At 58.0% G+C, this 56,045-nt stretch carries 57 protein-coding genes and 4 pseudogenes (1 of these 61 running past the window's edge); 33 read left to right on the forward strand and 28 right to left on the reverse strand.

Translation table 11 applies throughout. The annotated features are described in order from the left end of the window. Positions 1–584 precede the first annotated feature (584 nt). Positions 585–1,160, reverse strand: a complete 576-nt coding sequence (locus XH84_RS10460) for a BRCT domain-containing protein (protein WP_245471674.1) — start codon at positions 1,158–1,160, stop codon at positions 585–587. A gap of 527 nt (positions 1,161–1,687) precedes the next feature. On the opposite strand from XH84_RS10460, the gene XH84_RS10465 reads away from it, so the two are divergent. The 8 genes and pseudogenes from XH84_RS10465 to XH84_RS10500 all read left to right on the forward strand — a co-directional run bounded on the left by XH84_RS10465 (position 1,688) and on the right by XH84_RS10500 (position 7,084). After that, positions 1,688–2,032, forward strand: a complete 345-nt coding sequence (locus XH84_RS10465; protein ID WP_128948191.1) for a hypothetical protein — start codon at positions 1,688–1,690, stop codon at positions 2,030–2,032. A gap of 154 nt (positions 2,033–2,186) precedes the next feature. After that, on the forward strand, positions 2,187–2,453 hold the full coding sequence (locus XH84_RS10470; RefSeq protein WP_128948192.1) for a hypothetical protein: 267 nt from the start codon (positions 2,187–2,189) through the stop codon (positions 2,451–2,453). Beyond that, a complete protein-coding gene (locus tag XH84_RS10475; protein ID WP_128948193.1) occupies positions 2,437–2,628 on the forward strand; it encodes a hypothetical protein in 192 nt (63 codons plus the stop codon). The genes XH84_RS10470 and XH84_RS10475 overlap by 17 nt, the downstream gene beginning before the upstream one ends. 180 nt (positions 2,629–2,808) lie before the next feature. Continuing rightward, entirely contained in the window at positions 2,809–3,777 is a 969-nt protein-coding gene (locus XH84_RS10480) for a head maturation protease, ClpP-related (protein WP_128948194.1), read from the forward strand. A gap of 20 nt (positions 3,778–3,797) precedes the next feature. Further along, positions 3,798–5,171: a phage tail tape measure protein gene (locus XH84_RS41835; protein WP_430641887.1), complete on the forward strand. Its 1,374-nt coding sequence runs from the start codon at positions 3,798–3,800 to the stop codon at positions 5,169–5,171. A 3-nt stretch (positions 5,172–5,174) separates the two neighbouring features. Beyond that, on the forward strand, positions 5,175–5,477 hold the full coding sequence (locus tag XH84_RS10490; RefSeq protein ID WP_128948195.1) for a hypothetical protein: 303 nt from the start codon (positions 5,175–5,177) through the stop codon (positions 5,475–5,477). Further along, positions 5,474–6,283 carry a hypothetical protein gene (locus XH84_RS10495; RefSeq protein WP_128948196.1) on the forward strand — a complete coding sequence of 270 codons (810 nt, stop codon included), beginning with the start codon at positions 5,474–5,476 and terminating at the stop codon, positions 6,281–6,283. Before XH84_RS10490 ends, XH84_RS10495 begins: the two co-directional genes overlap by 4 nt. A gap of 32 nt (positions 6,284–6,315) precedes the next feature. Then, a pseudogene (locus XH84_RS10500) lies at positions 6,316–7,084 on the forward strand (integrase core domain-containing protein). 437 nt (positions 7,085–7,521) lie between these two features. Here the strand turns inward: XH84_RS10500 and XH84_RS10505 are convergent. The 5 genes from XH84_RS10505 to XH84_RS10520 all read right to left on the reverse strand — a co-directional run bounded on the left by XH84_RS10505 (position 7,522) and on the right by XH84_RS10520 (position 10,230). Then, the gene (locus XH84_RS10505) at positions 7,522–8,121 is read right to left on the reverse strand and encodes a hypothetical protein (RefSeq protein ID WP_128948197.1); all 600 of its coding nucleotides are present in this window, start codon (positions 8,119–8,121) and stop codon (positions 7,522–7,524) included. Between the two features lie 355 nt (positions 8,122–8,476). Further along, a complete protein-coding gene (locus XH84_RS39615; protein WP_164937348.1) occupies positions 8,477–8,653 on the reverse strand; it encodes a hypothetical protein in 177 nt (58 codons plus the stop codon). A gap of 47 nt (positions 8,654–8,700) precedes the next feature. Continuing rightward, positions 8,701–9,261, reverse strand: a complete 561-nt coding sequence (locus XH84_RS10510) for a hypothetical protein (protein WP_128948198.1) — start codon at positions 9,259–9,261, stop codon at positions 8,701–8,703. Between the two features lie 40 nt (positions 9,262–9,301). Next, positions 9,302–10,021, reverse strand: coding sequence for a hypothetical protein (locus XH84_RS10515; protein ID WP_128948199.1), 720 nt, complete (start codon positions 10,019–10,021; stop codon positions 9,302–9,304). Positions 10,022–10,035: 14 nt separating this feature from the next. Then, the gene (locus XH84_RS10520) at positions 10,036–10,230 is read right to left on the reverse strand and encodes a hypothetical protein (protein ID WP_128948200.1); all 195 of its coding nucleotides are present in this window, start codon (positions 10,228–10,230) and stop codon (positions 10,036–10,038) included. 156 nt (positions 10,231–10,386) lie between these two features. Between XH84_RS10520 and XH84_RS40655 the strand changes: the two genes are divergently transcribed. Then, a complete protein-coding gene (locus XH84_RS40655) occupies positions 10,387–10,929 on the forward strand; it encodes a hypothetical protein (RefSeq protein WP_245471675.1) in 543 nt (180 codons plus the stop codon). A 108-nt stretch (positions 10,930–11,037) separates the two neighbouring features. Here XH84_RS40655 and XH84_RS41840 read toward each other — a convergent pair. The 4 genes and pseudogenes from XH84_RS41840 to XH84_RS10540 all read right to left on the reverse strand — a co-directional run. Next, positions 11,038–11,340 (reverse strand): annotated as a pseudogene (locus XH84_RS41840) (DUF2513 domain-containing protein); the annotation flags it as partial. 16 nt (positions 11,341–11,356) lie between these two features. Beyond that, positions 11,357–11,815, reverse strand: coding sequence for a hypothetical protein (locus XH84_RS10530; protein ID WP_128948202.1), 459 nt, complete (start codon positions 11,813–11,815; stop codon positions 11,357–11,359). Positions 11,816–11,882: 67 nt separating this feature from the next. Then, entirely contained in the window at positions 11,883–12,119 is a 237-nt protein-coding gene (locus XH84_RS10535) for a DUF2188 domain-containing protein (protein WP_128948203.1), read from the reverse strand. Between the two features lie 77 nt (positions 12,120–12,196). After that, positions 12,197–12,544 (reverse strand): hypothetical protein, encoded by a 348-nt coding sequence (locus XH84_RS10540; protein WP_128948204.1) that lies wholly within the window; start codon positions 12,542–12,544, stop codon positions 12,197–12,199. A 502-nt stretch (positions 12,545–13,046) separates the two neighbouring features. Between XH84_RS10540 and XH84_RS39620 the strand changes: the two genes are divergently transcribed. Then, positions 13,047–13,208 carry a hypothetical protein gene (locus XH84_RS39620; RefSeq protein WP_164937349.1) on the forward strand — a complete coding sequence of 54 codons (162 nt, stop codon included), beginning with the start codon at positions 13,047–13,049 and terminating at the stop codon, positions 13,206–13,208. Between the two features lie 526 nt (positions 13,209–13,734). Here the strand turns inward: XH84_RS39620 and XH84_RS10550 are convergent. After that, positions 13,735–14,799, reverse strand: coding sequence for an IS110 family RNA-guided transposase (locus tag XH84_RS10550; RefSeq protein ID WP_128948289.1), 1,065 nt, complete (start codon positions 14,797–14,799; stop codon positions 13,735–13,737). A gap of 93 nt (positions 14,800–14,892) precedes the next feature. Here XH84_RS10550 and XH84_RS10555 point away from each other — a divergent pair, with 93 nt between their 5' ends. The 4 genes from XH84_RS10555 to XH84_RS10570 all read left to right on the forward strand — a co-directional run bounded on the left by XH84_RS10555 (position 14,893) and on the right by XH84_RS10570 (position 25,391). Beyond that, entirely contained in the window at positions 14,893–15,234 is a 342-nt protein-coding gene (locus tag XH84_RS10555; protein ID WP_128948206.1) for a hypothetical protein, read from the forward strand. Between the two features lie 231 nt (positions 15,235–15,465). Beyond that, positions 15,466–21,921, forward strand: a complete 6,456-nt coding sequence (locus tag XH84_RS10560; protein ID WP_245471676.1) for a non-ribosomal peptide synthetase — start codon at positions 15,466–15,468, stop codon at positions 21,919–21,921. A gap of 3 nt (positions 21,922–21,924) precedes the next feature. Next, positions 21,925–23,349 (forward strand): MATE family efflux transporter, encoded by a 1,425-nt coding sequence (locus XH84_RS10565; RefSeq protein WP_128948207.1) that lies wholly within the window; start codon positions 21,925–21,927, stop codon positions 23,347–23,349. A 1,166-nt stretch (positions 23,350–24,515) separates the two neighbouring features. After that, positions 24,516–25,391: a TauD/TfdA dioxygenase family protein gene (locus tag XH84_RS10570; RefSeq protein ID WP_245471677.1), complete on the forward strand. Its 876-nt coding sequence runs from the start codon at positions 24,516–24,518 to the stop codon at positions 25,389–25,391. Between the two features lie 914 nt (positions 25,392–26,305). Here XH84_RS10570 and XH84_RS10575 read toward each other — a convergent pair. Continuing rightward, on the reverse strand, positions 26,306–26,539 hold the full coding sequence (locus XH84_RS10575) for a helix-turn-helix domain-containing protein (RefSeq protein WP_245471678.1): 234 nt from the start codon (positions 26,537–26,539) through the stop codon (positions 26,306–26,308). 618 nt (positions 26,540–27,157) lie between these two features. Between XH84_RS10575 and XH84_RS10580 the strand changes: the two genes are divergently transcribed. From XH84_RS10580 to XH84_RS10590, 3 genes are all read left to right on the forward strand, one after another. Beyond that, positions 27,158–27,430, forward strand: a complete 273-nt coding sequence (locus tag XH84_RS10580; protein WP_128948209.1) for a DNA -binding domain-containing protein — start codon at positions 27,158–27,160, stop codon at positions 27,428–27,430. Between the two features lie 163 nt (positions 27,431–27,593). Continuing rightward, on the forward strand, positions 27,594–27,788 hold the full coding sequence (locus XH84_RS40660; RefSeq protein ID WP_128948210.1) for a transcriptional regulator domain-containing protein: 195 nt from the start codon (positions 27,594–27,596) through the stop codon (positions 27,786–27,788). 67 nt (positions 27,789–27,855) lie between these two features. Then, positions 27,856–28,371 (forward strand): DUF2285 domain-containing protein, encoded by a 516-nt coding sequence (locus XH84_RS10590; protein WP_430641890.1) that lies wholly within the window; start codon positions 27,856–27,858, stop codon positions 28,369–28,371. Positions 28,372–29,273: 902 nt separating this feature from the next. Here XH84_RS10590 and XH84_RS10595 read toward each other — a convergent pair. From XH84_RS10595 to XH84_RS10610, 4 genes are all read right to left on the reverse strand, one after another. Next, positions 29,274–29,618 (reverse strand): hypothetical protein, encoded by a 345-nt coding sequence (locus tag XH84_RS10595; RefSeq protein ID WP_128948212.1) that lies wholly within the window; start codon positions 29,616–29,618, stop codon positions 29,274–29,276. Further along, entirely contained in the window at positions 29,618–30,709 is a 1,092-nt protein-coding gene (locus tag XH84_RS10600) for an IS5 family transposase (protein WP_128948213.1), read from the reverse strand. Before XH84_RS10600 ends, XH84_RS10595 begins: the two co-directional genes overlap by 1 nt. A 524-nt stretch (positions 30,710–31,233) precedes the next feature. After that, a complete protein-coding gene (locus tag XH84_RS10605) occupies positions 31,234–31,530 on the reverse strand; it encodes a hypothetical protein (protein WP_128948214.1) in 297 nt (98 codons plus the stop codon). A gap of 11 nt (positions 31,531–31,541) precedes the next feature. Beyond that, complete coding sequence (locus tag XH84_RS10610) at positions 31,542–31,727, reverse strand: hypothetical protein (protein WP_128948215.1); 186 nt, start codon at positions 31,725–31,727, stop codon at positions 31,542–31,544. Positions 31,728–31,858: 131 nt separating this feature from the next. On the opposite strand from XH84_RS10610, the gene XH84_RS41615 reads away from it, so the two are divergent. Further along, on the forward strand, positions 31,859–32,011 hold the full coding sequence (locus XH84_RS41615; protein WP_333920994.1) for a zincin-like metallopeptidase domain-containing protein: 153 nt from the start codon (positions 31,859–31,861) through the stop codon (positions 32,009–32,011). A gap of 245 nt (positions 32,012–32,256) precedes the next feature. On the opposite strand, the gene XH84_RS40665 is transcribed toward XH84_RS41615, so the two are convergent. Beyond that, positions 32,257–32,655, reverse strand: a complete 399-nt coding sequence (locus XH84_RS40665) for a hypothetical protein (protein ID WP_245471679.1) — start codon at positions 32,653–32,655, stop codon at positions 32,257–32,259. A gap of 514 nt (positions 32,656–33,169) precedes the next feature. Between XH84_RS40665 and XH84_RS10625 the strand changes: the two genes are divergently transcribed. After that, positions 33,170–35,482: a S9 family peptidase gene (locus tag XH84_RS10625; protein WP_245471680.1), complete on the forward strand. Its 2,313-nt coding sequence runs from the start codon at positions 33,170–33,172 to the stop codon at positions 35,480–35,482. Positions 35,483–35,766: 284 nt separating this feature from the next. Here XH84_RS10625 and XH84_RS10630 read toward each other — a convergent pair whose 3' ends face one another. Further along, on the reverse strand, positions 35,767–36,078 hold the full coding sequence (locus XH84_RS10630) for a hypothetical protein (protein ID WP_208757062.1): 312 nt from the start codon (positions 36,076–36,078) through the stop codon (positions 35,767–35,769). Between the two features lie 200 nt (positions 36,079–36,278). Here XH84_RS10630 and XH84_RS40670 point away from each other — a divergent pair, with 200 nt between their 5' ends. The 6 genes and pseudogenes from XH84_RS40670 to XH84_RS10655 form a co-directional block, all read left to right on the forward strand. Further along, on the forward strand, positions 36,279–36,428 hold the full coding sequence (locus XH84_RS40670; RefSeq protein ID WP_245471681.1) for a Tm-1-like ATP-binding domain-containing protein: 150 nt from the start codon (positions 36,279–36,281) through the stop codon (positions 36,426–36,428). Next, positions 36,425–36,814: a phosphoenolpyruvate hydrolase family protein gene (locus XH84_RS10640; protein ID WP_245471682.1), complete on the forward strand. Its 390-nt coding sequence runs from the start codon at positions 36,425–36,427 to the stop codon at positions 36,812–36,814. Before XH84_RS40670 ends, XH84_RS10640 begins: the two co-directional genes overlap by 4 nt. A 28-nt stretch (positions 36,815–36,842) precedes the next feature. Next, positions 36,843–38,027: pseudogene (locus tag XH84_RS10645) on the forward strand (FAD-dependent oxidoreductase); the annotation flags it as partial. 179 nt (positions 38,028–38,206) lie between these two features. Continuing rightward, positions 38,207–38,524, forward strand: coding sequence for an FAD-binding protein (locus XH84_RS41355; RefSeq protein ID WP_283811942.1), 318 nt, complete (start codon positions 38,207–38,209; stop codon positions 38,522–38,524). 418 nt (positions 38,525–38,942) lie between these two features. Then, on the forward strand, positions 38,943–39,419 hold the full coding sequence (locus XH84_RS10650; protein ID WP_128948291.1) for an Lrp/AsnC family transcriptional regulator: 477 nt from the start codon (positions 38,943–38,945) through the stop codon (positions 39,417–39,419). A gap of 57 nt (positions 39,420–39,476) precedes the next feature. Then, positions 39,477–39,617: pseudogene (locus XH84_RS10655) on the forward strand (pyruvate kinase); the annotation flags it as partial. A 139-nt stretch (positions 39,618–39,756) separates the two neighbouring features. Here the strand turns inward: XH84_RS10655 and XH84_RS10660 are convergent. After that, the gene (locus XH84_RS10660) at positions 39,757–40,878 is read right to left on the reverse strand and encodes a Fic family protein (protein ID WP_128948217.1); all 1,122 of its coding nucleotides are present in this window, start codon (positions 40,876–40,878) and stop codon (positions 39,757–39,759) included. Positions 40,879–41,039: 161 nt separating this feature from the next. Between XH84_RS10660 and XH84_RS10665 the strand changes: the two genes are divergently transcribed. The 3 genes from XH84_RS10665 to XH84_RS10680 all read left to right on the forward strand — a co-directional run bounded on the left by XH84_RS10665 (position 41,040) and on the right by XH84_RS10680 (position 44,020). Continuing rightward, positions 41,040–41,759, forward strand: a complete 720-nt coding sequence (locus XH84_RS10665; RefSeq protein WP_128948218.1) for a helix-turn-helix domain-containing protein — start codon at positions 41,040–41,042, stop codon at positions 41,757–41,759. 502 nt (positions 41,760–42,261) lie between these two features. Then, the gene (locus XH84_RS10675) at positions 42,262–43,116 is read left to right on the forward strand and encodes a type IV toxin-antitoxin system AbiEi family antitoxin domain-containing protein (RefSeq protein ID WP_128948219.1); all 855 of its coding nucleotides are present in this window, start codon (positions 42,262–42,264) and stop codon (positions 43,114–43,116) included. Beyond that, positions 43,103–44,020: a nucleotidyl transferase AbiEii/AbiGii toxin family protein gene (locus tag XH84_RS10680; protein WP_128948220.1), complete on the forward strand. Its 918-nt coding sequence runs from the start codon at positions 43,103–43,105 to the stop codon at positions 44,018–44,020. Before XH84_RS10675 ends, XH84_RS10680 begins: the two co-directional genes overlap by 14 nt. A 1-nt stretch (position 44,021) precedes the next feature. On the opposite strand, the gene XH84_RS40350 is transcribed toward XH84_RS10680, so the two are convergent. After that, the gene (locus XH84_RS40350) at positions 44,022–44,381 is read right to left on the reverse strand and encodes a hypothetical protein (protein ID WP_208757070.1); all 360 of its coding nucleotides are present in this window, start codon (positions 44,379–44,381) and stop codon (positions 44,022–44,024) included. Positions 44,382–44,690: 309 nt separating this feature from the next. Then, a complete protein-coding gene (locus XH84_RS10690; RefSeq protein ID WP_245471683.1) occupies positions 44,691–46,637 on the reverse strand; it encodes a DUF7380 domain-containing protein in 1,947 nt (648 codons plus the stop codon). A gap of 237 nt (positions 46,638–46,874) precedes the next feature. Here XH84_RS10690 and XH84_RS10695 point away from each other — a divergent pair, with 237 nt between their 5' ends. The 3 genes from XH84_RS10695 to XH84_RS10705 all read left to right on the forward strand — a co-directional run bounded on the left by XH84_RS10695 (position 46,875) and on the right by XH84_RS10705 (position 48,682). Further along, on the forward strand, positions 46,875–47,204 hold the full coding sequence (locus XH84_RS10695) for a hypothetical protein (protein ID WP_128948221.1): 330 nt from the start codon (positions 46,875–46,877) through the stop codon (positions 47,202–47,204). A gap of 234 nt (positions 47,205–47,438) precedes the next feature. After that, a complete protein-coding gene (locus tag XH84_RS10700) occupies positions 47,439–48,338 on the forward strand; it encodes a hypothetical protein (protein ID WP_128948222.1) in 900 nt (299 codons plus the stop codon). Between the two features lie 8 nt (positions 48,339–48,346). After that, positions 48,347–48,682, forward strand: a complete 336-nt coding sequence (locus XH84_RS10705) for a DUF2958 domain-containing protein (protein WP_430641889.1) — start codon at positions 48,347–48,349, stop codon at positions 48,680–48,682. A 58-nt stretch (positions 48,683–48,740) separates the two neighbouring features. Here XH84_RS10705 and XH84_RS10710 read toward each other — a convergent pair whose 3' ends face one another. From XH84_RS10710 to XH84_RS10740, 7 genes are all read right to left on the reverse strand, one after another. Continuing rightward, the gene (locus tag XH84_RS10710) at positions 48,741–49,769 is read right to left on the reverse strand and encodes a hypothetical protein (protein WP_128948223.1); all 1,029 of its coding nucleotides are present in this window, start codon (positions 49,767–49,769) and stop codon (positions 48,741–48,743) included. A 400-nt stretch (positions 49,770–50,169) separates the two neighbouring features. Continuing rightward, the gene (locus XH84_RS10715) at positions 50,170–51,660 is read right to left on the reverse strand and encodes a phosphotransferase (protein ID WP_128948224.1); all 1,491 of its coding nucleotides are present in this window, start codon (positions 51,658–51,660) and stop codon (positions 50,170–50,172) included. Further along, the gene (locus tag XH84_RS10720; protein ID WP_128948225.1) at positions 51,644–51,901 is read right to left on the reverse strand and encodes a multiubiquitin domain-containing protein; all 258 of its coding nucleotides are present in this window, start codon (positions 51,899–51,901) and stop codon (positions 51,644–51,646) included. The genes XH84_RS10715 and XH84_RS10720 overlap by 17 nt, the downstream gene beginning before the upstream one ends. Further along, positions 51,902–52,453, reverse strand: coding sequence for a ubiquitination-like system serine protease family protein (locus XH84_RS10725; protein WP_128948226.1), 552 nt, complete (start codon positions 52,451–52,453; stop codon positions 51,902–51,904). After that, on the reverse strand, positions 52,446–53,738 hold the full coding sequence (locus XH84_RS10730) for a HesA/MoeB/ThiF family protein (RefSeq protein WP_128948227.1): 1,293 nt from the start codon (positions 53,736–53,738) through the stop codon (positions 52,446–52,448). Before XH84_RS10730 ends, XH84_RS10725 begins: the two co-directional genes overlap by 8 nt. Further along, complete coding sequence (locus XH84_RS10735) at positions 53,735–54,130, reverse strand: E2/UBC family protein (protein WP_128948228.1); 396 nt, start codon at positions 54,128–54,130, stop codon at positions 53,735–53,737. Before XH84_RS10735 ends, XH84_RS10730 begins: the two co-directional genes overlap by 4 nt. After that, on the reverse strand, positions 54,130–54,651 hold the full coding sequence (locus tag XH84_RS10740) for a hypothetical protein (protein WP_128948229.1): 522 nt from the start codon (positions 54,649–54,651) through the stop codon (positions 54,130–54,132). The genes XH84_RS10735 and XH84_RS10740 overlap by 1 nt, the downstream gene beginning before the upstream one ends. Positions 54,652–54,701: 50 nt before the next feature. On the opposite strand from XH84_RS10740, the gene XH84_RS10745 reads away from it, so the two are divergent. Beyond that, positions 54,702–55,142: a hypothetical protein gene (locus XH84_RS10745; protein WP_128948230.1), complete on the forward strand. Its 441-nt coding sequence runs from the start codon at positions 54,702–54,704 to the stop codon at positions 55,140–55,142. A gap of 28 nt (positions 55,143–55,170) precedes the next feature. Continuing rightward, on the forward strand, positions 55,171–56,045 hold the 5' portion of the coding sequence (locus tag XH84_RS10750) for a HigA family addiction module antitoxin (RefSeq protein ID WP_164937352.1). The gene runs 208 nt beyond the window's last position; only the first 875 of its 1,083 coding nucleotides appear in the window; its start codon is at positions 55,171–55,173; the stop codon falls past the right edge of the window.

The raw sequence follows: 56,045 nt of genomic DNA on the forward strand, positions 1-56,045 counted from the left end.
GGCGAGATCAAATCGGAAAGGTGGGCGACATCGTCTCGGAATCCACGGGCGACTTCATATCGGTACGCCTGGGCGACTTCGTCGGAATCCGCACGCGAACTCCGGGCTGCGCGGTACGTCCGGATGTCGATGCATCGGCAGCAATATTAGATCGCGGCCGCCGCCAGCAGATCCTCGCCGGCCTTCTTCAGCGTTATGATCGTCCTTCCCTCACGACACGGAAGCGGGGTCCCGCCAGTTCGTCAGGGACGACGCGAACCGGGGTGAACTCAGTAACGATCCGCCGAGCGCGTTTGCAGTTGGGGCAAACGAAAAGGTGCGCGACTATCGCTTCTTCGTCGTCTCGCGACAACTCCGAGCGAAGCCAATTCATGCCGATGTGGCAACGGCCGCCCTCGACCAGATCGAGAAGCACGTCAATCCGGACCTGGTCGGCCGGTGCTTATTCTGTGCCTTGGCCGAGACGTAGTTTCGCACGTCATAGTTTTGATGATCCGAGCTCGAGCCAGCCGCGCTCGACGCCAAGATCTGCTCAAATAAGGAATCGCGCTGTTGCTTTTCCCGCTCCGTCATGATGCACGTCCTTAGTTTCCGCTGCGAACGCAAGAGCTCGTTGGAAGGTACCGCTTCCAGTGCGGCTCGGAAACAATGCTGATCGGAAACCCTTTGTCTCGCCAGTCGCAGGCCTTCATGATCTTGTTCCCAAACGACGAGTGTTTCCACGAATCGGTAGCGTAGATGCCGATCACAAGAACGTTTGTTTTCTGTGTCAGGCTACCGACTTCGGCGCCGAGGCGTTCGACCACGCTCTCACATTCCTTGCGGCAGCCGAAATTGAATGTGCCTGTGAAGCAGTATCGTTGGCCGGAGAATGTCAGTGGCGGCTCGGGATCGTTCAGCGGCAGCGATGTTGATTTGAGAACTTCACCCAAGCCATCAATCTCTCGGTTTGAAAACTGATTGAGCGTATCGAGTAGCTCCGTCTTCTCGTCGTCGTCGAGCACGCCGTCACTCAGCATCTCGCCGATCCGCTTGTAAAGCACTCGCACGACGGGCTGGTCGCTGATGTGAAGATTGGCGCCGAGCCACTTCTGCAAGAATTCGACTTCAGCTTGGTTGACCTGGTTGTCTGCCACCAAGCCGCGGGCGATCCCAATCAATTCATCGATCTGCCTGCTGCCGATCCTGTCGCCACCACACGATTATAGAATTCGTCTGCGCCGGCAATCATCTAAAATACTCCCAAACCGATAAATGACGGCATCAAATCGCAACCGGAGGGCGAGCGCAAGGGGTAACGATTGACCTCAATCGGTCACGTAAGCTTCACCTTCCCCAATGATCCTACCCGCCCATTGAGCGCGAGCTCGCAGAGCGCTTTCGTTCATTGACGGCATGTGAGCCTCCAGTTGGTTGAAGAGGACGCTGGCTGAAGCCCCAATCACGCGCGCTTCAGCCAGGCCTGAGGGCCACGCCTATCCGCGCCATAAAGACGGATCCTGCTGGGATTGGCTCGCCGATCGGTCTGGAGACGCTATCACGCTGAAGCGGATTCCCCAAGAGCGGGGATGGTGCGAACGCCTACTCGATCGGGTGTGTTCAATTCCCCAGACTCCTATGCGCGATCGAAGCGCTCGCTGCGGCCTTGGGCGGTCGCAAGCGCTGCGCTCGCACGGAGGACCAAGTCATGACCGAGCCCACACGTCAAGCCGCTGCTGCTCAGAACCGCTCCGGCAAGCTCACCGTCTTAGGCAAGCTCAAGACCGCCGTCGACCTCATGCTGTACGAGGGCTCACGTACGGCCGATGCTGCCATGGCCGCCGGAACGACCGACTACGGGCTCAGAGAGCCTATCTGCTTCGCCGAGGCTAGGTCTTGGATCGCAAACACTCTCGGCGATGGTCGGGGGATAGGGGGCGAAAAGTCCAAAACCGATACGGGGGCGCCTACCGCCATGGGTCTCATTCGGAGATTTTTTTTGCTCGCGCCGGAAATTTCAGCCGAAATCGTCAAAACGACCGAAAAACTCTAGGCGCCAACAACAGACAAAGCGGAGTCAGAACAGCGGCTTAGGGCGGTGACGTCGGAATTATTGCCGAAAAATCTGAATTCCAAAAATTGCATGGAGAATCGCGAAAGAGCCTGCGCCACAAGCACTTTTCGCATTCTGAAAGGAACAGAAAATCATGACGGACAGCGAACATCCGCGCCGGCGCCCGCCGCGCATAGTGATTGAGCGGCCGCCGAACCGGCCGCAGCCCCCGGAAACCTCCGAGGATAAAGCCGCTGAGCGGCAACACCGATTCGCGATCGTGTTGGCAGCGTTGCGCCAAAGCCTCTCGGAATCCGTCGGCCTGATCGATGCGGGCCAGATCGCGACCGCCCGATCAAAACTCGACGAGCTCGTCCGAGGCATCGACGCAGTTGAGGTGATGGATGACGATCCGGAGTGATGCGGCCAACGCCGCCGTTAGTCAGTTGCTCGATTTGGTCGCGACGCTGCAGGAGCGAATGACCAGGGCTATCGGACTCCTCGATGCCGGCAGGACCGCTGATGCCCGCGCTTTGCTTGATGCGCAAGTTATGGCGCTCGACGGACTCGACACCACGCCGATCGCTCAACGTTAGGAACCCTCTTGCCGACGGGTATCGCAAATCGAGTAAGAGTGATTCGTCGCTGCCGCCCTGCGCAATGCCGGCCGGTGATGACGAGATCCTTGTCGCTGGCTGCGCGATGCCGCCGGCACAAGCTGAAAACCTGCCTCTCACGAGGCCCGTGATCGCTTGCCGACAAGGACGACGCGCGAAATGCGCAACAGCATCAAACTCCCGACCGACAAACGGCCATCCGCTCAACGGCGCCTCTTTGCGCGTACCTTCGGAGCTGGATTCGATGTGCGCGCGGCTGACAGAGCCACCGAAATCACTGTTTTCGGCGAGATCGGCTGGGATGTCACCGCAGCAGCATTTCATGAGCGCCTCACGTCGTTGAAAGGCGACCTCGTTGTAAAAATCAATTCGCCCGGAGGCAACGTCTTCGACGGGATCCAAATGCACAACAGCCTGGTCGAGTATCCCGGCAAAGTGACCGTCAAAATCATGGCGCTCGCGGCGAGCGCGGCATCGATCGTCGCGATGGCAGGCCACGAGATACAAATGACCGCCAACAGCTTCTTTATGCTGCATAGAAGCTGGGGCATCACCGTCGGAAACGTCGACGCCCACACTGATACGGCGGGGTTATTGTCCAAGATCGACGGCGCGCTCGCCACAACATATGCCGCTCGCACCGGTCAAGATCTCGAGCAGGTCAACGCCTGGATGGCCAATGAGACGTGGTTCACGCCGATTGAAGCTATCGATGCGGGCCTCGCGGATGAGCAAATCGCGGATCCGGACGAACCGACGGCGGCTTTCGATCTCAGCATTTTTGCCAAAACCCCCGACATCCTGAAGCAATCGCAGCGACAGGGACTCCAAGCCACGAAGACCGAGCTCGAGCAGTCGTTGCGATCGATGGGCATGTCCAGAAGTCAGGCGAAGGGACTCCTCCACAGCGGCTTTGCTGGCTTCTCCAACGACCCTTCCTCCGAGTCGACGCACGCGCCCTCAGCGGCGGCACGGTTCGGAAGTGTTGCCGAGGAGGCTATGGTCGCGAAGGTGCCCGCGCCTTCGATGAGGCCTGGAACAAGGGTTGGAAGGACTTCAAGATCGAGTTCACGTCCGTTTTTCTTTCGCTCTACGGCTTCTTCGATGGTCTCAACGATGGAGCGATGAGTTGGGCGCGGCGTGCCGCAATGGCCGCCGGTGTCGATGTGAAGGGCAATCTGCTTCGCTCCGGACCAGCAGCCGGCAACGTTCTCACGAATGCCCAAGCCGGTTCGTTTTACGACGCCGTCGGCCTCAAATCGCCGTCTGCCGGAAATGGCGTCGACCCGGCGGTGCTGAAGCAGCAGATCGGCCTCGAGCAGCAGCGCATCGGGATTCTTGGCGGCATGGCCTCGATTTCCGATGTTATCCGTCAAAAAGAGCTCGAGATCGCTACGGCTCGGCTCAACCACATCAACATTACCGATCGGGAGGCGGATGCGCTGAAGGCTTTGGCGCGGGAGAACGCGCTCGGCATCACTGCGATGAAGCAGCAGGCCGATACGACACGGATCCAAGCCGAGACGCTCGGGATGTCCGCCGGCGCCGCGGCGGAGTACACGGCCGTTCAAACTAGGCTGGCGGGGGCGCTGCGCAATAAGCAGGGACTGACCGCGCAGGACATTGCGGCGATCAAAGCCCAAGCTGCTGCGCTTGGCCAGGTTACCCTGGCAGCTGCGATCGCGGCGGTGAACGACAACGTCGGATTTGGCCAGCAGACTGCGCTGCTGAGCCCGGATGATGTCCAGATCGCGCAGCAACTGCGGGGCATTTATCCGGATGTCGCGACGGCACTTGGTAGCGTTGAGGCAGGGGCTGCGCACCAATGCAGCCCTCAGCGGGCTCTCCTCGACGGTCTCCGGCCAGCTGGTGACCGGGATGACCGATATCGTCGATGGCACGAAGTCGATAGGGCAGGGCTTCCAGGATATGTCGAAGCTCGTCATTCGCGCGATCGAAGAGATGATCGTGAAGATCGCCATCATCCAGCCGATGATGCAGGCCCTCCATACTGGGGCAACAGCTTGGGTCTGAGCTCCGGAGTAGCGAGCATTTTCGGCGGCGGTGGCGGGCTCCCAGGAACTGCGGGCAGCGCATTTTATGGCCCGGTGGCTCCGAGCGCGTTGGGCAACATCTTCGCCGGCGGCAACATCATCCCGTTCGCGCGCGGTGGCGTTGTTTCGATCCCAACGCTATTCCCAATGGCCAATGGCGGCACCGGCTTGATGGGCGAGGCTGGACCCGAAGCGGTGATGCCGCTTCGCCGCGGCGCAGACGGTCGCCTCGGCGTCTCCGCCGGCGGGGCCGCCAACGATAACCGATCGTCCGGGGGCGTCGTCGTCAACGTCATCAATCAGACCGGCGTTCAAGCCGAAGCATCGACGTCTCGCAACGCCAATGGCGATGTCACGGTCACGCTCAAGAAGATGATGGACGATTCCGTCGGACAGTCCCTTTCTTCTGGTGCCGGTTCGCGTGTGCTGAAAAACCAATATGGCGTTCGCCAGTTTATGGGGTCTTGAGAGATGGGGGATCGCGTCGCGACAATCGCCGACTTCCGCGAGCAAGGCGCCCTCGATGCCAGGAAGTGCGCCGGTATCTTTTCTGAGCTCTGCATTGAGGCCTCGCCGGCCAGGCGTATGGATCCGGAAGATTGGCTCGACGTGCATTATAGCGAGATCGTCCCAAAGCGCCTCGACACGTTGCACCGACTCGGCGCGACCGCTGAAGAGCTAGTCGTGTACGTCAGCTTCCTCAACACCGCTCTCAAGACCGAGCTAAAGCGCTTTCACAACATTGTCGGTCCGATCGAAGGATTCCGCCCATGAGCCGGGTTGCCCGCGCAAGCCATCGCGAGCGCCGAGCCTCGGCCGGCCGCCATCCGGTGCTTCACCTCGTCATGCCCGGTCTCGAGGTCGCGCGAGAGGCACCGCGCCCGCGAGAAACCGTGACGGCGTTTCTGCGCCGGACGGGCTGGGCCCGGCGCGACCGCGTTTATGGCTGGCAGTTCCGGAAGGGCCTCCCGACCATCCTCGAGATCAATGGCGAACCGGTGTTGCGGAAGAACTGGTCGCGCCGGCGCATCGTGGCAAACGACAACGTTCATTTCGTCTCGTATCCATTGGGTGGCGCCGGCGGCAACACCACCAAACAGGTGATCGGCCTTGTCGCGCTGATTGCGGTCGCGGCCTTCGCGGCACCGTTGGGTGGGGTCATCGCGGGAGCGATGGGGCTGCCAGGGGCGGCCGGGCTCATCGGCGCAGGTCTGGCTCTCGGTGGCTCCCTATGCGTCAACAATGTTCGGCCAATCACCATCGTGTCGAGGGAGTTACGAATGTCAGCAGCAAACCTGATCGTCGCCTCGGACGGTGTCCACCTCGTCTCCGATGCGCTGGTTTGGGATACGTCGGATCAGACCATCACGGCGATCTGCCCCAAGGTGGTCCTGCTGCCGCAATTCAGATGCGCAGCGACGATCCGGGCTGAGCAGCTAATGGTGTTCCAGTCAGTGTCGCTCGCGCTATCGACGATGCCGGCGACGGGCTTCGACGACTTCAAGCACACCGTTGGAGGCATACTGCACGAGCTCGATGGCCGTCTGGTGACCTTGCCCCACGGGCTTAATCCAGTTTGAAGTTCGCTCTGGCCCACGACAAGGACCAGAGCATGAAGCGCAGCCGCTTTTCGGACGAGCAGATCATCGGGATATTGAAGGAGCATGAGGCCGGCGTGTCGGTCGCCGATCTATGCCGCAAGCACGGCGTCAGCGACGCCAGCATCTACAAATGGAAGGCCAAGTTCGGTGGGCTGGAGGTGTCGGAGGCCAAGCGGCTGAAGACGCTGGAGGACGAGAATACGCGGCTGAAGCGGCTTTTGGCTGACGCCATGCTGGACAATGCGGCCTTGAAGGACCTCCTGGGAAAGAAGTGGTGACGCCCGCGGCCAAGCGGAAGGCTGTCGCACATCTCGTGGCTGCCCACGGGATGAGCGAGCCGCGGGCCTGGATCGGCTGATCATCGAGCGCGGCAAGCCCAAAATGGTGGTCAGCGACAACGGCACCGAATTGACCAGCAACGCCATCCTGACATGGGCCGATCAGAGCCGCGTCGCCTGGCATTACATCGCGCCCGGCAAGCCGACGCAGAATGCCTTCATCGAAAGCTTCAATGGCCGTCTCCGAGACGAATTGCTGAACGAGACGCTGTTCACGTCGCTGGGCCAGGCCCGAGTCGAACTCGGACATTGGCGGGCCGACTACAACGATACGCGACCTCACTCGCAACTCGGATGGAAAACACCATCGGAGTTCGCCTTCACCTGCAACCCGCGACGTGATCTGGCGCTGCGCTATGCCGATGGCTCCGCGCCAGCTCCCGTCGCTACCACCGCCCGCCCGGGTCAATCCAACAGCCGGAGCGAACTCAGGACTGGATAAAACTTGGGGGCAAGGTCACTGGCACAGTTTGGCCAGAGTAGCCCATTCGAAGTGTCCGTTGCAGGTGTGTCCGAGACACAAGGCCCCAGCGGATTCCGTATCACCACGCTAACTCAATCCGAAAGCAACCACCTCGCGCCCTGGCAGGTCGTTGACATGCCGCGCGGCTTTAATCCATGCCCCTGCGCCAGCGACGCCGACGAGCAAGAGATCCGATCGGCATTGGCTGCGGCGCCGGCGCCCCTCGAAGGGCACGCCATCGCAGCTCTGGCAGCCCAGCGCCGGATCGCGGCTCGAGATCACGCGGCCAGCCGGACTCCTTGCTGGGTTGGCGGCTTCGCCCAACTCACGACGGTCACGCGCAACGCGATCTCGACGCGTGTCATTCACTGTTGGCCCGATGACACAATCGGTCGAAAAATGTACATCAATCGGGTCTAATCGGACAGCCCCGCGCACTTGCGAATATCCCAAATGCTGCGGTCCGCAATCTTGTATAGGCGGTTAACATCGTCCCACGCGAACGAGACCCTCCGTTTCAGATTCCCCGCAGCACCAACTGGAACATGGGCACGTCGCCACAAATCCGCGTCATCTCGGTAGCCGTCTTCGTCGCGATTTGGCGCCGGATATCGATTTGCCCACATGAGGTAAACGCGCGCGATCACGAGACGGCCCGAGTCTTCCGGCGGCAGTTGCGGAAGCCCGGCGATTACCCATAGGTGCGGGACATTGTGGTTAGCCGGCACCTTAGTGACCTGCCCAAGGTCGTGGCCGACCTCAAGCCGCTGAGCGATAACTGCTTTGATGACGAGCTCCAACGCAATCGAGGGCTCCCGGTTGAACGCCTCGGTCAGAGCTATTGACGGCGTGCCGCCGTAGCCGATCGAGGCCGCTCTAGCTGTTACGCCTTCGTCAGTCGGCATCGTCGATAGCAGGTAAGCGGAAAATCTCGCGTTGTCAGCTCGAGCTAAAAAATGAAATGGAGCTCGGCGTCGACGTTCGAATATGGAAATCGGCTTGTAATCGTCGGTCATCTGACTGGACTTCCTTTTTGCGAGGGGTACCGAACGGTTCAGCCGACCGCAATCGCGGAACGTGTGATCGCGGTGCTGCCGTAGCGGCAGCACCGTTCGGCTCCCTCTAAGGTCTACAAGCGCTAGGATCCAACCGCAGAGTCAACCGAAACGACACCGTCTCGCAACGCAGCCTCAACCACACGCGCGAAGCTGGCGCTCTTTTCGATCGCCTCTTCCTGTCGGAACTGGGTGTCCTCTCTCCACTCGACGCCGGGACGCGGGGAGGGAAGGTTTTCTAAGGCGGACACATAGAAGACCCGGTTGGACTTTCGGCCGTAGCCGAGATCTTCCCAAAATTTGCGTATGACGCCGCTCATAGGGGATGGTCTTCCTTAAGGGCGGCGACCGCAGCATCAAAGGAAGGAAATGGCACAACGCGACCGGAGATTCCTCCGCTCGAGTATTTGACGTGTGCGGTCCACTTACCTCCATCCAACTTAAAGATGATTTGATCGCCATCGCTGAGCTTAGTCTTCTGCTTCTCGGTCACAATCATTCTCCCAACTTGTCGGCTATCGTCGTGATGGCCGTACCGCCTTAGTTTCCCGGCTTAATCTCTCTGGTTACGCTTATGGTCTTTATCGTTTCATTTTCGTCGGCGAGCCGGATTCGCACGCTGAACGTGAGATCAACGCCGTTGGCAGGCCAGTCAGCCTTCCCATCAGTTACACCAGACACGGTTGCCTTCATTGTACCCTTACCCTTCGGTGGGATGACTCCCATCGAGTTGAGGCTGAGGAACACGTTGAGCATGTCCACGCTCTGCTGCGAACTCGACAAGTAGAGCTCGCCTTCCTCGAGCAGGTGGAGGGCTGTGATGTCCTGCGGCACGATGTTGGTGTCGCCACGATTGAAAATGTAGATCATTAGGTTCGCGCTCTTCGCAATACCGTTCGGCTTTAGCTGCACGTCGACCATCGGTGACTTTTCAAGCAGTTCGCGCTGGTCTTTCGCCGCAGTCAGCTCGTAGTTGCGCATTGTAAAGAACGCGCTTGCGCCAGAGGCTACCAGCGCGATGGTCGACACCACGGCGGCGTAATGCGCCGTCGAAAACTTGCTCTTCGCTGACGGATCGCTTGCTTGATCGGGTGTCTCCATCGTATTGGCCTCTCTAGAGTCTGTCGTCGCCGTGCTACCGTCAGTCCACCAACTCGTCTGCGGCTTTTACCTCTTTTATTTCACCCAAGGGTAAGAACGCGACGCGGTTGCCAGTGAACACAAGAAAGCCGCTAGATGAGGCCCGGAGGATCTTTCCCGTCATTGGTACGGTGCGATCCTTCAGCGTGAAGGCGTAAGACGTCGTCACGATGTAGAGCTCGTGTTCGGCTACGGCCCTTCCGACCCAATATATCGTCAGCGCGACTACTACGAACGAAAAGAATCCATTTCCTATGCCGATGCGCCTTGTTCTGGTCCAGCGCACGTAATGCGCAGCAACTAACATAGCGCTCATGACGACCCATGCGACTGCAGCCAGTCGATCGCCAAGAAAGTGCACGGGCTTGGTCGATGGATAAAAGTGAAAGAGCCCCCACGCGAGGGTAACCATCATGACAACGAACACGCCGACGATCCAGGCAATCTTCTTGCGGCCCGCTGGTTCGCCAATATTCTTAAGTAGGCTTTCGAAATAGTCGCCCCACCAATAAACTCCGAGAGAGCCGGCCATGATGGCGATGATAAAGCTCAGCGAATATACGAGGTTCGTAAGATCCATCACTCCCAGAAAATGCAATCCAACTTTGGAGAAATAGCCAATGTTGAAGACGGATAGCACGAGCACAGCTAACGTAGTGATGGCAGGCAGGTAGCCCATCAGTCTTGCGAGAGTTGGCTCAACTGGTTCCTTGCTATCCATTGATCGGTCAATCTTCATTCGCGACGCGCAATCACCATTGAACTGCCCAGCATGCCACCGAAGATCAAAAGAGCATTCAGCGCTGTTCTCGACATGCCATTTTCGGGCGCCAATATTGCGAGCGTCGTCACGCAGAGCAGCCAGATGCAGGCAATGGCCGAAATGCCGGAGGCTTGTAGATTTACTATGATGTTCTTGAACGGGTTCACAGAGGCGGCCTCGATCTAGACAACGTGCACGCGCGATTCGCGAGACCCGAAGCATGACACCCTCGGCGCGTGCAGGGGAGCAAAGGCTCGCTTATCCCGGCTATTCACAGGGCTGGGCATTCCGAACGAATCACGTTTGTCGGGTAACATGGCCTGATGCCGACGATTGCCCATAACCTGATTGATGGTCTTAAGGAACGAGACGCGTCCTTCTTTTCCGCGCTCCAGGGCGAGGACGACCTCGGAATTGTGATCCGTGCACACATCCACATAGAGCACGAGCTGCAGCAATTCGTCTTGTGGGCTGCTCCGAAAGCGAAGCACGTTAAGTTCTCGGAGATGGATTTCGCCGGCACTCTCCGGCTCGCGTTGACCCTGGGACTGCACGACGAATTCGCGACTGCGCTCCGGGCGATCGGCGGGTTGCGAAACCGTCTCGCCCACAGACTTGATATGCGTTTAGGCGATCAAGAGGTCAGCGACCTCTACAAGGCGCTCGGACCGCAAGCGAAGCATATAGTTCAGGCAACTTACGCAAAGGTCCGGAGTGATAGCCCGACTGTCGCTCCTCCTAAAAATCCGAAAGACCTGGAGCCTAGGGATCTTGCGACGCTGTGCTTTATCGCCGTGCGAGGAGGCGTGATTGTCGAGCGCCTCCGAGTTGAGGGAAAACTGCACGCAAAAGAGATTGACACGTGAGAGGCCCGGGTCATATCTCGACCTCTGTGTATTTCTTGATCTGCGTTTTTTGATGAAGCCCTTCGCGAGATCCTTAATCAGATCGAACGTCCAACCCCCAGCTTGCTGCGCTCCAAGCTTGGTCTTTCGCCAAATCTCGTCATCGCGAACCCAGTCCAGAAAATCATGTCCCGCCCAGGTAAGTCTCCGGAATGTAATTCGACCGCCATTCGTCCCATACGGAGGCGGGCATTCGATGAGACCATGCTCGCCCATCAACGATAGATGATAGTCGATCGCCTCGGCTGTTGCTCCGTCGATTGCGACTTCGGGGCTTGCCCCTCCGATCATGACGACTCTGGCCACATGCCCCTTCGGCAGCGCTTCAAGCTTTAGAAGCAGCGAGCGGATTAGCTCCATATCGCGTTTCATTTTTCACTTCTCCGGATCAACTCGCTGATTTCGTAAATCCGCCGATGATTCCGCCTATCAACCCGCCAAGTGTTACCAGCTGAGGCGCGGAGGCATTCTTGTCCTTCTTTTCCATGATGACTTCGGCCGCGGAAGCTCCGTTCAGGGCGTCGATCTTCTTTCCCAACAAATTCATGCCGTGGCCGGTGATCGCGACACCGAGAAACATGTCGCCACCCCGCCCATCGTCGGAGATCTTGCCGAAGCGGATGATGCCCTCATCCTTCAGCCAAATCATGATGTCGGTGAAAAACCCCTCGAAATCGGCGGGATCTGGATAGCCGGCTTCGCGGATGTCGCTCCGAAACTGATCGACGCTGAGATCCGATCGGGTGATTCCAGTCTCTAACAACTCGCGCAATATCGCAGCCGCAATCGCGGTTTGCGCCTCGAGGTTGTTGGGCCAGAAGCGCGGCCCTTCCTCTGATCGTCCCATTTGTCTTTCCCTTTAATGGTCGGCGCCGGCGTTGGCTCCGTAGAGCAACGCCGGCGATGCTCATCTTTCAACCTTTTATGTTTCGCGGATCCGCGCCGTAGGTACGCTCTTCGCGGATCTGGCCGTTGCTCTTGTGGAGCACAGCCTGACCGAGACCGCCGTTGTCTTGAGCGCGGTGGCCGGCTTTGATCGCAGCCGACTCCGAAGCCGCCTGCGTCCGGTGATTGGAAACCACCTTGCCGCTTTGCTCGACGGCCCAGCCATTGCCTTTGGGGACGGAGTGAAAGACTTGTCGTTTTGACATCGTAGGCACCTTTTGCTGCTGATGAAGAAGATCGAGCCGCCGGCGAAGAGAGCCGGCGGCTGTTGGTCCATCGTGGCTCAGGCCACCTTGGTGGTGATGTGGTCGCTATTGGTCGCCAGCGCCGTTGTCGACGCGTCGGTGAAGAGGTGCTGGCTGTGTGTCACCAGCGATTCCACCAAGCGACCGTGGAAGACGCCGTAGATCGCCTTTGTGGTGATCGTTTTGGTGCTCCCGAGGATGTTGAACCTCAAGCCGCCGAGATCGATCGACGGCCTCATCCACGCAACATTTCGCCACTGATCAGGCGTGTGCGTGAAATCGCCGTCCTTGTCGTAAGACCATGTAACCACATGGCCTTTATCGATCTTGTCCTTGAAGTCGTTCAGCAACGCCTTCGGCGAGTTGGTCTTGAAGAGTACTGCCATTGTTCTGGTCCGTTCAGCTGCATGGCAGCATGGACGCAGAGACCACTTGACAGTTGGGCACTATCTAAACAGATACTGGCCATGTAATCACATATTCCCTGCCACCAAGGTTGGGATCTAGGCCCGGGCGGTGTTGCAACCATCGCCCGGGCCGCTCTATGTCAGGACACGTGCATCCTTTGGTGATGCGCGCATCCGGACCCCGAGAATTGGGAACATTCGTTCCATCTTTCAAGGTTCTGTGAACCGAATCTTTGCCGTGGAAGCGTTCGACGCGACCGTTGACTCGTGTTGCCCGCTCTGCCAGCGGCCGCGCCGATTCGGTTGGCCGGCGTGAGTACTGCCTCGCCTAATTCCTCCGATATCCGCTTCCGCGTCGACCCCGGCGACGTCCCGCCTGAGAAAGCCGCCCGCCGACTTCACCTCACGCTCGCCCGGTTCAACGAGATCCTGCCGAGGCTCCAGGGCCCGCGGCTTTCCAAAGCCAGATCCCGACAACGGTATGTTCGACCTGGACGAGATCGACCGTTGGCGGGCGCGGCGGCATGCGCCGAATATGACCCCGTCGGCGCAGCTCGAGCCCGAGCTCAGCATGGGCGAGCGCTTCGCGACCGCGATGCGTAAAAGGCACAAGGCCGGTGAGAACCGCCGCCGCAACGACTAACCCAGCCATAGCGGCTGTTGTACGATTCGCGCGCTTGTTCGGATGACGAGCGGCCCGCCGTGGTGTTGGAAGCACCGCGGACGGGCCTGACCATGTATGGTCCGGCCGTGCGTTGCAAGTGGTTTTGCCGAGCTGGCGGTAAGCGGTCTTGCATCAATGTATCCGGCCTTTGATTGGAGCATTTGCTCCGGGCCACCATGGATATCAGCGCGCGTGCGTTCTCGTTAGCGGACAGGCCTCGATTGGGCCATTTGGGTCACCAGTGTTCGCATGCGCCGGGAAGACCGAACCTCCATCTCGTCTCATCCTCTCGCAGACCTCGGCTGGAATGTGGGGCTACGTCATCGTTTGCTCCTCATATCGCTCAGTTCCTTTGTTCGAGCCAAGGGCCGTTCCTTCGTCCCGGCCCGCAGAACGTCGATCGCGTCGTGCGCAGGGGCGGTCAAGGCCAGCCGTCGCGCTTGGCTTGCGGCTGGCTCCGGCGTTGCCAGGCTGCGCCTTGACCGCGCCGAGCCCGGCGCGAGGGTCAAGCGGGTCGGACGCCTGCATCGTCGGTCCTCGTCAGCTCGAAGGTGCGTCCTTTGGCCAGCACCGCCCAGGCGATGCGGGCAAGCTTGTTGGCGAGCGCGATCGCGAGCACGTTGTGGTGCAACCGCCTTTTGGCGGCTTCGATCCAGGACTTGAGCCCGTAACGTTCCCAGTTCTTTATCCTGACCAGCACAACCCACGCCGCCTGCACGAACAGAACGCGCAGGTAGCGATTGCCGCGCCTCGAGATTTTGCCGAGGATCGTGCGGTCTCCCGTCGAGATCTGCTTGGGCACCAGTCCGAGCCAAGCGCCGAAGTCGCGGCCTTTGGAGAATACGTCTCCAGTGCCGATCGCGGCCACCATGGCGCTCGAAATGATCGGCCCGATGCCAGGCACCGTCATCAGGCGCGAGCATGCCTGATCTTGACGGGCCAGTGCTTCGATCTCGCCGGATAGGCCATCGATGCGCTGATCCAGCCGGCGCCAGTCGCCTGCCAACTCCTCGATGACACGCAACATGCGTGGCGACACGGCATCGGTGCGGGTCGCAAGGATGGTGGGCAGTTCGGTGCGCAAGAAGCCGATACCCTGGCGCACGGCGATCCCGCGTTCCAGCATGAAGGCGCGAATCTGGTTGATGATGCCGGTGCGTTGCGACACCAGCCGCTCGCGCACCCGGTGCAGCGCCTGCAGATCCAGTTGCTCCGCGGTCTTGGTCGCGACGAACTTCATCGTCGGGCGCTGCACGGCTTCGGCAATCGCTTCGGCATCATTGAAGTCGTTCTTCTGCCCCTTGCTATAGGGGCGGACATATTTGGCCGGCATCAACCTGGCATCGTGACCAAGCGATGCGAGTTTGCGGCTCAGGTGATGTGCCCCGACGCAGGCTTCCATGCCGATCAGGCAAGGCGGTATATTTGCGAGCCGCTCTTCCACTTGGCCACGCGACCACTTTTGCCTCAGCAGGATGGCGCCGCGCGCATCGTGGCCCACGACGTGGAACGAGTTCTTGCCGATATCGATGCCGATCACGGCGATCGCGGTATTGGGTGTCTGTGACATGGCGTGCTCCTTGTCTTTGGCGCCCCTTGCCAGCTTCGCTTGCTGGCGGGGCAGGAGCACGGCCGGACCATCCCATTAGCAAGGACATGACCCATGCCTCAGGCTATTTCTGAGAATAGCACACGTTTGCCCGGCGCCGATGCCCGCCCGGAGCCCTCCCGCAACCACTACGGAAACCTCGAGGAGCAGATCTGCGACCTGGTCCGAGCGGCGGACATCGCCGCAACCCTTGTCGAGATCGCGCTAAAGCAAGCCCATCCGGAGAGCCTTCCGGCGGGCGTAGAGGAGCGGCTGATCTTCGCGGCCTACGAGGTCGAGAAGCGCGCCAAGGCGCTCAGGGACTTCGCCTACGATCCCAAGACTGGTGTCTTAGGCTACGGCGCGCGCGCCGTGGCGGAAGGCGTCAGAGAGGGCGGGGCCGATCTGGTGGCGTGAGCGAGCTCGGCTTCGACCTCGCTACAAGAGTCGGTAGGTGCGAAAGCGAACTCGGGGTCCTACCGTCCGCCCGCGTTCCTCTGCCGATCCTCGAGGAAACAGAAGTAAATGAAAGAACGAGAAGCCAAGATACGGACGAACAGTTATGACCGGCGGAATCAGGGTGGCTACGCAATGCACACCTCGATCAGGAGCGTTGGCGCTCTGATTTGAACGCCGCAGAAGCGACAAATGGCGGGGCGCGTGCCTACGGAAAATCAATCAGGCAAAAATCAGTCTGTGGAACGTGAACCGCTCAACGCGATCACGGCGATCGATCGACTTGCAGGATCGGATCCGGAGAGGGTTGCGCTGAGGTACGGCGCAGACGAACTCACATATGAGGCGCTACGATTAAGATCGGATGCCCTTGCAAGGACCTTACGAGAGCAGAGCGCTCAAGGGGCGGTTGTCGGCTATTGGGGGGAGCGGGACCTCGACTGGGCGACGGCGGTCGTCGCAATATTGAAAGCTGGATCAACGTACCTGCCGCTCGATCCATCGTTACCGGCTTCTCGTACATCATTCATGATCGAGCAGAGCCGCTGCGCTCTGGTGATTGGCCGAGACCAGCCGGCTTCGCTGAGCCTATTGCAGGCGAGCAGCAAAGGCGCCACGCAATTCATAGCGATAGCGGCGGCGCTGCGCCAGGGCCAGACTTTGTCTGTGGTGCCATCGCCGAGCGAGGGTGGACTCGCCTACATTCTGTTTACGTCTGGTTCGACGGGCCAGCCTAAGGGCGCAATGATTGAGCGCGGCGCCCTAAACAATCATTTGGCGGCAAAGATCGACGATCTAAGTCTCACTCGGACGGATTGCGTCGCTCAAACGGCGTCGCATTGCTTTGATATCTCGCTGTGGCAGCTTCTGGCTGGGCTTTGCGTCGGAGCCTCTAGCGCGATCATTGATGATGCAACATTGAGATCGCCATTGTGCCTCCTCCAAGCAATTCAAGGAAGCGGCGCTTCGGTTATCCAATTCGTTCCGTCGATGCTCGCAGTGTTTGTTGAGTATCTGCAGTCACTTGCTCCGGCGGAGCGAGCTCTGGATGGTTTGCGGATTATTTCTACGGTCGGAGAACCGCTAACACCCGGATTGGCACGTGAGTGGCTTGGCTTATATCCCCGCGTCCCCATCCTCAATCACTACGGGCCGACCGAGTGCGCGGACGGCGTTACGCATCATCTGGTTTCCGTGCCGCCTGCGCTGGCTGAGCTTTATGTACCGATCGGCAGACCGATTCATAACGTTAAGGTTTACGTCGCCGACGGACTGCGGCTGTGCAACGTGGGGGAGGTCGGCGAAATCTGTGTGAGTGGCGTTGGTGTCGCTGCCGGTTACGCCAATGACGATGTCCGCACCAAGGATGCCTTTCGGCCAAACCCGTTCTCAAACGATCCGTCGTTCCGGCGCCTATACCGGACAGGTGATCTTGGGCGCCTTCGTTCCGACGGCCTTTTGGAATGTCTCGGTCGACGGGATCGTCAGGTCAAAATTCGCGGGCACAGAATCGAGCTGGGAGAAATCGAAGCTCGTTTGTCCGCTCATCCCTCGGTGCATGGCGCTGCCGCAGTCGCCTCCGTCTGCGCAGGCGTAAAGCTCACGGCGCGAAATATAGCCCGAGGCGAGGCGGAAGCCGGAACGCGGCGAATTATTGCGTATGTGTCAGCTCCAGCTGAACTGGCGGAAAGCGAGCTCCAGAACTTCCTTGCCGAGACGCTTCCCAGCTACATGCTGCCAGAAAGAATCATCCACGTTGACGGTATTCCACTGACCAGGAACGGAAAGGTCGATTTTGGAGCATTGCCCGACCCGACCTGTGTTCGTCCTCCATTGCCAACGCCATTCGAGGAGCCGCAAACAGACCTCGAAGCCCGACTGCGTAAAATCTGGTCCGCCATTTTGCGCATTGAGAAGATTGGTGTGAATGACCAGTTCATAAGCCTCGGCGGAGACTCGCTGCGGGCAATGCTCATATTGGGACAGTTGCAGACTCTGCTCGGAGTGAAAGCGGATTTCAGGATGGTCCTGAATGGGACGATTCGGTCTCTTGCCGCTTCGATCGCGGCTCCAGCCGAGTCCAAGCCCTGCACAGCCCTGACGTACGGAAGTCTCAGCCGATCGCCTCTGACGCGAGTTCAGGAGCACCTATGGTTTCTCTCCCAGCTCGATCCATCTGCCAGGAACTACATCATTCAAGGCGGCCTGCGAATTAGGGGAAGCATCGATCTAGCTCGGTGGAATCGCGCCTGGACCGATGTCGTTCATTCCCACCAGGCACTTTCGGCCCGCTTTATCGACGAAGACGGTCCGGCTCAATGTTTTGATGCTCCGCCATGTACCAGTCTTGAATTGACTGATGCATCTCACCTCACGTCGCAGGAAGCTGAGGAGCTCATCGAACAGCTTCGGCGAACGGAGCTGAACGACAATTTTGATCTCCGGCAAGGCCACTTGTTTCGCGCGCGCATGGTCCGGCTTGGTCCCGACAACCATCTAATATTGATCACCGCTCATGAAATCATCGTCGATGCCTGGTCCATCTCTGTGCTGCTCAGAGATCTTCAGCAAAGATACCTAGATTCCGTGGCGTTTTGCCCAGAGAACCGTGCGTCACTCTCGAGCTACGCGGTGTGGGAAGCACAACACGTTCCGCCAGAGGCGCTGGAGAGCCAACGTCACTATTGGCGCCGTCAGATTGGTGATGATCCACCGGTGCTTTCGCTTGGGAGGGCTCGCCCGCAAACCAATTCATATCGCGGCGGCTCGCATCCAGTACTGCTTGGCGGCGATCTATCCAGTCGGGTAAGAGAATTCGCGCGCCAAAATAGCTGCACCACGTCGACAACACTGCTGGCGTGCTTCCAGCTGCTGCTACGAATGTATAGCGGTCAGGACGATATTGTCGTCGGCATGCCACACGCTGTACGGGATCAACCTGGCAGCGCCGACATCATCGGCTTTTTCCTGAATATGCTGCCGATCCGTGCCGTGATCGATGCCGGTCAATCCTTTGCTGCTCATGCCAGCCGCATCCAGGACCTGGTCAGCGATGCCATCGCAAATTCCGCCTATCCATTCGGATGGATGGTCAGGGATACAAGGTTATGTCGCGAACTGGGTCGATCACCGATCTTCCAGGTCATGTTCAACATGTACTCCGAGGCCGCCGAACCCGTTGGCCGGGACGAGCTGGCTCTGACATTCCGCGAGTACGACACAGGCTATATCAAATTCGACCTGACATTGTACGCGCAAGATCACGGCGATGAAATTGCGCTCCAGCTGGCGTATGCGGAAGACATATTTTCGAGTGATCTAGTTGTTCGCATGGCCAACAATCTGCGCCGTCTGATTGCCGCCTGCGTTGACAAACCGCTTGCGCCTATTGAGGAGCTGAGCTGCCTCAGCGCGTCAGACGTCACTCTACTGAACTCGCTGGAGGGGTCCAGGCAGCCATATGAGTCTGAATGTCTGCTTGTTGAAGCCTTCGAGCAGATCAGTGTCTCCAATCACAGCAAGGTAGCATATTTTGGCGAGTTCGGGGAGGTCACATTCGGCCAGCTGCGTGAGCGCGTAGCAGCTATCAGGTCCTTCCTGCGGGATTTGGACGTGGGCGCTGGCGATATGGTCGCCATGCTGGTCGACCGGTCGCCTGACGTTGCCGCTGTTATGCTGGCGGCGCGAGCTTTGCATTCTATGGTCGTGCCGATACCGCCGGATTATCCGCCTGATCGGATCCAACATATCCTGCGAGATAGTCAGGCAAAGGTGTTGGTTCACGCAAATACCACGGAGACTGGCTTTGACATACCTTCGATTTGTCTATTGACGTTAGACAAGTGCAGGGCGCTGACGGATAATTTCGAATCCAGCGACTCTCCCTCAGATCACCAAATTGCGAGCCTTATATACACGTCGTCCTCAACAGGGCGGGCGAAGGGCGTTCTTATTCCGGAATCGGCCATTCTCAATCGGCTGAACTGGATGTGGCGACGTTTTCCCTTCGATAGTACCGACGTGATGGTTGTCCAGAAGTCCGCTTCCCTTGTTGCGTCCGCTTGGGAGTATTTTGGTGGGCTTCTGAGAGGTGTGCCAACGCTGATCCTCACCCAAGGGCAGGTGCTAGATCCGGATCTCTTGTTGTGCAGTTTGGCAAAACATCGTGTGACACGCTTTTTTGCCTCTCCGCCACTCCTGTCCGGTATGATCGGGTCCCAGGAACGGCAACCGCAAAGGACCGCCTTGAGATTGGTCACAAGCAGCGCCGAACCGATGCCTTCCTCGCTGCCCGCTCGCTGGCGCGGGTCTTTTCCAGGCGTGCCCTTGTGGAACTTCTATGGTGCGACGGAATGTGCGTCCAATGCAGCCGTGCACGAAACATCGGATGCCGATGACAACTCGGCGCTTGTGCCGGTGGGGCGGCCAATCGACAACGTCAAACTCTACGTGCTCGATTCACGATTGAAGAGAGTGCCTGTTGGAGCCCCCGGCGAACTGTGCATCGCGGGCCGCTGTCTCAGCGCTGGGTATTGGCGGGATCAAGATCGGACTGACCGCTGCTTCGTGCCGAATCCGTATGATGGCGGACAATACGACGTGCTTTATCGAAGTGGGGACATCGCACGCATCTCAACCAGCGGCCTTCTCGAGATTTGCGGCCGATCGGACAACCAGATCAAGGTAAGGGGCTTTCGCATCGAGCCGGAGGAGGTCGAAGTTGCCCTTGAGTCTCATCCGGCAATCGCAAAGGCCGCGGTCTTCGCAGAAGGCATCGATGAGGATCGCCGCTTGACGGCGAGCGTGGTGCCCGCTCGGGAGAATCTAAGCACTGGAGAGATTCTCGCCCACCTGCGCAACAGATTGCCATCTCCCATGGTTCCCACAGCCTTCAGGTTGGTTGACAGTGTTCCCCTGACGACAAGCGGAAAGATAGACCGTGCTCGCCTTTCCTCCGTTCCTTACCGCGAGATAGAAACTAATCCATCCGCTGAGCCCCGCACCAGGAACGAGCGAGTTCTTGCTCGGATCTGGGAGGATCTATTAGGCGCCAAGGGGGTGGGAATCGACAGCAGCTTCTTTGATATCGGCGGCGATTCTCTTCTGAGCGTGCGTTGCGTCACGCTGGCGCGCAAAGCCGGGCTGAATCTCACCGTCAACCAGCTTTATCGAACACCGACCATCAGGGAGTTGGCGGCCGGGGAAGCGGAGGCGGCACCTCACAACGTGGCTCCCGCGGACGGCTTACTGCCTGTGCCCCCCGTAATATCGTTTTGGAATTCTCTTGTCGGCTTTGACGAGCATTTTAACATCGGCGATCTGTTCTTCTTGCGCGGCGGCATCCTGAACATCAAGATCCTGGACCGCGCTCTCGCCCATGTCATCGAGAGGCACGAAGGCCTCAGGCTCCGCGTTGCCCGAACCAAAGATGGATTACGGCTGGGGATTGGGCCTTGTCCGGCCGAGCGTATCGTGGAGGAGATCGATCTCGCCCGGATGACCGGCCCAGACCAGCGCAGGACCATCGAGAGCGTCTCGGCAAGACGTCAACACATGTTTCGGTTTGACGGCCACATGCCTCTTGTTCGCGTCACGGCCTTCCGTACTTCGGAAAGCGGCGATTACTATCTGCTGGTGCTGATGCATCATTTCGTAGTGGATGGGATGGGCTATCGGCTATTTCTGGAAGCATTGGAGGGCGCATACCAAGCTCTTGCTGCAGGTCACGATGTGAATGGTCCCGAGACCGTACAAAGGCTCTCTCCCTGGTTGAAGCGCCTCGAGCACTACGCGAACAGCGAAGCACCAGACGAACTCAAGCACTGGGAGGACATCGACTACGACCAATTTAACTTGCGTGTGAGCGACGCGTCATCGCGCGGCACGAGTGTTGCAGAAGGAAGCGCGAGAGAGCTTCACGATGCAAGTGTCGGAGGTCGTCGGGAGGCTGCGAACGGCCGTTCGCTAGATCAGGCCAAGTACCATCTTGAGATCGACGGGGAAGCAACAGCGGGTCTGCTCAGTATTGGAGCCAGATCAGCGCATTGTCAGGACTTTGATGTGTTTCTTGCTGCCCTGTCCGGTGCGTTTGGCGCCCTGTTCGGCAACTATTCGCTCTGGATCGATAGCCTGACCTCGACACGAGGTCGGTTGTTTGACGATTTCGATTCATCTCAGATCATTGGCCTGATCAGCGAGCTCGTTCCGCTTTCATTGAATATCACAGGAAGAGAGTCGCGTTCCGACCGTGCTCGTTTAATATACCGGCAGCGCAATGCGCTGCCGCGTGGGGGAATAGGCTTTCGGGCGCTGAAATTCCTAAACCGAGATCCAGCCGTGCGGTGTCGGCTCGATCGCCTGCCACTGCCCAGAATTGGGGTGAATTATCGCGCTCGTTTGCAGCGCCATTTCCCACGCCGTTTTCTAGACGCAGACCCTTATCCACTTTGGATCGGCGAACACATGCATCAAGCGGCGGCGATCCACGTCTTCTGGTTCGATGTCGGATACCAATCGGGCGATCTACAGATTGACGCCACGTATGATCCGAGCATGGTCGATTATGAGGTGACCCGCCATCTTTGCACGGTCTTGCAACAGGAGCTGTTGCAGACGATCAATGAATTCGTAGCGCTGAGGACGTTGTGAATCATGGATGACCGGAATGCGAAGCTGGTCGTCAAAGACGATCGCGATGCGATGCCGAAGAAAAGCCGGCACGTGGATCTATCGGATCAAAAGCTCCCGAGCCTTCTCCTTCGGCTTGCCATTCCATCTGTTATCGGGTTGTCGATCAGCGCGTTACAGCAGCTCCTCAATGCTATCTTTGTTGGCTCACTTGGTGCGCAGGCGATCGCAGCCGTGAGCATGACTATGCCGATCATTATCCTGCTCGCGGCGGCGGGAGAGGGGATCGGTGTGGGTACTGCATCTTTCATATCTCGTCATCTTGGTGCTGGTAATGACTTGGAGGCTAGTCGAGGTGCGAGTACGGCACTCGCGCTCGCCGCTCCGATCGGAGTGATCATGACGGTCGGACTGCTTCTGGGCCTACGAGGCATCTTCGTCGCACTCGGGGCAAGTCCAACCATCCTTCCCATCGCGCTCGACTACGCCACGATCCTTTTGCCGGGGTCCACTTTGATGCTCCTAAATATTGTCAGCGGCTTCATCGCAAGAGCTGAAGGCAACACACGATTCAGTATGTGGACGATGCTGAGCGCTTTCATATTGAACGCCTTGCTTGATCCCATTTTTATATTCTTGCTGGACTTGGGTGTGCGAGGCGCGGCCCTAGCAACGCTCCTATCTCAGATCGCTGCGATAAGCCTCTACATCGGATATTTTACCAAGGGGTGGGGCACTGTCTTCGTCAGAATCTCTCAGGTCTCGTTGCGGGTAGATCGCATCAGAGAGCTCGCGTTCATTGGGGCGCCGGCGACCGCGACAAGTATCTTATCTGCTCTTGCCGGTATGTTCTTGTACGGAGCCGCTGCTCGATTCGGTGACGAGTTCGTCGCGGCGGTGGGAATAGCTGTAAGAATCCTGACAATCGGGGCGCTGCCTATCACGGGTTTTTGTATCGGCTCTCAAGCTGTCCTGGGGTTTGGTTGGGGCGCCCGCGACCTTGCCCGTGTACTGAGGGTCGCGAAGTTCATGCTATCCATCACGGTTGCGCTTTCCTTTGCGTATTCCACAGCCGTTATGCTTTTTGTCCGGCCGTTGGTCAGGTTGTTCAGCGATAGCGATAAGGTCACCGAAATTGCCGTCTCGACCTGCATCATCTTTCATCTGTTTTTTGGACTCTTCGGTATTCAGTGTTTCGTGACGACAATGCTTCAGTCGCTCGGCAGAGCACGCCTCAGCGCGGTTGTGTCTTTCGCGAGGCATGGATATCTCTTCATACCGGCCGTACTGTTATTCCCTGTCATATCGGGCTTTAGCGGAGTGTTGGCCAGTCAAGCCATCGCTGAGCTGGGCGCCGGAATGATCGCGCTGTTTGTCATGTTCCGCCAGTTCGCTGAGCTCAGACAAGCGGACCGGCACATTCAGCCAGGAATCGAAAGTGCTCTTTGATCTGACAAGGAGATCATCGGAGCCGGCATTTAAGCCTGCATGGCCGGCGAGGGGATGGCTCCAAAACTGGTGTGATGTGCAAGAGCGAGTCGCTATGTATCCATCTTTATCGCTGCGATTGCGATGAAGGCAAAGCCGAATGTTGCACACGCGAACCTCGCGCGCGGGTGGCCCCGCGGTGAGGTCGACGTCGCGCCTAGTCTTGGCGAGCACTCGATCTCAAGCCAAGGACAAGAGAGAGCGTTCATGAAGAAGCTACATCCCTGGCTTATGATCTGAAATCCGACCGCCCTTCAGTGTCGTTTCGCTCATAGTGAGGCAAGATAGGCAGCCGGATTTTGCGGCTTGCAGTCTGAGAACGCAAAGGCGCCTTCGGAGCGATATTCCTGGCCGTGGGCGCTCTGTTTCGATGTGCGTGCTCAACGGCCGCGAAGCCAAGCGGCATGCACGCCGTAAGGAAAATCTACGTCTCCGGGTAGAACGAAAGACACGGCATCACGGGGACGACGCATTCGTGCCGAGCGCAAATTTCGAAAATCGAGGGATTAAGTCCGTTGTTAAGATGCATCGGAGGTTGCAGCCTGCTTATTTTGCGCTTCTTCCGCTAGTCCAAGGCATGACAGTAAGTGATCAGCTGATGAAACGACGCGCATTGAACAACTCCAATTCGCAAAAATATGATTGGGGGCCCGTTGAAGTAGTTTTAAAGATGTTATACAGCTTGAGGTAGATTTCATTTTCGAGGCGGTGGGTCCTATCCGCTTCGCGGGTGCATGCCGCGAACCCGTTCTAATCTTCATCCTGCGCATGAGGCCTTGCGGGATGAATGAGGTACGACGAAGTCGTTGTTCGAGGATTTTCCAAGCATGAGTTCTGGGAAGAGGCGAACGTTGCGCGAGCTCAAAAAGAAAGCTGGTTTCATTTCATGGACGGGACATGGATTGCGTCTATGATCTGCATTGTTGATCAGCCTGTAAATCGATCTGGTGGTCTCATGTGCGAGTGTCCTTCAGAATTCAGTCGTCTAATTGAGCGGCGCGGTGACCCATGCTCAGACAATTCGGGGCTGTAGCATCAAGCTTGTTCTGCCGGGTTTGTCGCCGGACGCGACCACCACTGAGCTTGTTTAGACATCCACAGAAAGAGGCGCCGTCATGAGTGGAACAATGGCTGTTGAAAATGTCATTCCGCGAGCAGACATCGTCAAGTACGCGGGCCGGCTTGGTGCCGAAATCAAGAACATTGCGCTGTCGGACGATTTGCCTGACGATGTCATCGTCGCGTTCAACCGGCTTCTGCTAGAGCATAAGGTCATCTTTTTCCGTGATCAGGGACATCTCGACGATGCACAGCAGCAGCGTTTTGTGCTCCGGCTCGGCTCGCTGATACCGAATCCCACAATGGCGGGCACAATGGGTGGTTTAACGATCCGGCAGGAGCTGTCTGATCGCGCCTGCAGTGATCGCAACCAGATGAACGATGAGCGGGTAGCCACAGGCATTTCGGTGCTGCGGCTCGCAGCGGTCCCGCCTTTTGGCGGCGACGTTGCTTGGTCGAGCAAGGCGGCCGCTTATCTTGATCTTCCCGATCCCCTGCGGATGCTCGCAGATAACCTCTGGGCTGTGAGCTTCGTCGCATCTGATCTCACTGCGACAGGAAGCGCCACCGAATCCAACAAGCGGCCTTGGTGTGGCGTATCCACTGGAGCGATCTACGAAACGACACATCCGATTGTTCGTGTTCATCCCGAGACCGGCGAACGCATGCTATCGCTCGGTCGTTTCGTGAAGGACTTTGTCGGCCTGCAGCGCTACCCCAGCCAAAGACTGTTTGAACGGCTGCAATCCTATCTCACCGCCCCGCAGAACACCCTGTGCTGGAACTGGAAATCAGGCGACGTCGTAATCTGGGACAATCGCGCGACTGAGCCGTACCCTGTCAGCAAAATCGGCAGTCCTCACTGGGCCATGGACCAGCTTGCGATTGACGCCCGCGTACGGCACGTGAAGCGGCCAAAATCAAGGGCCGCAAAGGCTGCCTGACATTCTCCGCATCTCCCGGATTCATAAGACGCCGGCAGACCTAACACTAAGTTGCGGCCCTGCGATGTCGAGCGGAGCCGGCCTTCTTATGCGCCAGACCGGCCAACGGGCGCAGCTGCCACCTGGTAGGCTTCTTCCAGGTCCAACAGCATTGATCTTCAGGCATCGTCTCTGCTCGCCGGTCAAACCGATGACGCTGCATTTTTGATGATCTAGCGCTAGCGTTGGCTCTCGCTCAGCATCCCCTTCATCGCATCGGGATAGTCAGGCCCCAGCCTAGCTCACACCCAATTCAGACCATACTCGCCACCATCTCGCGACGCGTCGGATGGCCTTGATTCACAGCGCCCGGCGCCGGCTGAAACTATCCCGCTCGCGATTGTGCCGGCGTCTTACGGGTCCCATAAACAAACGGCCAGTCGAGCCTTTCCAGGAGCGCCTAAATTGCGCCCCTGCATGGGCACCACAGCTTCCCGATCTTCGGCCAACGGAAATGTCCCGTCCTCGAGCCGCACGCTAGCTTGATCCTCCGACCGACAACTCTGGACGACGGAGTCTCATGCTCTTACGCACCAGGGTAGCAAGTCCCTCCATGCCCTTGCGGACCTCTCTTGGTTTTGGCGTTGCGATCACCCGAACCCCAGCCGACAAACCGACCACAGCTCCAAAGAGACTCTTCGGAGCGGCGCAAGCCCTCATTTTGAAGATGCTCGGCCTTACGACGGGCTGCCCTGGGGGCGCTAGGCGGAACCCTGCTGGGACGACATGGGCTGGAGCAGGAGAGCAGAATCGTCGGCTGTAGATCGAAGGGAGCACGTGCGCCGCTCCGGCTCGCTCCCTCCCCTCCTTAGCTGAAACATGGCTCCCACAATAATTGCGTCCTGTTCCGACAGGGGCGGGCCGGTTTGCGTCCTCTAGGCATCGGCTTGGGGGCATCGCACCCCTGACCGGCTCAGCGAACAATTCGGAATACCCAAGGTCACGGCGATACGGTCCAGGAGATCAATGGTTGGGTTGTCTTTCTTCTGCTCAATGCGCCCCATGTATGAGCGGTCGATCCCGGCATCATAGGCCAATTGCTCTTGCGGAATGCCGCGCTCTACGCGGATCCGGCGCACATTCCAGACCACAAGCGCACGAGCATTCATGCGCAGAGGCAGCCATTCCGATGATTATGAAACCACTGGTTATAGCCAGACTATTACGATAGGCTCGCAGGAGCAGTGGCCGTCCTCCCCAATTGCTTCGAGGAATCAGGCAACGGTGAGATGCAGACGCAGCTAGCGCGTGTCGTCTTCTCGTTGACCATCACAAGCGTTCTCGTGGGGCAATAGCTTGCCATTAGCGGCAAAGAGGGAATCGCGCTCAGAGATTGCCTGCGGCGTTTACCCGGGAGCGCGATTAGTAGGACGAATGTTCAACTGTGGCTCGAAAGGGAAACGAATATTCTCAGTTCGCTGGTTCTGGTTATTGCCTTTCACAAGTGCGAGCGGGCCTGTCACCATGAACCACCATGCCTTCCGCCAGGAACAGCAAGGACAACCTAGTTGTAGGGCACATCTGCAATCCCTTCCGGTATGGATTGCGATGAACAAGGGAAAGCGCAGGATGGAGCCACCAGGTCAATGTGAGCCAATATGCGATTGCCATCTCAGCGCGAAAAGGAGGTTGGCGTGCGACCATTGGGCAGGTACCAAAACGACCTCAAAGTAGTTATCGTTGGTCTGATTTCACTAGATTTTTCAGCTGGGTAGGAGTTTCAGGCAGTGCCAGCCGAGCCGAAGATCGCAGAATTGGCGCCCAACGTCGACGAGCTCACGTCATATGACAAGGCGCATGCTGTTGCCTATATGCGACTTCTTGATGCGGACGCGGACAAGGCAGATTGGCGCGAAATCGCGCGAATTGTGCTTGGGCTTGATCCCACCGCTGAACCGGATCGTGCGCGCCGCACATTCGAAAGTCATCTGACGCGGGCCAAGTGGCTAGCGCACCACGGCTATCGCGATCTGCTACGTAGCGGTTGGCCAAAGCAATGATCAGCGCGGAGGTCAGGGGCGCCGGAATGCGTCGCGATCGTAAAAGTTGATCATTCCATCGATTAAGTGCGTGCAAGGCGCGCGCACGACAAGCAAGCACCGGAAAGAGCCACAATCATCGGATGCATTTCGCCGCGTCTGAAGATTGTGCGGGAAAGGTGCGATGCCGAATACTGACTGGAGATCTGAGGAAGCGTACAGCGGCCTGAAGAAGGCGGATGCTGCCGACCTGGCCTGGGAGTGGCTGCGCCGGGATCGCGACTACCAAGAGGATTATCAGCGGCTATCTCGCCGCGAACGTTCAAGCGCAGCGGCGGGCCAGTTCCGACGCAAGTGGGGGCTTTCGTTTTCCTGCTGATCCGCAAAAGACTTTCGACAAGCAAGCAATCTTTTGGGCACCTGAGGTGCTGCCGACGGTACTGGCTGTGCGGGCGGCCAACCGCATTGCGCCCGAAAGTTATCAGCTCGATTTCGACAATCTGCCGGGCAGCGAGCTTCGTCGTGCGCCGGATGGATGGCATGCGATCGTGCCGCTCGGGGGCACGAAGCATCGCCTTTGGCTAAGAGAGCTTCCGGCGAGCGGATATGCTGTCGTCGTTGATCTGCCGCTCGATGCCGATTTCGAGCTTCGGCTGGGAGCCGCACGTCGATTTTGGCTTGCCCTTGAGCGTCGGGCGCTCGGCGAGCCGCCACTTGCTTTGCCTGCTTTGAAGCGGCGTCGGCTGATCCTGGCGTTGCGGGCAGTGGATGGATGGCAGGAAGGAAATAGCTATCGCCAAATCGCGCAAGGCCTGTTTGGAAGTCATCGTCTTGCCGAGCGCGCCTGGAAAACAGACGATTTGCGCAGCCGAACCATTCGACTTGTTAAGCTGGGGCGGCGCCTCATACGCCTTCGCTGGCGAGCATTGCTCGACAAACGCAGTGGCAGGGATGACAAGTAAAGGGTTGCGGCTAAAATGGCCTACCTTCCGCGTCAGCCAATTCTTCTCCTGCCATGGCACGATGGCGGCCAGGATAAAGTCTTTGCGCTCCGACGTGTAACCGTTGGCGTCTTGATTGCTGCACCAGAGCAGCGCCATCTCCGTGGGCTTTGACGACTGTGCTCGAATGGTTTTCTTAAGTTGAGGCCTCTCAATTTGAGCATTGATCTCCCGCTGTACCCGATCGAGGGATACCGCTCGACTCTAAATACAAGCAAGAGTGACTTATCGCCGATAAGGGGAGCTCGGATGATGAGGTTTACAGGCACTACATGGGAGGCATTCGGTCCCGATTTTAGCGGCGACGCCTGCAACTATCCGAAGAAGAGATGTGGAGACAAGTGTTGCTGACTGAGATCTTGCGGCGGCCTTCGCTCCGTGAATTGAGGAAAGACTGGCTGCGTTGCAGAAGCTCGAAGCTCACCTAAGATGGTGATTAACTTTAGCCGCCTTTCATGACGCTGCTGCGATTCTGCTGGAATCGTTCATGACTTGCTGAATGAGAGTTTGTACCTCTTTGTTGTCCGTTGACTGCTCAAGGCGGAACTTGTCGGCTGCCGCAAGATCCGGATCGTCAAACGCGAGCTATCGCTTCAGCGGTTGTTTTCGCGCTGGTAAGTGGGCTCACGCCACGATTAAAGCCAACAGGGGGCGTCAACGGCTTAAAGCGCGATCATCGCCCAATACTTCAACCAATCCGACATTCTCCCCTCCGCTCCACACTCGCTCCGACTGTCGAGTTATACGAAAGGTTCGCGCAGCCAAGCTAAGCTCCAGCTGTTCGATCAAGAGCGATATCTTCCTAGCCAGATGTCATCAGTGAATGCAGCGCCGCGCGGCGACCTAGCAGGCTGTTGAAGAACTCAGCCGCGTTCGCAAACGAAGGCTGAATCGTCGCCATTGTGTATGTAGAAGTGGCCGACGAGCCTCCCCACAGTGCCGATCATAGCCCATCCGCGACCGCAGGCGGGGTCATTCTCATCGTGCCCCTCCCATGAGAACTCCGCGCAGGCCGAACCGTCTCGCGCGCCGTAGCGGACATCGAGGAAGCCTTTCAGCGCACCGAAGGCAATTTCACCGTCGGACTTGCCCTTGAAGGTGAGATGCGCCTGTTCGACGAGGTCGAGGAAGTCGCTGTCCCAGTTGTCCATTTCGACGATGCGCCAGCGGCCAGCAAAGGCCTTGGCATAGCCGGGCACCTTGGTCATCAGCCGGCCTCCGCGATCAGCTTGGGCAGCCGCACCAGATTGTAGGCGGCGGCAGCGAAGGTAAAGGCCCATCCGACGCGTTCACGGCCACGGAATCGGGTCTTCTCTTGTCCGGCGACCGTCTTGATCCAGCCGAATGCCTTCTCGATGCGCTTGCGGATGCGCTGGCTGACGGCATAGCCGCCGTGCCGGGTCGTTCGCCCGTCAATCGCAGAGCTGCGGCCGCTGGTGTTCTGCGCAACATGCGGCGTCACGTTCATCGAGCGCAGCTCGTTGACGAAGTCTTCTGCGTCGTAGGCTTTGTCGGCGCCAAGCGTGATCGCTGTTGGCCGGTCGGCACGGGGTTCGATCATGTGCAGCGCGGCCACCCGTTCGGCATGCCCGTCGGCCCGCGTCAGACAGGCGTCGACCAGCAGGCCGTGGCGGTTCTCCATCAGCCCATGCCCGATGAAGCACAGCTTCGTCTCCTTGCCCTTTCCCTTGCGGCAGAGACTGGCATCCGGATCGGTGGTCGAAGCATGGGTGTCGTTTGAACGTTTCTGGCCGTGGAAGTCCGCTTCGGCATTGCGCCCGCCGCCTTGCGCCGGCGGCTCGCCAGAGCGATCCTTCGGCTTCACGCTCTTCATCGAGGCCCAGGCCTCGATCAGCGTGCCATCGACCGAGAAATGATCGCTCGACAGCAACTTCTTCACCTTGGGCTGCGCCAGCACCGCCGCCAGGAACTTGGCAGCGATGTCGCCTTCCAGCAACCGGTCGCGGTTCTTCGAGAACACCGAATGATCCCAGGCTGCGTCGTCGACGCCAATTCCGACGAACCAGCGGAACAGCAGGTCGTATTCCAGCCGCTCCATCAGAAGCCGCTCCGAGCGGGTCAAATACAACGCCTGCAACAACATCGCCCGCAGCAGCTTCTCCGGCGGGATCGACGGCCGCCCAATCGGCGAATAGAGGGCTGTAAACTCCCGCTCTAGCGTCGACAGCGCCTCGTTCACGATCGTCCGGATCGCTCGCAGCGGATGGTCACGCCGCACCCGCGCCTCCAGGTCGACGTAGCTGAACAGCTCGCCCGTTCGATTGTCGCCGCCGCGCACGCATCATCTCCGAATCTCGTCGGAGCCAATGAATCACGGTCGCTGGTCGGCGGCGAGCACCTTTTTCAACAGCTTGCTAGGTGAAGCAGCTATTCCTAGCTTTCCTGGAAGACCAAATAGCTTCATTTCGTCCGTTGGACTTGGGAGCTGCGCACTTATGGTCAGGTGTGCGCAAAATGACTTGCGAGGGAGGCAACGCCGAGAATTCGTTGGCGCGGACATAGTCTTAAGGTACGGCGGCAGCGCCTATCCCGCCAGCTCGCCAGACCGCACAATCGATAACTTCGCCAAAGAGAGGGATGCTATACGCGCCGGTTTTCGGGGCGCGACGATATCGTAGGCAGGGTGCGGGCGGAGGACCGGCCGGGACACAGATGTATGGGGGAGAGCCATCGATGCGGCTGTGCGCGCAACCAACGCATGAGCCTCGGGTTCAGTCAGCGTCCTAGCCCGGTTGAAGCCCTCCGGGACGACAGGACGAGATTTAGGTTTCCGTGCTTTGGCCATTTCGAAAATATCCCAAGCTAGCGATTTAGTGCGTTTCTCACTCCGGTTTCGATGCCGTTCGCGATCTGAGCAGAGAGATGCAGGTCAGCGGCGCGCCTGTCAGGCACGCGGCTTGCCATCGCAATTCTCCGACCATTTCTTGTTGCTTCCACGACGCCCGGAACGGCTGGTCCCAGCGTAATCGTCAGATCGTTTGTCCTCGTGCGATCCAAGCTCAGGAAGTTGCCGCTAGGGTTGACGGTAACTCTGGTGAATGTCCAGCTCGGAGTGGCTGTGGCATTGGTGTTGATCAAAAATTTTACCTGGCGCTGCAAGATTGAATCCTTCACTGCATATCGTAGTCGTCTTGAAATTGACGGTGTTCGTCATGGAGGCGCTGATAGCAGTGAATAGCCACTCCGAAAGCTTCAATCGCTCTGCGCAGGAATGCGCCATTCGGGCGCGACTCATCAGAGCACGTTGCCTTCTGCAAGTCGGAAACCGGATAATAAGCGTCAATCTTGTTCGTCATCGTTGCATCTGAGGATACGGACAGACCAGCGCCCAGGGAGAACACTGCGGTTGCCGGGCTGGGGGGGCACGACCTGAAAAGGTGAGGACCACGTACTTCCACTTCTGCCGCGACGCGCGCAATGACTAGCGTTGGACACTACATACCGCCACGAGAGCCATCTGAATCGCGAGTTCGGCCGCAAGCGCTTCGGCGATGAAGGCTATGCCATGGAAGGGGTAGTCGCAGAGCTTGGCGCGGCCTTCCTGTCCGCCGATCGTCTCGGCCTGACACCGGAGGTGTGAGGGAGGGGCACATTTCCCATATGCCCTCTTAGATCAAGGTGCCGAAGAACGACAAACGCGCGATCTTCAAGACCTCGTCCAATGCCCAGCGGGCGGCGGACTTCCTGTGTCGGTTTCAGGCCAAAAATTCCGCCGCGGCCTGAGCCACGGCGCGCTTTATTAAGTTGCCCTTCTAATCGTCGCGCTGGCTGGTCTCACGAAATTTCATTCTGGATTGGCATTCTTCCAGTACTTCCGGGGTATTTTCAGTCTTGCGTTGGCCCGAAGACGCTCGCCAGGAATTGCTCCTGGGTCCATTGCTTCAGCGCATCGTCGTTGAGTACCGAGTTGACGAAGGCATTCCAATTCTCACCAGCCTCTCTCCATTTCGTTTTTCGGTCGGGAATGTTCCGGAGCTGCGCAGGTCGAACCATTGCAGCAGTCTTGCAGCAGGCGAAAACTGACAGTGCCCCAGCGTGAGAGACACGAACATAACCAATCGTCACCTCGTTAGCGAGTTTACGGGCAAAGGCGCTCGGGTTCAGCTTTCTCAAGGAGATATGTTCCTGGGGCGGTCCATGGCATTCTGGTGGAAACGCTTCTGCGTCGCCCGCGGCAAGAGTAGCGCCCGCGACAGGATTGAAGCAATTCAGCCAAGGTTGCATCAAACACACCTGGGATGTCCTTCGAACAAATGTCCACGAGACCGCAGCGACATCCAGCTCAGTGGTTCTGGCAACTACCTGCCACTTGAAGCCGCGTGCTGTGGCGCAAATGTGCGAGGTCGCGTGTGCTTGTATGCCCTCGCATTCGCGTCCGAAGCAAGTTCATATTTCTCGAGGAATCACGGTTGCGGGGAGATGACCGCTGCCTAACGTTATTCGCTCGGCCTGCCGCTACTGCCGACTCCTAGTCTGTGTTTGATTTTACACATTCGTGTTCGTGTTACTGTTCTTCTCTAGCCGACAAGGGGGATCAGATAACAACGTAATAACGCCTGCAGCTTCGATGGCATCATTTCTGCAAGGATGACTTGGACGGAGCTCAAGGGGGATTGAGAAGGGCACTGGCGATCTTTGGGCCCGCGACTTAGCCGCACGCTATCAGCGAGCCTTATTGCTCCTTTCGTATACGGGGCACCTTAACGATCGCTCCGTTAGCTCAGATGAGGAGGAAGCCGTGGACCGCCGGAAAGATAGTTTTGGACACGAGATCCTGCAGGTAGCGGATTACGAACGAGCGCTCTCGATCAACGGTTACTATGGTCAGCTCACGGTCAATGTCGCGGACGTGCCGTTCTGGGTGTCAGATGGTGAGGCCTTTGCTTATTGCCGAAGGGTAAGGGGCCGGCGCCAATTCATCATCGTGAACGCTGTCACGGGCGCAAAACAGCTGGCCTTTGATCATGATAAGCTGGCTGCCGCCCTGACCCGAGCAACGCAGAGGCATTGCGACGCTGACAATCTGCCGTTTCGTCGCTTTGACCTGGCTAGCGATGGTCGCGAGATCAGCTTCCAGATCGATAGCACCAGGTGGAGCTGCGATCTTGTGAGCTACACCTGTCTAGCCCAGAACGCTTCATCCAAAGTCCATGAGGAGAACCCCTATGGCAGCCCTCCGGTAGAAAATGATCCGAAGGAAAAAAGCGCATCTCCTGATGGTAAATGGCTGGCCTATATCAATAGGCACAATCTATTCCTGTGCAGCAAGGATGGCTCGCAGGACATGCCCTTGACCTGGGACGGATCCGAGAGCAACTACTACGCGTTGTCCACACTGAGGTGGTCTCCGAACTCGCGCTATCTTGCGGGATACCGGTTCCGCCCCGGGTACGAGCGTAAAATTCATTTCGTCGAATCGTCGCCGACCGACCAGCTTCATCCGAGGCGCCGGACCATGACGTATCCTAAGCCTGGCGACCTGTTGACAGTATCACACCCGGTGCTCTTTGAGATCGGCAGCCGTCGCGAGATCCAACTCGACAACAGTCTATTCCGAAATCCTTACGAACTTTCGCCGATCGAGTGGTGGGAGGACAGTCGAGGTTTCACTTTTAAGTATAATCAACGAGGCCATCAGCTCTATCGCCTTCTAGAAGTGGTGGCAGCCACCGGAGAAGTCCGCTCGCTGATCGATGAGTGCAGCAAGACCTTCGTCGACTATCAGCCGCTGAACATGGACCAAGAGTGCGCTGGCAAAATCTTTCAGTTTAACGTTGCAGACGGGAAGGAGATCATCTGGGCGTCCGAGCGCGACGGATACGAGCATCTTTACCTATTCGATGGCCGAACCGGCGAGATTAAAAATCAGATCACCAAAGGCAAGTGGGTGGTCCGCACGGTCTATTTTGTCGATCCGGTGACCCGCCGGATCTGGTTTGGCGCGAGCGGAATGAACGCAGGCGAAGATCCTTACTTCATCCATGGCTACCGAATCGAATTTGACGGGACGGACCTGACTGCGCTCACCCCTCGAGCGGCAAATCATCACATCGAGTTCTCGCCAGATGGCCAATACTATGTAGACCTGTGTTCACGAATCGATCTTCCGCCGAGCCTGGTCTTATATCGAACCACTGACAATTCGGAGCTCATGCAGGTCGAAAGCGCCGACATTTCGGAGCTCGTGGCCGCTGGCTGGACGCCGCCGCTCAGCTTTCATGCGAAGGGGAGAGATGGCGAGGCTGATATTTGGGGGGTCATTCACCTTCCCATTAATTTCGATCAAACCAAGCGATATCCGGTCGTTGAGAGAATATATGCTGGCCCTCACGGTTCGTTCGTTCCGAAGTCATTCTCAGCATCGGCCGAGCCGCTCGCGCAACTTGGATTCGTCGTTGTACAGATCGATGGAATGGGGACGAACAACCGCTCGCGAGCGTTCCACGACGTCGCCTGGAAAAATCTGAAGGACGGTGGGCTTCCCGACCGAATCCTGTGGCACAAGGCGGCGAGCGTAAACTATCCGTGGTACGATATTTCAAACCTTGGCATTTTTGGTGCGTCCGCCGGTGGTCAGAATGCGGTGAGCGCACTCCTCTTCCATTCTGAGTTCTACAAGGTTGGGGTCGCCAATTGCGGTTGCTATGACAACCGAATGGACAAGATCTGGTGGAATGAGCAGTGGATGGGCTGGCCGGTCGGCATCGAATATTCACAATCCTCCGCCGTCGACAACGCGCACCGATTACGAGGTAAGCTGTTGCTGATTGTCGGCGAACTGGATGAAAACGTCGATCCATCATCCACCTTCCAGCTTGCCGACCGTCTTATCGACGCAGGAAAATTCTTCGACATGCTTGTGGTGCCGAACGCGAACCACGGAGTGCCGGGCAATTACTGCGAACTAAAGCTCGTGGACTTCTTCGTTCGCAACATTCTTTGGCGGACACCGCCTAACTGGAACGCGGCTTCGATCGAGTCGCTGAGCCGGTGCTGGATGCGAGGACGTGATGGCCAAAAACTAATTAGCTCGATCGAATCTCACAAGTGATGTCCGCGTTCTACGGTCGGACTATTTGGCCGATTCAGCGTTCGTGTGAAGCGCGGGTGACGGTGGGTCATTGGCGCTTCCATTGCGGTACGAAACGTACAGTTCTGCGTCTATTAGGATATATCGTGCCGGACCTCTCCTCGCTCATCGTCCGTGTAAGAGCCTCTGCTGGTAGATGGATGAGTCCGTCCAGATGGGAGCCAAATCGCTTTATGAACCATTCCATCCCGGAAGTTCGAGCTCCTGTCCGGCGTCAACAGGTACGCCCTCCGCCGACCGCTCGATCATAAATGCGGGCGGAAATTGGCGACGCCGCTGATGTCGGCATCCCTCAACGATACGGCCATATCCTCCCAGCAAGCGAACGGGTCGATCATGATTATCGCCGCATAGACATGAGGAGCGGACGTTGCCTGGTCGAGGGTTACCAAGTCTCGCAAACGACAGTCGTTCCAGTCGAGGATTGGCAGGATCGCCATGACCAGCAGGGAGCCTTCTGGAAGGCTGCGCAAAGAGCGTGCGTAGACTTGCAATTGTCCGCCTTTAGCTATGTCCGACATCTGTGTGGTAAGTTTGCCGGGAACACTCGCGCTCAACGTTTCTACCCAATGTTACCCATTTGGACGCCTCACCGATCTTATACCCGGGTAGAGCCGGGTCTAGACCACCTGTTGTTAGGAATGGTTCTGGGAGGAAGATCGTGTCTCACCATTGTACGGACGACCAGAGGTCGGCCCGTGATGGTAACCTGTCCAAACTGGCGACTGGATCCGCGACTACGGATGCGGTCGCGATCGTGGCCACGCTGGATACCAAGGGCCGCGAGGCGTCTTACCTTGCGAATATTATCGAGGCGTGCGGCCGCAAGACCATCCTGATCGACATTGGCACTAGGAGGGATGACGGCGACAAACCAGCAGATGCGAAGACCCCACGGAACTCTTGAAGCAGATTGCTGAAAGGACGTCGCTTGCCTATGTCGCAAGCCCTCAAGACGCCAAAGCGATGGCAAGTGCAGGGGCCGACTGCATGGTCCCACATGTCGGCGCAACGCGCGGCGGGCTGGTCGGTCATGAGGAGGGGCAATCCCTTAAGGAGGCGATCCGGCGCATCAATGAGATCAACGCGGCGGCGCGAAGCATCCGGTCGGACGTCCTCTCGCTTTGCCATGGTGGGGCAATTGCCGAGCCTGAAGATACGATCGAGGTCTATCGGACGACCGAGTGTGTCGGCTTTGTTGGCGCATCCTCGATCGACAGAATTCCAATTGAGCGGGCAGTGAAAACAGCGGCGGCGGAATTCAAGGCTGTCCCGCTTCCGCAAACTCATTGATGTTCACTGCAACGTGCAGCGAGGCCGCATGAACGCACCAAATGACCGAGCTAAGCCGGACACGATCGCTTTCGCCTCCAAAGGAGAGACGAGGGCGGATCAAGACTGGGAGACAGATGTCCTCGTGATCGGAAGCGGCGCGGCTGGACTGTCGGCGGCGCTCTATGCGGCAAAGGCCGGACTGCGCGTCATTGTATGCGAGAAATCTCCGCGACTTGACGGAACGACGGCCCTGTCGAATGGCATGATCTGGGTTCCTTGTTCTGCTCAGGCGCGCGCGGCTAAAATCGATGACACCATCGCCAATGCGAGGACATACCCGCAGCACGAACTCGGCGTTCATTATCGTGCGCAATTCATTGATGCTTATCTTGAAGACGGCCCGGCGGCGCTAACCGCGCTCGAGAACGGCACGAGTGTCAAGTTTACCCTGGCCACTACGCCCGATTATCACTCGAGCCAGCTTGGCGGCGCTGATAAGGGACGGGCACTGAGCCCCGCCCCCTATGATGGGCGGCTTCTAGGCAAGGACTTCGATTTGATTGGTGATCCCATTCGGCTTGTGATCGGGGGCATGATGATCTCATCGAGTGAGGTGAGAAGCTTTCTCAACCCACTCCCATCTGTTGCGTCGCTCAAACACGTCTTAACTCGCCTGAGCCGCTATGCGCGGGATCGGCTCAGCTTCAGGCGTGGTACTGAGCTCAGCGGCGGGAATGCCTTGATCGCGCGGCTGCTGGTGAGCCTGCGCGAGTACGGCGTAGAAATTTGGCCATCTTCTCCAGCGGTCGAACTCACGAAGGAAGGCGGACGCGTCACGGGTGCCATTATCAAGCGGATCAACGTTGGCATCCGCGTGCGCGCCTCACGTGGTGTCGTTCTCGCAACTGGCGGCTTTGCCCGGAACGCGCAGTTGAGAACGCACCTCGGTGGTGCACACCAGCATGATGTTACGTTGGCCCACGCCGATGTTAACGGTGACGGCATTGGGCTTGCAACTATGCTCGGGGCCGCCATCGACAAAGATGTCGCATCGGCGGGCTTCTGGACCCCGGTTTCGATCCTGAAACGCGGCAGCGGCTCGCAGGTTGTGCCATACGCCTGGCTCGACCGCGGCCGTCCTGGGGTCTCTGCTGTCGGTCCAAATGTCAGACGCTTCGTCAACGAATCGAATTCGTATCACGATATTTGCCTGGCAATGTTTGAAAACGGCTATCCAGCAGATAAGCGATTCTACTTCATCTGCGATCACCAGTTCGTTCGATTGAGGGGCATGGGACACCTACTGCCATGGCCCTGGACCTTGAGCATCGGAAAATATCTCCGCCTTGGCTACGTCAAGGCAGGTGAAACGATTTCTGAGCTCGCAGAGCAGCTGGGACTAGATCCCCTTTGCTTCAAAAGACGATCGAGGAACACAACGGGCACGCTGCCCAAGGACGGGATCCCCTCTTTAAGCGTGGGGAATCGGGTTTTAATCGCACGCTCGGCGATCCGACCGTCGGAAAAAATCCAAATCTTGGACCAATCAAAAACGGACCGTTTGTTGCGCTGCCGATCGTTGCGGCAACGCTTGGCACGGCGACCGGATTGGCGACGGATAGTTACGGAAACGTCCTGGATGAACAAGGCAACGCAATCCAGGGTTTTTATGCTTGCGGCAATGACATGACGTCGCCGATGCGCGGAATTTATCCGGGGCAGGCATAACAATCGGTCCCGCCATCGTATTCGCATATCGCACCGTCAACGCAATAGTGCTTTCCGCTGATCAGGAGCAAAAAGCCGTCGCCTCCCGAGCTTGACCGTCTACCACGCTCGTCGGGGCATATGTTCTCGGGTCCGGGGCGCGCATCGATAGAAACATCGGCCCCGCCCGGCGACATCCTCGAGAGGGCGGTCGCGTCCGAGTTCGGTGAGCCCCGTCGGAGGGGAGATCGCCGCACCAACTGTCTTCGATGTATCGCAAAGAGCTGGGCTCCTAATAGGTGTTCCAAGACAAATGACAGCGGGAGAAATCGATCGTTCAACAGCTAGGCGGCGTAGTGAGGAGGCGAAAATGTCAGGACAAGCGGCGCAGGCGTCTGCTTCCCCGACGCGATCGCAATCCACTGGCCGCGAGGCAGTGATGCAACTCGACAAGATCGATTTTCGTCTTCTTGATCTCGTCCAACGAGACAATCGCCTCTGTAGTGAACAACTTGGAGGGAAGGTCGGCCTATCCGCATCCGGAGTTCAACGTCGGCTGAAGCGCCTTCGATCGACGGGTGTCATAGAGGCCGACGTTTCCATCATTTCTCCAAAAGCAATTGGGCGTAATGTGACCGCAGTGGTTCTCATTTCCTTGGAGCGCGCGCGTGCCGATACCGTTGATCGTCTAAAGAGGCAAATTAGCAAGATGTCTGAAGTGATGAGCGCATTCTATGTTACAGGTCTGGCTGACCTCGTCTTGCTAGTTACCGTAAACGATATGGAAGATTACGAGCGGTTTGCCCGGCGCCTTACAGACGAAAGTTCAGACATAAAGCGCATTGAAACAATGGTGGTCATGGATCGGTTCAAAGCAGGATTTACTTTGCCAATAGCCTCCATCGCGTGGTGTTAACCACTTGCGCAACGATTTCTCCGTCTCGCGGCTCGGTGCCCCTCAAGCGCACCCGGAAAATCCGTCATCGTCGCAACGCAAATCTTGGATTCCATGGTGGCTGGGCCGATTCCGCCGCGGGCGGAAATCTCAGATGTCGCTACCGCCATCTATGATGGAGCCGATGCAGTGATGCTATCTGCTGAATCGGGAAGCGGGGCCTAACCAAGCTCTTCAGAAACAACTAAGGCGTTTCGGCATTCAACCGGGGAAGAAGCGCCGGGGGATGGTAAGATCCTCGTCAAGATCTATGACACGTTATCTGCGGAACTTGGCGCAGCCACTGCGAATCTCTTGATTAGCGATTAGCAGAATCCGCGTCAATTAGCGAATAGCTCGTACTGCGGCCGCCGGCCGCGTCCTTGGTCAGCACGCCTTTTGCGACAAGATCGTCAATGTCACGCAGAGCTGTGTCCTGCGATGACTTCGTTAACAGCGCCCACTTCGACGAGGTGAGCTTGCCTTCGAAGCCTTCGAATAGGCGTTCGATCATTGCGCGCTGGCGGTCGTTGAAGCTTTGATCGGCATGCTTCTTCCAGAAGCGGGCCTTTCGAAGAACTGACGCCAGGATTGTGTCAGCGCGATCGAAGGCACGATCGAGGCAATCAAGAAACCATTCGAGCCATTCAGTGATGTCGAGTTCACCTTTCTGGGTGGCTTCCAGAATATCGTAGTAGGCGTTACGCTCCTGCCGGATCTGGGCCGACATGCTGTAGAAGCGCTGCGAGCTGTTCTCGGAGCGGGCCAGCGCCATATCGGCAATCGCACGGGCAAGGCGGCCATTGCCGTCTTCGAACGGATGGATGGTGACGAACCAAAGGTGCGCAATCGCCGCCTTCAACACGGCATCGATTTGCTGCTCGCCATTGAACCAATCAATGAAGGCTTTCATCTCGTCGGCCAGCAAGGCGGCTTTGGGGGCTTCGTAATGTACCCGCTCGCGTCCGATCGGCCCCGAGACGACTTGCATCGGACCCGACGCCTCAGTGCGCCAGGCACCGACGGTGATCTTGTTCATGCCGCTGCGCCCCATGGGGAGCAAGGCTGCCTGCCAGCCAAACAACCGTTCGGGGCTGAGGGGCGTGCTGTACTTTCCAGTGGCGTCGAGCATCATCTCCACGATGCCTTCGACGTTGCGCTCGGAAGGGGTGAGGGCGCCGATATCGATTCCGAGACGACGTGCCAGCGATGAACGCACCTGTTCGCGGCTGAGAACCTCGCCTTCGATTTCGCTCGACTTGGTGACTTCTTCGGTGAGGGCCTCAAGATTTGCTTCTGTCTTGAGTCTGATGCCGAGCTCCTCCATACGCCCCGAAAGACGTCCCTGGCGATTGCGCACCGCCGCCAGCTTCTGGGCAAGCTTTGAGGCGTCCCAGGTGAAGTGGGGCCAGTCCTTCAGCTCATGGATATAGGTTGTCATTCTCCGCACCTTTTGCGGAGAATATATACCCCAATTTCCCCAAAAGCAAGTTATTCTCCGCATGGTGTGCGGTGAAAGTAGTGGATAATCTCCGGGATAAGTAAGAGTCCTCGAAAAGCTCATTGTATTATGAGGTACGTTCAAGTTTCTGAGCTTTTCAAATCAACGCAGCAGAATTCAAAGCATGGCGGCAGGGCCTGGGATTGACCCAGCAAGACGCTGTTGACCGGCTCGGTGTCAGCCGGACGACCATTCAGAATTGGGAAAATAGCACCCCGATCCCCCAGACCGTCGATATACGCTGCAAGGTCTGGGAGCACCGTCTCCGACAGGAGAACCCCGCCATTGGTCTGCTCACGCTGATCTACAGCGACGCACCGATGTTCGTGGACCCCTATGGTCCCCGGCGCCGGCTTGCGATAATCCAGCAAGAGCCACATCCAACGAACGCCGATGTCCTTGCCCGTGTTCAACAACTGGCTGGCCAGCCCAACTTCCACAACCCGTTCGTCGTCGCAGCCGACCAGTCCACGCTGTGGAATTTGCCGGAGCTGGCTCGCGTTATCAGTGGTGAGGATCAACAGGCGCCGACGCTAGCCAACATGCTGCGTAAAGCGGCGACGATTGTTCGCGAAGACTCCGCCAATTTCGTGCGCAATGGCGCAGGCTGGCCGACTCAGGTCGAGATTGCGGCGCGCCAGAAGGACATCATTGCGCAAGCCGATCTTCTCGAGAGCTTCGCCGGCGATAGTTTTCCGACAATCGCGCGGCACCAACTGGCTATTGAGGATGTTTTTGCGAATCTTCGTCAACTTGGTCTCCGAGCGCCCGATGCGCTCGTGTCAGGCATTGCCTTTGCCCTAAGCGTATTCGATCGATAACGGTCGATGCCGATGAAGAGACCGCGAAACGCCATGACGCACCTTAGGACCTGACGATCCCGACCGAGAATGCCCTGTTCGGCTTCTCGGCCTTCTCAGCACGACAGGGGAGAAGCTCTTTTCCTGAGCGATGTGCTTGTTCCCAACCTTCTCGAACCAGACGCACCAAACCGCCTCTTCTGGAGCATTGCGGTTATGCCGACCTTTTCGACTGTCATCACGGGGCCGCCCGATTTCACTCGAACCAGGTCGTCCGGTTTGAATTCACTGCCTTCCATCTTTCATCTCTTTCGAGTTGCCTTGAGCCTGCTGGGTTTGGCATTTGTAACGTCAATTTGTTCTTTATTTGTTCGTTTCGCAACTGTTCCTGAATCATCATCCAGGACGCGTCCCGGTAGAAGGTAGATGGTTTGGATAATGGCGCCAGAATCAACTGATGCTTGATAAATTTAGATAATTTCAAACTAGCCTTTCGGTTTGAAAATATGCTATTATATCAATCATGGATAGACAAAAAGGCCAACTCCTAAACCAGCTCGACAAGCTCCTGCCTGAGGGGCTTGTCGTGGATTCCGCCTGGCTCAAGCGGCACGGCTACTCCACCCAGCTCCAACATCTGTATGTGACGCGTGGCTGGCTCGAACAGCCAACCCGCGGGGTTTTCCGGCGACCGCGCTACGAATTGAGCTGGCAGCAGGTCGTCATATCCCTGCAGGGCATCCTGAACTATTCACCGCTCGTCGTGGGCGGGCGAACGGCGCTCGAATTACAAGGATACGCTCACTACCTGCCGCAAGCGACGACTCGCGTTCACCTCTACGGCCCCAAGTCTCCGCCATCCTGGGTGAACAAGCTGCCGCTGTCCGTGAAGTTCGTCTACCACAACGACCGGCGGCTCTTCAAAAACGAACCCGTCGCGAAGAGCATAAGCAGTGTCCGCTGGAATGTCGAAACCGGGAAGATGCTCGATGATACGGCTTTTCGGGGAGGCGACGTAACTCAACTGAACTGGGGCCAATGGGACTGGCCTCTAACCCTGTCGACGCCCGAGCGCGCCGTTTTCGAGCTGCTCGACGAATTGCCCAACAACGAAAGCTTCGAACAGGTCGATGCTCTACTCGGTGGCCTTGCCAATCTTCGGCCCGATCGCTTGCAAAAACTCCTGAAGGATTGCGCAAGCGTTAAGGTGAAGCGTCTCTTCTTTTACTTCGCCGACCGTCACAACCATGCTTGGCTCAAACGGCTTAACAAGCAAGCCGTCGATCTTGGACATGGTAAACGCATGCTCGTCAAAGGTGGTGTTCTCGATCCGACCTATAAGATAACGGTGCCGGGAGATCTCCATGGCGTTCGCTGATGCTTACAAAAAACAGGTCGCGCTGTTGCTGCGCGTTCTCCCATTTGTCGCCGAAGAGAAATGCTTCGCCCTGAAAGGCGGCACCGCGATCAATCTTTTCGTCCGCGACCTGCCGCGCCTCTCGGTCGATATCGATCTAACCTATATTCCTGTCGCGCCGCGAGCTGAATCCCTTTCCGACATCGATGCAGCCATGAAGCGCATCGTTGCAGAGATTAAAGAGAAGATCCTCGGGGCACAGGTCCATGAGACCCGTAAAGAGGGCACGATCGTCAAACTGGTGGTTCGCTCGCAGAACGTCCAGATCAAGATTGAAGTCACGCCCGTGCTGCGTGGCTGCGTCTTCGAGCCGGTCGTGACTTCGGTGCCTCCCGCCGTCGAAGAGGCGTTTGGTTTCGCTGAGGCTCGCACGGTCTCTTTTGCTGACCTCTATGGCGGAAAAATTGTCGCCGCTTTGGATCGCCAGCATCCACGTGATTTGTTCGATATTCGCGACCTGCTGGCCAATGAGGGAATTACCGATGAACTCCGCAAGGCCTTCATCGTCTATCTCTTGAGTCACGACAGGCCGATGTTCGAGGTACTTGGCTCGCCACAAAAAGATATCAGTGATGAATTTCTCCACGGCTTCGAAGGAATGACGGACAAGCCCGTTTCAAAGGGCGAGCTGGTTGCCGCGCGCAAGACCCTGGTCGAAGAAATTGTCGGTAAGATGCCAGAGGCTCACCGGAAATTTCTCGTATCGTTCGAGCGCGGCGAGCCTGATTGGGATCTCCTCGGCATCCCCGCCGCCGCCGATCTGCCTGCCGTCAAATGGCGTCAGCAGAATCTCGACAAGCTATCGAAGGAAAAGCGCGCAGAGCTCGTTGCGGCCCTGGAAAAAGTCCTCAAGTCTCGCGCCTAACTTACCGGCGCGACATGCCTTTCAGCTCGGCCCGACGCCTGGCGACGAGGTGTCGCGTCTCCGCCGTATCGAATCCGGCCTGCTCAAGCTGGCGTATGGTGCCAGTCAGTGCAACGATCTGCGCCCGAAGGTGAAGCAATCGGATCGGCTGCTTTTCTTGCCCCTTGATGAATCCTGTCAGCACTGACTTGCGCGCACAGAGCACGGAGCCCAACCTGAAGACGGGCAGTTTCGACGTCTCGGCCAGATAATACACTTTGCGTCGAAACTCCCGTGATCCAAACAGATATTCTGCGATTGCAGCAGCACCTTCCAGGATGTCGTCAGCACGTACGTCTAAGCTGGCGGCCTTCGGCTCCATGCGTCCTCCCAATTTCTGTTGATTGGTCCTCGGCGGCTGCAAAGGACATTCCCTGGGCAATATGGGAGCGTTCGCTTGAACCTCGCTGGCCGGTCCTCAGGTTCGACCTGCCAAAATCAGGTAACCCCACTGTCCTGGCACGCTCTGAGCTTCGACAAACGCACCGAGGGAACAGGCTCATTGTCTTTTTTTGGTAGGTCCGAAGTCAATTTTAAAATGCTGCATTGCAGAAGGTTTCCAACCATTCCGGCGAAAAGGCCCTACTGACACACGCTCGTATTGCGAGCGGCTACTCCGGCTCATGCCCGGCTATGCAGCGGATTCTGCTGCGCCATCGAGATCACTTCGATCGCCCGCCGTGTAGTCATAGGGGAGCTTCAATTGAGAGCGAAACTCAAATAGCGGCAACATGCATAGATGAAAGATCAGCCAGCATGCGTAGACCGCATCATCGCCGTACGGATCGCCATCGCTGAGCAAGCCATGCGAAAGCCGGTTACGAAGATTGGGGCCGATCTTTTTCAAGAACGTATTCTCGATATTCGCGACAATGGCGTCGCCAAATACAGCTAAGAGCTCCGATCGCATCTGATCAAAGAGCGAGGAGATTGTACGATCTTCCTGTGTCTTGGTCGCGTCATCCAGCTTCGAGACGTCATGTCCCGAACTCTTGAGCACATGCCGAAGCGATTGCTCAAGGAGAGGCGTCAGAATATAGGTCGCTCCGACAAAATCGCCCTGGAAGAAGCGGGTGAAACCGCGGGAGTAGGTCATGACAAGATTGAGCGGTACGAAAGCGCTATGTACGAGCAACTGCTCAAACACGTCATCGGCGATATAGTAGTCTCTGGTAATGGTCTGACGCGCAATCTCGGCCGCAGCTGCTGCGATGTGTCGACGAATTCTTTCGCCCTCTGCGACCTGGCGCTCGACGGCTGAAGCGTCTGCACCATCACCCAAGCCGGCGCCCTCGCTCCGGTGCACGACTTTGCCTTCACGGTCATGGTGTGAGCCGCCGAAGAGCGATGATAACGGGTGTTCCCGGATGGTGTCTCGCGCTTCCTGCTCGAGCGCTGCCGGATCGGGAGATCTACTGAGCGCCGCAAAAGCGAACAGCTTGTCGCGCAGTGATGGGTGCTGCATCTGCTGTTCGACCTGTCTCGCCAACTCCTCGATGTCTGTAGGAATGGAGAAACCGGACATCTCGTCGGCAATGCCGGCCTGAACATCTACCAGCCGATGCCTTAGCTCTTTTCGTCGATCCTTCGTGCCGGGCACGCCGTGCAACTCGCCTATCGCTTCGGTAAGTGTCTGGGAGGCCAAAAGAGCCATCGGCTGGCTGGCCGCGATGGCGACAAGTTGGTCGGCGGCCGAGGACTGCGAGCGGTGCTGATCGTCGGTCCTTTTCGCAAGGCGATACCCGCGTGCCGCCATACGCCATAGTTTGACGATCGTGTGCGGATCGGAGCCCTTGGGAAGCTTGGCGATGAGTGCCTCAATCTGACTGCTGATCTCGCCGGCATCGCCAACGCCAAAATCGAGAGCTAGATGACCAAACCAGAGGGAGGGGACCATCAATCCCTGCTCGAAGGCCTTCACCCTTTGTGCCGATACAATATCTCGCGCTGCCGCAGGGCCTCGCTTGTCAGCCCCAATGGCACGGCCGATTAAGAGGGCCCGACGGAGCAGATCGCGGGCGTCGAACGTAAGGACGCCACGATCATCCTCGCCGCGAAACCGAAGTTCGCCCGCGCCAACCTTCGCCACGATATCGGCGTAGGACTCGGCGGCTATGGCTGCGAGCTGAGCCTTGCGATCGACGACCCAACAGATGTCCGCAAGCCGTGCGCGAAGGACCGGATGCGTGGCGCGCCTTGCCATCTCCGCCAGTACCTCAGCAGGCGGACCGCAAAAATCGACCGGAAGGGCTGTGCGACCACCATCGGCGGTAACCATCAGCGCCCCGAAGGGCTCGTTCGGTTCTTTCGATCGGAATATCATCCCAGCAGCCGCCGACAGCATCTGGAAGACGCGGGCCGCTGGCGTATCGGCCAATTCACCATTCGAACCGATGGACCCGCCGGCCGCGCTGAATAGGTCCGACAAGGTTGAGCTATCCGCGCTCTTCGATTCCGCTACAGGAGCCTCGAAGTCGAAATCAGCGAGGTCAGATAGAGTCGCTCTTGCCCAGGGCGGCGGTGGCGGGTTTGACGCGCTTGCGTCCTCTGATGCATTGCCGGGAGATAAATCCTCCATAGTCCTCTCATCATTGCGGTGGGGTTCGCGTGAGGGTTGATAGCTTCCTATTTGGGGGTTGATGAGTGAGCGATCAAGGTGGCTCGCGCGCTGCGGGGAAGTGTGTAGGACGCGGCGCGGTAGCTCTCCCGATTACTGACCATTCCGGTTCATTCCAGAGCGATTCCCGACCCTTTCGCTCTCGATCAATGTCTGATCCCGCTAGCCTCTCCGATCAACCACAAGAGAGGAGATACCATGAAAGTCATCACCATAGGAAAGAAGCTGGTACCCGTCGAACAGGTCGCGTTCGTCGAGCCGTTCGATCCCGCAGCCAATCCCGAATTCAAACCCGAGAAGGACTACAAGGGCCGGATCGTCCTGCTCAATCGGGACATCGTACTCACCGGGCAGACGCCGCAAGAGTTTGCGGCCGAATACGAGCTCCACCTCTTCACCGAGGACAGTGTTGCCGTCAATCGGGCCATCGTGTTCAGAGTCGAGACCTTCGGGCCGACCGAGAGCTTCAAGCCAGCGAAGCCCTACAAGACACGGCTCAAATGGCGGGATCTGACCGGCGGGGAGTAGAGCAAGCTTCTTCTGACCGAGGCCGAGACCGTCATCGCTGAAATCCTTGGCGCCAAGGCAGAACTGCCCAAGCCGGCGAAGCGTCCTACGCGGCGGCTTGGCAGAGGCCGCAATGGATCGCGCCGCATGGAGGCTTATCGCACCTAGAGAGCGCAGGTAGCAAATCAAGCCCCGGTTGGACCTCCAGTCTTGTACCGTGCATGCTAAAGAAAGACGTTTTGCGGGAGAGCGGAGATGCGAAAGCTCGTCGATACGAACTACCTCAAGTCCGAAAAACTGCGCGAATATCTAGCCGATCCCGCGAACATCGCCGTTATCCCCGACTACGTTATGATCGAAGCGCTCGCCAGTGGCGATGCAGCATCCATCTGCGAACGGTTCAAGATTCTGGCCGAATACCCCGGCCAGGTCCGGGTCTTGAAGTCAACCCATGCGATCAGCGGCCTGCGTGTAAAGCGGCGAAGCCGTGGTCTTCAGAAGCGCCTCATCGAGCGCGATCAAACCGCCAATTTCAGCAAGTTCTATGCAACGCTTGAGCTGGCGCGCGACGGCGACGAGCCTGCCAAGCGGCTCCTGGCGCAGAAGTCGGCTGCGGCGGCCGCCGAAATCGCGCAATTGCGAAAGGGTCAGGAGACCTACACCGCCAATCTGGCCGAGCATGCCAAGAAATACACGGATGCCGAGCTTGCCATTCTGACCAAGGGAAAGCCAATCCCTCAGGAGTTGTTCAGCAAGGTCACGGGAGAGATCGTCGCACTCGCCGACAACATGTTCATGGCGCATGGCTACTTCAAGAAGCAGCCTCCGACGAGGACGTTGTCCAACGCATTCATATTCCGCTACGCCGTTGCGGGCTATGTCGTGGCGCTTCGCTGCATCAAGGAAGGTGGCGCGCAAGGAGCATCGGCGAAGAACATAGGCAACCAGATCATTGATGCGATGATCGCGGCATATGCAACGTATTTCGATGGCTTCCTCAGCGAGGACAAGAGAGCGCAACAAATCTATGAGACCACAGGCGATCTGCTGAAGTTCTATCATCACGACATCAAACGCTTCGAAGAAGCGTCTGCGGCAGCAAAGGTTTCTGCGGATGCAACCATCAGTAAGGCGACAGCCCTCGCCGAAGCATGACACGCCGAATGTTGTCACAACGGCCGCCGTCAGGCGGCCGTTTAGGGGACACCGGACGAGCTCGACTTCGAACCCGTCGTCAAGCTGTTCAACCCTTGCGGAGCCGCCACCTGGTGCTCACCGAGATTGATCCCGACGATCACACCGTCGCCTGGGGCCTTTGCGATCTCGGCATCGGCTTTCCCGAGTTCGGCACCGTCGGCCTGACGGAGCTCGCCGCCTATCGCGGGCGCCTTGGGCTCGGGATCGAACGCGATCTTCACTTCAAGGCGCGCGGGCCGATCTCGGCCGACATTCAAGCCGTCAATAAGGCAGATCGGATTGTCGAAGACATTAGCTTGTAAGGCCGTGATGGAGGTGCTCAATGAGCATCTCCATCATCGTCTTCGGCGGGGCAATACCTTAGTCAAGAAATGTACAGGCCGCCCCCTGTTCATCGGCGAGGTTCAACATCTGCGCCGACCCGGCGCGACGCCTCCTGACGAACAGTCCAATCGTTCGCCAGAGGTCCGCGAACAAGTTCGGTCTTGTCGGCTCCTCGAAGCCCTGTCGAATCTCGCGCCATGTTTGCCGGGGCATGCGAATCCCTCCATCGACGGACGACGCGCCGCCCGCAAAAAGCGGGTGGAGGTATTCAAGCGCATAGCCTGCCACCCAGATAAAATCGCGCGATCCTGCGTGGAGGTAAGGATTGCTCCACCGGTAAATCCGGGCAACATCGTGAAAATCGACAGCGAACTCGATGTTGCTGAGGTGAGGCCTGATCGCATCGAAGAGCTCACTAAGGGCGATCGGCACCAGACCGCCATTCCTCGTATCGATATAGCTATACACGCCGAAAGCCGACCGAAGCCGGTTCTCAATGGCAGTCCGCAACACGGCGACGCCGATGAAGGGCGCTCGGTCTCTGAAAGTCATTCCCGAGAAACGCCCATAAACGGCTTGCTCGGCTCCTCGGTATATCTCGAATGGATGTTCCTGAGTGCGCCGCCAACCGCCATACGTCCCCGGCAATTCCAACAGGCAGTGAGACGCCTGTTCGAACAAAATAATCCCATGGTCCAAAATGGTGTGAAGCCCTTCATGCAGGGTCTCCAGCCGCGTGTCGGTATAAGGGCTTGGCATACGTTGAAAGGTAGCCGCGGCCTTGATGTATTTGCGCGCTTCAGCATCAAGCATAGAGACATGCGCGTGATAGAATGTCTTCTCGTAAGGCATCTTCTCGAAATCGGCCGGTGTGGTTCGTAAGCCTTGGCGAACAGCATGATGGGCTTGCAAGGGCTTGGCGCGATCCTGCCCGATGATCCCCGCGAACTCGTTCCAAAGCCACGGGAGGCCCTCCGCTTCGGCCCAGGCCGAAAGCTCCGCCAGATTCGTGGCAGTCTTGTCGTGCCACCTCTGGAGCCCGCGCTTATAGTCATCAGTATCCATCTGTAATCTCGCTTCAATCGATCAATTGTCGGCTTACGATAGGCGTATGCCGTCAGTAAATTCCAGGTCGTATTGCACCATCCGCACGCCCAGACCAGGGGCGCTCAGGATGTCCGTTTTGGAGCAGCGCGAGGCCTGGTGCTGGCGAATCGGCGAGCGGGCTACTAATTTGGCGGATCGGCGAGTGGCCATAGCCACGTCCCCCAATAATGCATTTTCTTGCGAGCCAGATTCTTGCCGGGAGGAAAAGGCTGCGCGACAGCCCGCGAGTAAATCCATGGTCCAGCGTGTTGGCTACGCCTCCGCAAGCCGCTTTTGTTACTGAGGCGCCCAACGCTCGAGCGGGGTCGAATAGGCCGCCGGCGGAGGGGGAGCCCGACTTAGAGAGGTGGGACCTTGGCTAGGCCACGTTATGTTTGACATGCGCCGGCATTCGTCGAGCAATGTCCTTGATGATGCGGTCGGCCAGTCGATATGCGTAGCGTCGCCGCCGATCCTGCTCCTCGCCCGCCCCTCCGTAGGACGCCTTGCGCAGAAGCTGCAATGCGATCACGCACGGATACTCGTATGGTGTGAGCTGAACGCTAAACGCCATTTGACGGACATATTGAATGGCATCGAGCAAATTAGCGCTTGGATCCTCTGGTCGCGGAGGGATAGCCGGTGCCATCAACGCCTCAACCTTATAGGCTTCCTCGGCAACCTTGATCCAATCGTCACCATTGACGATCCGTGTGTCGATCATCAAGGATACATCCAGGGCTGCGGGGTCTAAGGTGAGCGGGCCGTTCTCGATCGAGGCGAAATCAAGCATAATCGCCTCGTGGCCGGCGACCCGGACGTTTTGCCCGTGCAAGTCACCATGGGTCAAGCCAAGACGGTGTTTTATCTGCGGCAGCGCTGCCAGGAGCGATTCGAGTTCGTTGTATTCCGCGCAATGCTGGCCATTTTGGTCGCGTCGCTTGCGCAGCCGGGCCTTACGAAACAGGGAATAGGTGCTTGGCCGCGACAGGCGCATCCTTTCCAGGATATTAGCATGGATGACATAGTGCGGCGCGTAGAACGCCTGGCGTCGCCAACCTCGAAGAGCTCCTTCGAACAACGAATGCAGCGGCGCTCGGCCAGCCCCCCGGTCTACGACCTCCTGGAGAGATTCCGATTGTTCGATAAAGTTGCCGGCGATGACCCCGGTCGTCGGGCCGAGCAGGCAGCGATCATGATCCAGGTTGGGCCGTTGGTTAAACGGCACATGCAATGTGGTGCACTCCCGGTAATTTGTCAGCTCACGCATAATCTTTTGAGCTTTGTCGAATTTAACGAAAAAGGGCAGAGGAATTGGCCCCACGCGAGAATTCAACAGGCTGGCAAACGCGCAATAGACTTTTGCGGAACCAGTCGTTTGCTTCACCAATTTGACCGAAGAGCAGTCCCCAAATGCACGCTTGAGAAGGATGAGTTCTTCGTCCGTGAGCAAATCAGCGCCGGTGATGGCGAGCGTTTCGCTCACCGGCGGTTCGTGCTCGATTCTTGCGATCGTCTCAATGATTAGGCCTTCTTGACCCCGCAATTTGACGTCGACGATGTCACGCATCCGCCACTTCTGGAGAATCTCCGCGACTCTTGGCGACTCCGAATATGAGCAGGTGATGATGCACTTGATGCCGTGACATGCCGCGTCATTCAGCAGGATGCGCAGTTCGTCGCTCAGCCGCGCTTCGACAGTACCATCATCGAGTGCGATGATAATCGCTCTTCCCTGCGTCCGATGAACTCGCGACAGCGCGGTATCGAGAAGGTCTATCTTGAGGGCCCTGCTAGCGCACTCGGCTAAACAGAGGGGCCCAGGTTCACCACCAATCCAGAGCAACCGATCTCTACGCATGGCGTTCATCGATCAGGCTGCCAAACGCTGTCGGTGGTTTCGCGAACACATGTCTGATAGGGCCGGAGAGATCGAGCACTTCGGTATCGGTCAAGACGCGGTCCGGGTCAGTTCCCCGTCCCTCCGCGATGAGCTCATAGCCAGCCGGAACTGCTCCGAGAAGACGAAGCTGGATACCGGTCACCTTCGCCGACGGGACCTCGAGCCTTTGGCCATTGAGAACCACGGCATGCTTGTCGTCGCTGCTCACCTAAGCTCTCCTGTCGACGATCGAAAACCTCGCCGGCCGGTCATCGGTCAAGCCGAAGCGAGAGCCCTTGACCGATGAACTCGCTATCCCGTCCGCAACCAGCGAATTGCAGGCCCAAAGGGCCTCCCACGGAATAGCATCGATTTGGGCTGCCAGCTCTTCAAAATGCTTATGAGCAGCGCCTTTCGGTGGAAGAATACTCCTTATCCGTCGCTTCAGCTCCTCGTCCTTCCAGCGCGGAGAGTCGAGCCCGTCGCACCAAATGAGATCGTTTCTCCAAAGAATGAAGTGAGCCCTGCAGCCGGTCTCGCGCCAGACAGACGGATAGAGGGTTACGGCGCCAGCCCGTTCGAAAAGCCGCCAGGCCGGGCCAGTTCGGGGGTCAAGATTGACGCTTATAACCTCGCCGCACCCGTCGGGACACCTGATGGCCATCGACCTCAGGCTCCCTCTCCAAACGAGCGCGGCGTCGCCGGCGTTCGGGACGAGGTCGACAGCGTCGGAATGCCGTTCGGCCCGTCCGCGCATTGTTATCGTCTTGGCTCTAGCCATTGCGCCTCACGGGCAGCGGTTGTGAGTCGCCGGCGCCGGCCGCGGAATCGGGACCGCAAAATACGCAGTTCGGGTCTTTTTGGGCGAGTACGGGAGCCAGACGTTGGCGATTGCCGTCGTAGACCAGGTACCGGGCTGGGGCGTCTAGGCCCGTGACCATCGATAGAAACATGGTCACCGCAGCCGACGCCACTGTCGAATTGATGCTTATCACCGCGGGCTGCACCACGCCTGGGCGACCCAAAAAGTAGGGATCGGCCTTTTCTTGCTCCGGCGTCATCATCTCTTCGCGGACCTGCCGGGAGTCCAGCTGTCCTAGACACCACAAGCACGGCTCCTCAGCGCTTAGAGCCTTCACGTGCCCAGCGAAACGCACAGCAGGTCCCGTTGCATCGATGGCAACGCCCATATCGATCGCGGAAATGCCGTATTGGTAGCTCACCTGATTTATCAAGTGACGGCTTGCGTGGGAATCCGTGCAGCAGAAGATGAAATCGACCGAGGTCAATTCTTTGGCGGTCGCTTCGTCTACGACGTCGGCAACCATGCTTCGCACTGCCGCTTCAGGCCGCAATGAATGGATGAGACGCTGCGCCACCGCGACCTTGGCGTTGCCGATATCGTTCGGAGTGGCTCCCACGGTCCGGTTTAGGTTGGTGCGCTCGACGGTATCGGGGTCGATCAGCAGGAAGTTTCTTACGCCGAGATAGGCGAGTTGTTGGGTGACGACTGATCCAGTGCCGCCCGCGCCCACCACAGCGATGCGAAGACGCTCCAGTTTGGCCTGACCGTCCGAGCCAAAGGCCCGGATTTGCCTGTCGTAGTCGGTGCCAGCGTCGTCTTGACCCACGGTTACGATCTCCTGCGAACCCAACACGCGCGCGGCGTGCGATTCCTTTGCGAACAGCAACGCGCAATGGGGAACTGACGGGCTGCGTCTCTTCGCGTACTCCGCCAACGCCACCTCGGCATTGTCGTCGATCGGCGAGAAAGTCGCAGGCGCAGCCTGATGCGGATGCGTGTGGCAATATACCAGCGACCAGCCGTTCAGGCTTGCCTTCTTCTCAATCGGGAGACCGAAACTCGGACTCAGTCGAATTGCGACCGCCGTCCTCACCTCGTACTGATCTTCCGGGACGACATGCATTTCGCGTACGGCCAAGTGCCAGTCACCGCTCCGGCTCTCAGGTTCGCAGAGGAGGATCGCCGCCGATTCCAGGGTCGAGTGCCAGATGTCGTGGCGCAAGCGCTCGAAGTCGCCTTGGCCGAAGACCAATCGGATCATTGAGGCTGCCTGAAGCGATCCAAGACGATCGACACGTAAGTCATCAGGTCGTCCCGGTTGGGATTCCAGTTGTTCTGCGCGTCGACCACGTGCCAGGAGAACCAGCGGCCGACGATCGAAGTTTCCGGGATGTTGGTCACGTTACTCGCTTGCGGCGGGACGCCTGAGGAGAGGAGCAATCCCTGATCCGCCCAGAAGCAGTCGGGAGTGGGACCAGGGTAGCCGATCGGCACCAAGAAGTGGATCGCAGTGCGCGCCGCCGACCAACCGGTGGGCAGTGTCACGTCCGGAATGCTCAACAGTCCCGCGCCCGACGGTAGCGGTTGCAGGGTGGCCGAGGGATAGCGCTCCCGGACCCGTTCAAACTGGCGTTGCGTGACCTGCGAAAGCATCAGCCGGCTCCGAACGTCGTCGGCGGCTTCGAAAAGAAATGCTTCGCTGGATGCGTCGCATCGACTTCCAACGATACGGTCTGGTTGTCGTTGATGGCCTGATCCTCGTGGCCGCCCTGACCCTCTTCGATCAGGACATGGGTGAGATCGAACGACGGGTCGACTGCCTTGATCATCGCCTTGATCTGGGCGCCGGTCGCGCTTGCCGTCGGCGAGACGATCTTGTGCTTCAGATAGTAGAAGAAATGGCGTTCCCGCTCCAGCTCCAACTTGATGTGGCCGACCTCGCCGGCGACAGAGCCGATCGTCACATCGGGATCGAGCAACGGCACGCGTGCGTGGAAGAGAACATAGGTGAGCAACTGCCCCTTGTCGTCCACCCCTTCCGTCAGACTGAAGGCTGCGAGCACTCTGCTCTTCAGGGCGCCGACCGTCTCATTCCGGTCCGCGGCATGGTCCTCCAACTTGTCTCCGGTCGGGGGGTATTCGACCGAGATGTTGATCTTAGCGCCGTGGCTCATCAGCCTGGTCTCCTGTGTCTGGCGCGGTTCGGCGCCCCGTGAAGGGGAACATGGCAGATTCGCCGGCGAAGTCAAGCAAATACGTTACCTATTGCGTAACGCTTTTCATTTCAAATGGTTGTGGCCCGCGCGCCATCCCCAATTGCGCCTCTCTTAAAAAAGTGTTTCCTATTGCTAAACGAATCATTGGGCTTATCTTGTTGATACTGTTTGGAAGCGCTGCCGAGCAGCGTCTCTTCTCTACCGCCGAGCTGCTCGATCGGCGCTTTGGGCCCAGTCTTTCAGGAAAGATCAAGTCGCGGCTGCTGCTGCTCAGGGCCGCACCGAACCTGGCGATGGTCCCGACATGCCAGCCCTACCGCCTGAACAAGAATTCGCGCGGCGAGTACACGTTGGATCTGCTGCCCCCTAAGGTGCTTCGCTTCGCGGCCGAGGGCAGCCGGACGCCGCAATCCACGATCAAAACCGTGAAAATCCTTGCCGTCGAATGACGCGGGGAAAAGCAAACGGAGAAGAATGATGCCGCAGGAGCAGCACATATTCGAGCCGGACTACGCGCTCAGTCCAGGCACGTTTCTCGAGGAAAGTCTCGACGCGATGGGAATCTCGGCGAGAGAACTCGCTCGTCGTTGCGGGCGCTCCGCGAAACTGATTGTCGAAATACTTTCGGGCAAGGCACCCGTTGAACCAGAGACAGCCTTGCAGTTTGAAAAGGTGACAAATGTGAATGCGGCGGTCTGGCTCAATCTTGAGTCCGAGTACCGCCTCCATCTCGCCAGAGAGCTCGAAGAGGTCAAACTATCCGATAGCTTTTCATGGGCGCGTGAATTTCCTCTGCGCGAATTGCAGGAAAGAGGGGTAATTGGCCAGCCAAAGGACCATGCGGATAGCGTGCGCAAGCTCCTCCAATTCTTCGGAGTGGCCGGCATAGACGCGTGCGAAGCTTCATTTGCTTCGTACTCGATTGCATACCGTCACTCACCTTCCTTCCAGACGGATAAAAAGTCCTTATACGCGTGGCTTCGTATTGGCGAGATCGAGGCTGACGCCATTGATTGCAAGGATTTCGATCGCGCGACATTCCTGAAGTCGCTTACGCGGCTCAGAGCATTGACGGTAGAAAGTGTTGACGAAGTTCTTCCTCAAATCGAGAGCATTTGCTCCCGCGCGGGAGTCGCATTTGTGCTTGCACGCCCACTTGGGAAGATGGCCCTAAGTGGAATCTCTCGTTGGTTGACGCCGCGGAAGGCCCTAATTCAACAAACCATGAGACATAAGGCTAACGACCACTTCTGGTTCACATTCTTCCATGAAGCGGCGCATCTCCTCCTTCATAGCCGCAAAACGGTCTTCGTCGTCGATCCTGGGGCCAATACGACTGAGGAAGAGGAAGC

Source organism: Bradyrhizobium nanningense, assembly GCF_004114535.1.
In the GTDB taxonomy this organism is placed as follows: Bacteria; Pseudomonadota; Alphaproteobacteria; order Rhizobiales; family Xanthobacteraceae; genus Bradyrhizobium; species Bradyrhizobium nanningense.

What these genes read in the sequence shown, in the direction of transcription:
- XH84_RS10465 (WP_128948191.1), top strand. Translation starts at nt 1,688, where the DNA reads ATGACCGAGCCCACACGTCAAGCCGCTGCTGCTCAGAACCGCTCCGGC.
- XH84_RS10470 (WP_128948192.1), top strand. Translation starts at nt 2,187, where the DNA reads ATGACGGACAGCGAACATCCGCGCCGGCGCCCGCCGCGCATAGTGATT.
- XH84_RS10475 (WP_128948193.1), top strand. Translation starts at nt 2,437, where the DNA reads ATGACGATCCGGAGTGATGCGGCCAACGCCGCCGTTAGTCAGTTGCTC.
- XH84_RS10480 (WP_128948194.1), top strand. Translation starts at nt 2,809, where the DNA reads ATGCGCAACAGCATCAAACTCCCGACCGACAAACGGCCATCCGCTCAA.
- XH84_RS41835 (WP_430641887.1), top strand. Translation starts at nt 3,798, where the DNA reads ATGGCCGCCGGTGTCGATGTGAAGGGCAATCTGCTTCGCTCCGGACCA.
- XH84_RS10490 (WP_128948195.1), top strand. Translation starts at nt 5,175, where the DNA reads ATGGGGGATCGCGTCGCGACAATCGCCGACTTCCGCGAGCAAGGCGCC.
- XH84_RS10495 (WP_128948196.1), top strand. Translation starts at nt 5,474, where the DNA reads ATGAGCCGGGTTGCCCGCGCAAGCCATCGCGAGCGCCGAGCCTCGGCC.
- XH84_RS10505 (WP_128948197.1), bottom strand. Translation starts at nt 8,121, where the DNA reads ATGACCGACGATTACAAGCCGATTTCCATATTCGAACGTCGACGCCGA.
- XH84_RS10510 (WP_128948198.1), bottom strand. Translation starts at nt 9,261, where the DNA reads ATGGAGACACCCGATCAAGCAAGCGATCCGTCAGCGAAGAGCAAGTTT.
- XH84_RS10515 (WP_128948199.1), bottom strand. Translation starts at nt 10,021, where the DNA reads ATGGATAGCAAGGAACCAGTTGAGCCAACTCTCGCAAGACTGATGGGC.
- XH84_RS40655 (WP_245471675.1), top strand. Translation starts at nt 10,387, where the DNA reads ATGCCGACGATTGCCCATAACCTGATTGATGGTCTTAAGGAACGAGAC.
- XH84_RS10530 (WP_128948202.1), bottom strand. Translation starts at nt 11,815, where the DNA reads ATGGGACGATCAGAGGAAGGGCCGCGCTTCTGGCCCAACAACCTCGAG.
- XH84_RS10535 (WP_128948203.1), bottom strand. Translation starts at nt 12,119, where the DNA reads ATGTCAAAACGACAAGTCTTTCACTCCGTCCCCAAAGGCAATGGCTGG.
- XH84_RS10540 (WP_128948204.1), bottom strand. Translation starts at nt 12,544, where the DNA reads ATGGCAGTACTCTTCAAGACCAACTCGCCGAAGGCGTTGCTGAACGAC.
- XH84_RS39620 (WP_164937349.1), top strand. Translation starts at nt 13,047, where the DNA reads ATGTTCGACCTGGACGAGATCGACCGTTGGCGGGCGCGGCGGCATGCG.
- XH84_RS10550 (WP_128948289.1), bottom strand. Translation starts at nt 14,799, where the DNA reads ATGTCACAGACACCCAATACCGCGATCGCCGTGATCGGCATCGATATC.
- XH84_RS10555 (WP_128948206.1), top strand. Translation starts at nt 14,893, where the DNA reads ATGCCTCAGGCTATTTCTGAGAATAGCACACGTTTGCCCGGCGCCGAT.
- XH84_RS10560 (WP_245471676.1), top strand. Translation starts at nt 15,466, where the DNA reads ATGGCGGGGCGCGTGCCTACGGAAAATCAATCAGGCAAAAATCAGTCT.
- XH84_RS10565 (WP_128948207.1), top strand. Translation starts at nt 21,925, where the DNA reads ATGGATGACCGGAATGCGAAGCTGGTCGTCAAAGACGATCGCGATGCG.
- XH84_RS10570 (WP_245471677.1), top strand. Translation starts at nt 24,516, where the DNA reads ATGGCTGTTGAAAATGTCATTCCGCGAGCAGACATCGTCAAGTACGCG.
- XH84_RS10575 (WP_245471678.1), bottom strand. Translation starts at nt 26,539, where the DNA reads ATGAATGCTCGTGCGCTTGTGGTCTGGAATGTGCGCCGGATCCGCGTA.
- XH84_RS40660 (WP_128948210.1), top strand. Translation starts at nt 27,594, where the DNA reads ATGCCGAATACTGACTGGAGATCTGAGGAAGCGTACAGCGGCCTGAAG.
- XH84_RS10595 (WP_128948212.1), bottom strand. Translation starts at nt 29,618, where the DNA reads ATGACCAAGGTGCCCGGCTATGCCAAGGCCTTTGCTGGCCGCTGGCGC.
- XH84_RS10610 (WP_128948215.1), bottom strand. Translation starts at nt 31,727, where the DNA reads ATGACGAACAAGATTGACGCTTATTATCCGGTTTCCGACTTGCAGAAG.
- XH84_RS40665 (WP_245471679.1), bottom strand. Translation starts at nt 32,655, where the DNA reads ATGCAACCTTGGCTGAATTGCTTCAATCCTGTCGCGGGCGCTACTCTT.
- XH84_RS10650 (WP_128948291.1), top strand. Translation starts at nt 38,943, where the DNA reads ATGCAACTCGACAAGATCGATTTTCGTCTTCTTGATCTCGTCCAACGA.
- XH84_RS10660 (WP_128948217.1), bottom strand. Translation starts at nt 40,878, where the DNA reads ATGACAACCTATATCCATGAGCTGAAGGACTGGCCCCACTTCACCTGG.
- XH84_RS10675 (WP_128948219.1), top strand. Translation starts at nt 42,262, where the DNA reads ATGGATAGACAAAAAGGCCAACTCCTAAACCAGCTCGACAAGCTCCTG.
- XH84_RS10680 (WP_128948220.1), top strand. Translation starts at nt 43,103, where the DNA reads ATGGCGTTCGCTGATGCTTACAAAAAACAGGTCGCGCTGTTGCTGCGC.
- XH84_RS40350 (WP_208757070.1), bottom strand. Translation starts at nt 44,381, where the DNA reads ATGGAGCCGAAGGCCGCCAGCTTAGACGTACGTGCTGACGACATCCTG.
- XH84_RS10690 (WP_245471683.1), bottom strand. Translation starts at nt 46,637, where the DNA reads ATGGAGGATTTATCTCCCGGCAATGCATCAGAGGACGCAAGCGCGTCA.
- XH84_RS10695 (WP_128948221.1), top strand. Translation starts at nt 46,875, where the DNA reads ATGAAAGTCATCACCATAGGAAAGAAGCTGGTACCCGTCGAACAGGTC.
- XH84_RS10700 (WP_128948222.1), top strand. Translation starts at nt 47,439, where the DNA reads ATGCGAAAGCTCGTCGATACGAACTACCTCAAGTCCGAAAAACTGCGC.
- XH84_RS10705 (WP_430641889.1), top strand. Translation starts at nt 48,347, where the DNA reads ATGTTGTCACAACGGCCGCCGTCAGGCGGCCGTTTAGGGGACACCGGA.
- XH84_RS10710 (WP_128948223.1), bottom strand. Translation starts at nt 49,769, where the DNA reads ATGGATACTGATGACTATAAGCGCGGGCTCCAGAGGTGGCACGACAAG.
- XH84_RS10715 (WP_128948224.1), bottom strand. Translation starts at nt 51,660, where the DNA reads ATGAACGCCATGCGTAGAGATCGGTTGCTCTGGATTGGTGGTGAACCT.
- XH84_RS10725 (WP_128948226.1), bottom strand. Translation starts at nt 52,453, where the DNA reads ATGGCTAGAGCCAAGACGATAACAATGCGCGGACGGGCCGAACGGCAT.
- XH84_RS10730 (WP_128948227.1), bottom strand. Translation starts at nt 53,738, where the DNA reads ATGATCCGATTGGTCTTCGGCCAAGGCGACTTCGAGCGCTTGCGCCAC.
- XH84_RS10735 (WP_128948228.1), bottom strand. Translation starts at nt 54,130, where the DNA reads ATGCTTTCGCAGGTCACGCAACGCCAGTTTGAACGGGTCCGGGAGCGC.
- XH84_RS10740 (WP_128948229.1), bottom strand. Translation starts at nt 54,651, where the DNA reads ATGAGCCACGGCGCTAAGATCAACATCTCGGTCGAATACCCCCCGACC.
- XH84_RS10745 (WP_128948230.1), top strand. Translation starts at nt 54,702, where the DNA reads ATGGCAGATTCGCCGGCGAAGTCAAGCAAATACGTTACCTATTGCGTA.